Source organism: Neorhizobium petrolearium (genome assembly GCF_017873175.1).
In the GTDB taxonomy this organism is placed as follows: Bacteria; Pseudomonadota; Alphaproteobacteria; order Rhizobiales; family Rhizobiaceae; genus Neorhizobium; species Neorhizobium petrolearium.
On record NZ_JAGGJW010000024.1, the window covers coordinates 1 to 55,132 of the forward strand.

The 55,132-nt window shown below is 61.5% G+C and carries 58 protein-coding genes, 1 tRNA gene and 1 pseudogene (1 of these 60 cut by a window edge); 35 read left to right on the top strand and 25 right to left on the bottom strand.

Annotated elements, in window-relative coordinates:
- Window positions 1-103: 103 nt before the first annotated feature.
- Window positions 104-193 (bottom strand) — tRNA-Ser (locus J2046_RS30840).
- A gap of 222 nt (window positions 194-415) precedes the next feature.
- Between J2046_RS30840 and J2046_RS30845 the strand changes: the two genes are divergently transcribed.
- From J2046_RS30845 to deoA, 9 genes are all read left to right on the top strand, one after another.
- A complete protein-coding gene (locus J2046_RS30845) occupies window positions 416-742 on the top strand; it encodes a hypothetical protein (protein ID WP_210058374.1) in 327 nt (108 codons plus the stop codon).
- A 258-nt stretch (window positions 743-1,000) separates the two neighbouring features.
- Complete coding sequence (locus J2046_RS30850; protein WP_210058375.1) at window positions 1,001-1,993, top strand: BMP family lipoprotein; 993 nt, start codon at window positions 1,001-1,003, stop codon at window positions 1,991-1,993.
- Between the two features lie 74 nt (window positions 1,994-2,067).
- Window positions 2,068-3,591: an ABC transporter ATP-binding protein gene (locus tag J2046_RS30855; RefSeq protein ID WP_210058376.1), complete on the top strand. Its 1,524-nt coding sequence runs from the start codon at window positions 2,068-2,070 to the stop codon at window positions 3,589-3,591.
- Between the two features lie 76 nt (window positions 3,592-3,667).
- Window positions 3,668-4,774: an ABC transporter permease gene (locus tag J2046_RS30860; protein WP_210058377.1), complete on the top strand. Its 1,107-nt coding sequence runs from the start codon at window positions 3,668-3,670 to the stop codon at window positions 4,772-4,774.
- 15 nt (window positions 4,775-4,789) lie between these two features.
- Entirely contained in the window at window positions 4,790-5,761 is a 972-nt protein-coding gene (locus tag J2046_RS30865) for an ABC transporter permease (protein WP_210058378.1), read from the top strand.
- Between the two features lie 3 nt (window positions 5,762-5,764).
- A complete protein-coding gene (locus J2046_RS30870; protein ID WP_210058379.1) occupies window positions 5,765-6,157 on the top strand; it encodes a cytidine deaminase in 393 nt (130 codons plus the stop codon).
- Window positions 6,154-6,942, top strand: coding sequence for a purine-nucleoside phosphorylase (locus tag J2046_RS30875; RefSeq protein ID WP_210058380.1), 789 nt, complete (start codon window positions 6,154-6,156; stop codon window positions 6,940-6,942). Before J2046_RS30870 ends, J2046_RS30875 begins: the two co-directional genes overlap by 4 nt.
- Window positions 6,943-7,062: 120 nt before the next feature.
- On the top strand, window positions 7,063-7,833 hold the full coding sequence (deoC, locus tag J2046_RS30880) for a deoxyribose-phosphate aldolase (RefSeq protein WP_210058381.1): 771 nt from the start codon (window positions 7,063-7,065) through the stop codon (window positions 7,831-7,833).
- A 10-nt stretch (window positions 7,834-7,843) separates the two neighbouring features.
- Window positions 7,844-9,154 carry a thymidine phosphorylase gene (gene deoA / locus J2046_RS30885; protein ID WP_210058382.1) on the top strand — a complete coding sequence of 437 codons (1,311 nt, stop codon included), beginning with the start codon at window positions 7,844-7,846 and terminating at the stop codon, window positions 9,152-9,154.
- Between the two features lie 46 nt (window positions 9,155-9,200).
- Here deoA and upp read toward each other — a convergent pair whose 3' ends face one another.
- The 6 genes from upp to J2046_RS30915 form a co-directional block, all read right to left on the bottom strand.
- The gene (upp, locus tag J2046_RS30890) at window positions 9,201-9,830 is read right to left on the bottom strand and encodes a uracil phosphoribosyltransferase (protein WP_037159594.1); all 630 of its coding nucleotides are present in this window, start codon (window positions 9,828-9,830) and stop codon (window positions 9,201-9,203) included.
- A gap of 61 nt (window positions 9,831-9,891) precedes the next feature.
- The gene (locus tag J2046_RS30895) at window positions 9,892-10,896 is read right to left on the bottom strand and encodes an adenosine deaminase (protein ID WP_210058383.1); all 1,005 of its coding nucleotides are present in this window, start codon (window positions 10,894-10,896) and stop codon (window positions 9,892-9,894) included.
- On the bottom strand, window positions 10,893-12,113 hold the full coding sequence (locus tag J2046_RS30900; RefSeq protein ID WP_210058384.1) for a phosphopentomutase: 1,221 nt from the start codon (window positions 12,111-12,113) through the stop codon (window positions 10,893-10,895). Before J2046_RS30900 ends, J2046_RS30895 begins: the two co-directional genes overlap by 4 nt.
- A 108-nt stretch (window positions 12,114-12,221) precedes the next feature.
- Window positions 12,222-12,818 (bottom strand): TadE/TadG family type IV pilus assembly protein, encoded by a 597-nt coding sequence (locus J2046_RS30905; protein WP_210058385.1) that lies wholly within the window; start codon window positions 12,816-12,818, stop codon window positions 12,222-12,224.
- A complete protein-coding gene (locus J2046_RS30910; RefSeq protein ID WP_210058386.1) occupies window positions 12,818-13,429 on the bottom strand; it encodes a TadE/TadG family type IV pilus assembly protein in 612 nt (203 codons plus the stop codon). Before J2046_RS30910 ends, J2046_RS30905 begins: the two co-directional genes overlap by 1 nt.
- A gap of 99 nt (window positions 13,430-13,528) precedes the next feature.
- The gene (locus J2046_RS30915) at window positions 13,529-13,963 is read right to left on the bottom strand and encodes a pilus assembly protein N-terminal domain-containing protein (RefSeq protein WP_210058387.1); all 435 of its coding nucleotides are present in this window, start codon (window positions 13,961-13,963) and stop codon (window positions 13,529-13,531) included.
- Between the two features lie 401 nt (window positions 13,964-14,364).
- Here J2046_RS30915 and J2046_RS30920 point away from each other — a divergent pair, with 401 nt between their 5' ends.
- The 9 genes from J2046_RS30920 to J2046_RS30960 all read left to right on the top strand — a co-directional run bounded on the left by J2046_RS30920 (window position 14,365) and on the right by J2046_RS30960 (window position 23,265).
- Window positions 14,365-14,556, top strand: coding sequence for a Flp family type IVb pilin (locus tag J2046_RS30920; protein WP_210058389.1), 192 nt, complete (start codon window positions 14,365-14,367; stop codon window positions 14,554-14,556).
- Window positions 14,557-14,671: 115 nt separating this feature from the next.
- Window positions 14,672-15,196, top strand: coding sequence for an A24 family peptidase (locus J2046_RS30925; protein WP_210058391.1), 525 nt, complete (start codon window positions 14,672-14,674; stop codon window positions 15,194-15,196).
- A gap of 114 nt (window positions 15,197-15,310) precedes the next feature.
- Complete coding sequence (gene cpaB, locus J2046_RS30930; RefSeq protein ID WP_210058392.1) at window positions 15,311-16,126, top strand: Flp pilus assembly protein CpaB; 816 nt, start codon at window positions 15,311-15,313, stop codon at window positions 16,124-16,126.
- A gap of 13 nt (window positions 16,127-16,139) precedes the next feature.
- Window positions 16,140-17,693: a type II and III secretion system protein family protein gene (locus tag J2046_RS30935; RefSeq protein ID WP_325169809.1), complete on the top strand. Its 1,554-nt coding sequence runs from the start codon at window positions 16,140-16,142 to the stop codon at window positions 17,691-17,693.
- A gap of 6 nt (window positions 17,694-17,699) precedes the next feature.
- Window positions 17,700-18,425 (top strand): CpaD family pilus assembly protein, encoded by a 726-nt coding sequence (locus J2046_RS30940; protein WP_210058394.1) that lies wholly within the window; start codon window positions 17,700-17,702, stop codon window positions 18,423-18,425.
- A 21-nt stretch (window positions 18,426-18,446) separates the two neighbouring features.
- On the top strand, window positions 18,447-19,742 hold the full coding sequence (locus tag J2046_RS30945) for an AAA family ATPase (RefSeq protein WP_210058396.1): 1,296 nt from the start codon (window positions 18,447-18,449) through the stop codon (window positions 19,740-19,742).
- Window positions 19,743-19,745: 3 nt separating this feature from the next.
- Window positions 19,746-21,245 (top strand): CpaF family protein, encoded by a 1,500-nt coding sequence (locus tag J2046_RS30950; protein ID WP_210058398.1) that lies wholly within the window; start codon window positions 19,746-19,748, stop codon window positions 21,243-21,245.
- 19 nt (window positions 21,246-21,264) lie between these two features.
- Window positions 21,265-22,278, top strand: coding sequence for a type II secretion system F family protein (locus J2046_RS30955; protein ID WP_210058400.1), 1,014 nt, complete (start codon window positions 21,265-21,267; stop codon window positions 22,276-22,278).
- A gap of 9 nt (window positions 22,279-22,287) precedes the next feature.
- A complete protein-coding gene (locus tag J2046_RS30960) occupies window positions 22,288-23,265 on the top strand; it encodes a type II secretion system F family protein (protein WP_210058402.1) in 978 nt (325 codons plus the stop codon).
- 369 nt (window positions 23,266-23,634) lie between these two features.
- Here the strand turns inward: J2046_RS30960 and J2046_RS30965 are convergent, their stop codons facing one another.
- Together J2046_RS30965 and J2046_RS30970 are read right to left on the bottom strand one after the other, a co-directional pair.
- Window positions 23,635-24,237 carry a dual specificity protein phosphatase family protein gene (locus tag J2046_RS30965; protein ID WP_325169810.1) on the bottom strand — a complete coding sequence of 201 codons (603 nt, stop codon included), beginning with the start codon at window positions 24,235-24,237 and terminating at the stop codon, window positions 23,635-23,637.
- A gap of 21 nt (window positions 24,238-24,258) precedes the next feature.
- Window positions 24,259-25,089, bottom strand: coding sequence for a tetratricopeptide repeat protein (locus J2046_RS30970; RefSeq protein ID WP_210058472.1), 831 nt, complete (start codon window positions 25,087-25,089; stop codon window positions 24,259-24,261).
- A 150-nt stretch (window positions 25,090-25,239) separates the two neighbouring features.
- On the opposite strand from J2046_RS30970, the gene J2046_RS30975 reads away from it, so the two are divergent.
- From J2046_RS30975 to J2046_RS31020, 10 genes are all read left to right on the top strand, one after another.
- On the top strand, window positions 25,240-26,634 hold the full coding sequence (locus J2046_RS30975; RefSeq protein WP_210058404.1) for a leucyl aminopeptidase family protein: 1,395 nt from the start codon (window positions 25,240-25,242) through the stop codon (window positions 26,632-26,634).
- Window positions 26,635-26,694: 60 nt separating this feature from the next.
- Window positions 26,695-27,045, top strand: a complete 351-nt coding sequence (locus J2046_RS30980) for a MarR family transcriptional regulator (RefSeq protein ID WP_037159557.1) — start codon at window positions 26,695-26,697, stop codon at window positions 27,043-27,045.
- Window positions 27,046-27,048: 3 nt separating this feature from the next.
- Window positions 27,049-27,900 (top strand): C40 family peptidase, encoded by an 852-nt coding sequence (locus J2046_RS30985; protein ID WP_210058406.1) that lies wholly within the window; start codon window positions 27,049-27,051, stop codon window positions 27,898-27,900.
- Between the two features lie 102 nt (window positions 27,901-28,002).
- Window positions 28,003-28,368: a hypothetical protein gene (locus J2046_RS30990; RefSeq protein WP_210058408.1), complete on the top strand. Its 366-nt coding sequence runs from the start codon at window positions 28,003-28,005 to the stop codon at window positions 28,366-28,368.
- Between the two features lie 144 nt (window positions 28,369-28,512).
- Complete coding sequence (locus J2046_RS30995; RefSeq protein WP_210058474.1) at window positions 28,513-29,661, top strand: isovaleryl-CoA dehydrogenase; 1,149 nt, start codon at window positions 28,513-28,515, stop codon at window positions 29,659-29,661.
- Window positions 29,661-31,268, top strand: coding sequence for a carboxyl transferase domain-containing protein (locus J2046_RS31000; protein ID WP_210058410.1), 1,608 nt, complete (start codon window positions 29,661-29,663; stop codon window positions 31,266-31,268). Before J2046_RS30995 ends, J2046_RS31000 begins: the two co-directional genes overlap by 1 nt.
- Window positions 31,269-31,277: 9 nt before the next feature.
- Complete coding sequence (locus J2046_RS31005; protein WP_210058412.1) at window positions 31,278-33,272, top strand: acetyl/propionyl/methylcrotonyl-CoA carboxylase subunit alpha; 1,995 nt, start codon at window positions 31,278-31,280, stop codon at window positions 33,270-33,272.
- Window positions 33,265-34,122, top strand: a complete 858-nt coding sequence (locus J2046_RS31010; RefSeq protein WP_210058413.1) for a hydroxymethylglutaryl-CoA lyase — start codon at window positions 33,265-33,267, stop codon at window positions 34,120-34,122. Before J2046_RS31005 ends, J2046_RS31010 begins: the two co-directional genes overlap by 8 nt.
- On the top strand, window positions 34,122-34,913 hold the full coding sequence (locus J2046_RS31015) for a crotonase/enoyl-CoA hydratase family protein (RefSeq protein ID WP_210058415.1): 792 nt from the start codon (window positions 34,122-34,124) through the stop codon (window positions 34,911-34,913). The genes J2046_RS31010 and J2046_RS31015 overlap by 1 nt, the downstream gene beginning before the upstream one ends.
- Before the next feature lie 996 nt (window positions 34,914-35,909).
- Window positions 35,910-36,308 (top strand): RidA family protein, encoded by a 399-nt coding sequence (locus J2046_RS31020; protein ID WP_210058417.1) that lies wholly within the window; start codon window positions 35,910-35,912, stop codon window positions 36,306-36,308.
- A gap of 59 nt (window positions 36,309-36,367) precedes the next feature.
- Here the strand turns inward: J2046_RS31020 and J2046_RS31025 are convergent.
- From J2046_RS31025 to J2046_RS31040, 4 genes and pseudogenes are all read right to left on the bottom strand, one after another.
- Window positions 36,368-36,654 (bottom strand): annotated as a pseudogene (locus tag J2046_RS31025) (CcdB family protein).
- A complete protein-coding gene (locus tag J2046_RS31030) occupies window positions 36,651-36,878 on the bottom strand; it encodes a type II toxin-antitoxin system CcdA family antitoxin (protein ID WP_210058419.1) in 228 nt (75 codons plus the stop codon). The pseudogene J2046_RS31025 and the gene J2046_RS31030 overlap by 4 nt, the downstream one beginning before the upstream one ends.
- A gap of 234 nt (window positions 36,879-37,112) precedes the next feature.
- On the bottom strand, window positions 37,113-38,939 hold the full coding sequence (gene lepA, locus J2046_RS31035) for a translation elongation factor 4 (RefSeq protein ID WP_210058428.1): 1,827 nt from the start codon (window positions 38,937-38,939) through the stop codon (window positions 37,113-37,115).
- 83 nt (window positions 38,940-39,022) lie between these two features.
- Complete coding sequence (locus tag J2046_RS31040; RefSeq protein ID WP_210058430.1) at window positions 39,023-40,273, bottom strand: MFS transporter; 1,251 nt, start codon at window positions 40,271-40,273, stop codon at window positions 39,023-39,025.
- A gap of 188 nt (window positions 40,274-40,461) precedes the next feature.
- Between J2046_RS31040 and J2046_RS31045 the strand changes: the two genes are divergently transcribed.
- A complete protein-coding gene (locus J2046_RS31045; protein ID WP_210058476.1) occupies window positions 40,462-41,028 on the top strand; it encodes a helix-turn-helix domain-containing protein in 567 nt (188 codons plus the stop codon).
- Window positions 41,029-41,049: 21 nt separating this feature from the next.
- The gene (locus J2046_RS31050; RefSeq protein WP_210058432.1) at window positions 41,050-41,568 is read left to right on the top strand and encodes a GNAT family N-acetyltransferase; all 519 of its coding nucleotides are present in this window, start codon (window positions 41,050-41,052) and stop codon (window positions 41,566-41,568) included.
- Here J2046_RS31050 and J2046_RS31055 read toward each other — a convergent pair.
- The gene (locus J2046_RS31055; RefSeq protein WP_210058434.1) at window positions 41,550-42,164 is read right to left on the bottom strand and encodes an HAD family hydrolase; all 615 of its coding nucleotides are present in this window, start codon (window positions 42,162-42,164) and stop codon (window positions 41,550-41,552) included. The two genes, J2046_RS31050 and J2046_RS31055, sit on opposite strands and share 19 nt — an antisense overlap.
- An 86-nt stretch (window positions 42,165-42,250) precedes the next feature.
- On the opposite strand from J2046_RS31055, the gene J2046_RS31060 reads away from it, so the two are divergent.
- Window positions 42,251-42,754, top strand: a complete 504-nt coding sequence (locus tag J2046_RS31060; RefSeq protein ID WP_210058436.1) for a hypothetical protein — start codon at window positions 42,251-42,253, stop codon at window positions 42,752-42,754.
- 36 nt (window positions 42,755-42,790) lie between these two features.
- On the opposite strand, the gene J2046_RS31065 is transcribed toward J2046_RS31060, so the two are convergent.
- The 3 genes from J2046_RS31065 to J2046_RS31075 all read right to left on the bottom strand — a co-directional run bounded on the left by J2046_RS31065 (window position 42,791) and on the right by J2046_RS31075 (window position 45,864).
- Window positions 42,791-43,858 carry an alpha/beta hydrolase family protein gene (locus J2046_RS31065; protein WP_210058438.1) on the bottom strand — a complete coding sequence of 356 codons (1,068 nt, stop codon included), beginning with the start codon at window positions 43,856-43,858 and terminating at the stop codon, window positions 42,791-42,793.
- A 125-nt stretch (window positions 43,859-43,983) separates the two neighbouring features.
- Window positions 43,984-45,189 (bottom strand): MFS transporter, encoded by a 1,206-nt coding sequence (locus J2046_RS31070; protein ID WP_210058478.1) that lies wholly within the window; start codon window positions 45,187-45,189, stop codon window positions 43,984-43,986.
- A 57-nt stretch (window positions 45,190-45,246) separates the two neighbouring features.
- Window positions 45,247-45,864, bottom strand: coding sequence for a TetR/AcrR family transcriptional regulator (locus J2046_RS31075; protein WP_210058440.1), 618 nt, complete (start codon window positions 45,862-45,864; stop codon window positions 45,247-45,249).
- Window positions 45,865-46,012: 148 nt separating this feature from the next.
- Here J2046_RS31075 and J2046_RS31080 point away from each other — a divergent pair, with 148 nt between their 5' ends.
- Together J2046_RS31080 and J2046_RS31085 are read left to right on the top strand one after the other, a co-directional pair.
- Window positions 46,013-46,180 carry a hypothetical protein gene (locus tag J2046_RS31080; protein WP_200884026.1) on the top strand — a complete coding sequence of 56 codons (168 nt, stop codon included), beginning with the start codon at window positions 46,013-46,015 and terminating at the stop codon, window positions 46,178-46,180.
- A 197-nt stretch (window positions 46,181-46,377) separates the two neighbouring features.
- Complete coding sequence (locus tag J2046_RS31085) at window positions 46,378-47,595, top strand: MFS transporter (RefSeq protein ID WP_210058442.1); 1,218 nt, start codon at window positions 46,378-46,380, stop codon at window positions 47,593-47,595.
- Window positions 47,596-47,656: 61 nt separating this feature from the next.
- Here the strand turns inward: J2046_RS31085 and J2046_RS31090 are convergent, their stop codons facing one another.
- The 6 genes from J2046_RS31090 to J2046_RS31115 form a co-directional block, all read right to left on the bottom strand.
- On the bottom strand, window positions 47,657-47,872 hold the full coding sequence (locus tag J2046_RS31090; RefSeq protein WP_210058444.1) for a hypothetical protein: 216 nt from the start codon (window positions 47,870-47,872) through the stop codon (window positions 47,657-47,659).
- 64 nt (window positions 47,873-47,936) lie between these two features.
- Entirely contained in the window at window positions 47,937-48,173 is a 237-nt protein-coding gene (gene rpsU, locus J2046_RS31095; RefSeq protein ID WP_037159507.1) for a 30S ribosomal protein S21, read from the bottom strand.
- A gap of 52 nt (window positions 48,174-48,225) precedes the next feature.
- Complete coding sequence (locus J2046_RS31100; RefSeq protein ID WP_210058446.1) at window positions 48,226-48,513, bottom strand: cold-shock protein; 288 nt, start codon at window positions 48,511-48,513, stop codon at window positions 48,226-48,228.
- A gap of 128 nt (window positions 48,514-48,641) precedes the next feature.
- Window positions 48,642-48,851, bottom strand: coding sequence for a cold-shock protein (locus tag J2046_RS31105; protein ID WP_037159504.1), 210 nt, complete (start codon window positions 48,849-48,851; stop codon window positions 48,642-48,644).
- Between the two features lie 354 nt (window positions 48,852-49,205).
- Complete coding sequence (locus J2046_RS31110; protein WP_210058448.1) at window positions 49,206-50,318, bottom strand: TRAP transporter substrate-binding protein; 1,113 nt, start codon at window positions 50,316-50,318, stop codon at window positions 49,206-49,208.
- Window positions 50,319-50,453: 135 nt separating this feature from the next.
- Complete coding sequence (locus J2046_RS31115; RefSeq protein ID WP_210058450.1) at window positions 50,454-51,572, bottom strand: TRAP transporter substrate-binding protein; 1,119 nt, start codon at window positions 51,570-51,572, stop codon at window positions 50,454-50,456.
- A 241-nt stretch (window positions 51,573-51,813) separates the two neighbouring features.
- Here J2046_RS31115 and mbfA point away from each other — a divergent pair, with 241 nt between their 5' ends.
- Complete coding sequence (gene mbfA / locus J2046_RS31120) at window positions 51,814-52,797, top strand: iron exporter MbfA (RefSeq protein WP_210058452.1); 984 nt, start codon at window positions 51,814-51,816, stop codon at window positions 52,795-52,797.
- A 182-nt stretch (window positions 52,798-52,979) separates the two neighbouring features.
- On the opposite strand, the gene J2046_RS31125 is transcribed toward mbfA, so the two are convergent.
- Together J2046_RS31125 and J2046_RS31130 are read right to left on the bottom strand one after the other, a co-directional pair.
- Window positions 52,980-53,504, bottom strand: coding sequence for a transglutaminase-like cysteine peptidase (locus J2046_RS31125; RefSeq protein WP_411828574.1), 525 nt, complete (start codon window positions 53,502-53,504; stop codon window positions 52,980-52,982).
- Between the two features lie 218 nt (window positions 53,505-53,722).
- The gene (locus J2046_RS31130; protein ID WP_210058457.1) at window positions 53,723-54,526 is read right to left on the bottom strand and encodes an alpha/beta hydrolase; all 804 of its coding nucleotides are present in this window, start codon (window positions 54,524-54,526) and stop codon (window positions 53,723-53,725) included.
- A 182-nt stretch (window positions 54,527-54,708) separates the two neighbouring features.
- Between J2046_RS31130 and infC the strand changes: the two genes are divergently transcribed.
- Window positions 54,709-55,132: the 5' portion of a translation initiation factor IF-3 gene (infC, locus tag J2046_RS31135; protein WP_210058480.1), read on the top strand. It continues 113 nt past the right edge of the window; only the first 424 of its 537 coding nucleotides appear in the window; it begins with the start codon at window positions 54,709-54,711; its stop codon lies off the right edge, out of view.

The following is a 55,132-nucleotide window of genomic DNA, read 5'->3' on the forward strand; positions in this document are numbered from 1 at the left end:
CAGCGAACTTTGCAAACCATCGACAATCCGTTCGGCACGAGATTGTCACCCATGTCTTAGGGACGATCTGTTACCTATGTCTCCGGTATGGACAAAGGGAGAATGGCGGACAGAGAGGGATTCGAACCCTCGATACGCTTTCACGTATACACGCGTTCCAGGCGTGCGCCTTCAACCACTCGGCCACCTGTCCTTGGAGTAAGGGCTGCATTGAAATCGGGGCAACGCAGCGGTCGGGCGCGATATATACCGATGAATTCTCAGGGATCAACCGGAATCTGAACGATTTTTGACACCGGCCCACAAAAGCTTCGCTGCCTCGTTGCCAAGCCTGCCGAACCTGCCTTATTTCTGCGAGGCGGATTGCGGCCGGACAGTATCGGGCGGGCCGCAGATAACGAACGGCTTGTCTGGAATGAGAATCGTACGGGGCGTCTTCCGTCTTTTGAGTGCTTTTGCGCTTCTGGCTGCAATCGTTGCCGGCGTGCTGGATTCGATCCAGTCGGTTTCCGCCTCGTCGGTCGTGGTGACGAGCCTCGGCAACGCCTGGCTCAACCTTGATCCGGAAAGCCTGACGCTCGCCGAAATCTCCGCGGAGACCTATGTCAGCCCCGATATCTGGCGGCCCTTCGTGGCACCGGTGCTGGCCCAGCCGGCTTTTGCCGTGTTCCTGGTGCTGGCGCTTGTTTTCTGGATGGCCGGATATCGCAAGCCGCGCTTCGCTGGGCGGTTTTCCGCCTGACGGGGATAACGCCCTGCCTGTCGATGGTCCTCGGAAGTCGCTCGAAGCTGCGAATTTATGCAGTTTCGTCAACTCTTTGGATAAGTTTTCGGCAATTCGTTCGTTTTTTACCAGTTGAAAAAAATCTCGTGAATTTTTCCGAAACCCGTGCAAGAGTGGCCGGAGCCGGACCCTTGGAAAAGAGGGCAGGTGGCCGCAGATGTACCCGGGGAACGGGCTTGCGGGAGGATCCAAACAGCTAAAAAACAGGGCTGCACAATGAAGAAAACCCTTTTGAGCCTCATTGCCTTGGCTGCCATGTCGGCAACGGCGCTTGCCGCAGAGGTCAAGCCGGCACTGGTCTACGGTACCGGCGGCAAGTTCGACAAATCCTTCAACGAGGCCGCCTTTGCGGGCGCCGAACAGTTCAAGAAGGAAACGGGCATCGAGTACCGGGATTTCGAGCCCACCAACGACACTCAGGGCGAACAGGCCATTCGCAACTTTGCAAGCCGTGGTTTCAATCCGGTCGTGGCCGTCTCGTTTGCGTGGACCTCGGCCATGGAAAAAGTCGCAGCCGAATATCCGGACACCAAGTTCGCGATCGTCGATTCCGTCGTCGACCTGCCGAACGTCCGCTCCGTCCTTTATAAGGAAGAAGAGGGCTCGTATCTCGTCGGCCTTCTCGCCGGCATGGCCTCCAAGACCGGCAAGGTCGGCTTCGTCGGCGGCATGGACATCCCGCTGATCCGCAAGTTCGGCTGCGGCTATGTCCAGGGCGTCAAGGCTGCCAAATCCGACGCGCAGGTCTTCCAGAACATGACCGGCACGACGGGTGCGGCCTGGAACGACCCGGTCCGCGGCGGCGAGCTCACCAAGAACCAGATCGACCAGGGCGCCGACGTAATCTATGCGGCAGCCGGTGCGACAGGCCTCGGCGTGCTGCAGACGGCGGCCGACAACAAGAAGCTTTCGATTGGCGTCGACTCCAACCAGAACCACCTGCATCCGGGTTCCGTCCTGACTTCCATGGTCAAGCGTGTCGATCTCGCTGTCTACAATGCGTTTAAGGATACTAAGGACGACAAGTTCTCGGCTGGCATCCAGGCTCTGGGCGTCAAGGAAGACGGCGTTGCCTACGCACTCGACGACAACAACAAGTCGCTCATCACGCCGGAAATGAAAACCGCCGTTGAAAAGGCCAAGGCCGACATCATCTCGGGCTCCGTCAAGGTGCACGACTACATGTCGGACAATTCCTGCCCGAACTAAGGACGGCTGCAAGGGCGCATGGCGACGGGAATCGCCATGCGCCCTTTTTGCATATCAAGCGGAAAGGCGGACGATTGAGCCTCGACTCTTCCAATGAGCCCGCGATCGAACTTGTCGGCATCGACAAGCGGTTCGGTGCGGTGCATGCGAACAAGAACATCAATCTGACGGTTGCCAAGGGCTCGATCCACGGCATCATCGGGGAAAACGGTGCCGGAAAATCGACGCTCATGTCGATCCTCTACGGCTTCTATCATGCTGACCAGGGTGAAATCCGCATTTCAGGCAAGCCGATCACTATACGCGACAGCCAGGCGGCGATCGCTGCCGGCATCGGCATGGTGCACCAGCATTTTATGCTGGTCGAGAACTTCACCGTCTTGGAAAACGTGATGCTCGGCGCCGAAGGCGGCCAGTTGCTTCGCAAAGGCGTTGCGAGTGCCCGAAGGGAGCTGAAGCGCCTGGAGGACGATTACGGCCTGGAGGTCGATCCGGACGCAGTCATCGAGGAACTGCCCGTCGGCAGCCAGCAGCGCGTCGAAATCCTGAAGGCGCTTTATCGCGGCGCCGAGATCCTCATTCTCGACGAACCGACGGGCGTGCTCACCCCGGCTGAGGCGGACCACCTTTTCAAGGTGCTGCGGGTGCTGCGCGACCAGGGCAAGACGATCATTCTGATCACCCACAAGCTCCGCGAGATCATGGCGATCACCGACACGGTTTCCGTCATGCGCCGCGGTGAAATGGTTGCGACCCGCAAGACGGCCGAAACGACGGTGGAAGAACTCGCCGAGCTGATGGTCGGCCGCCGCGTGCTGTTGCGGGTCGAAAAGGGCGAGGCCAAGCCCGGCAAGGTCCTGCTCTCCGTCAGGAACCTGACGGTCAAGGACAGCCGCGGCGTCACCATGGTGGACGATGTCTCTCTGGAGGTTCGCGCCGGCGAGATCGTCGGCATTGCGGGCGTCGCCGGCAACGGCCAGTCGGAGCTTCTGGAGGCGATTGCCGGTATCCGCAAACCGGCCTCCGGCGAGATCTTCCTCGATGGCAAACCGGTTGCCGGCGTCGGTCCGGCCGAGTTGCGCAGTCTCGGCCTTGCCCATATCCCGGAAGACCGCCACCACATGGGCCTTGTGCTGAAATTCGAGGAATACGAGAACTCGATCCTCGGCTATCACCGCGACCAGCGTTACGGGCGTGGCGCGCTGCTGGACCTCGATGCGATCCGCAAGGATGCGGAGGAGAAGATCGCCAAATACGATATCCGTCCGCCGAACCCGCGATTGAGGACGGCGAATTTCTCCGGCGGCAACCAGCAGAAGATCGTTGTTGCGCGCGAGATCGAGCGCGATCCGAATGTCCTGATCATCGGTCAGCCGACCCGCGGCGTCGATATCGGCGCGATCGAATTCATCCACAAGCGCATCATTGAGATGCGCGATGCCGGCAAGGCGGTGCTCCTGGTTTCGGTCGAGCTCGATGAAATACGCTCTCTCTCCGACCGCATCCTGGTGATGTTTGCCGGCAAGGTGGTCGGCGAGAAGTCGGGCGAGGCCGGCGAGCAGACGCTGGGCCTGATGATGGCAGGGATTGCCGCATGACTTCTGAAGGATCGATCTGTTTGAGCCAAGAGATGCTCAGCACCATGACGGCAGCCGGAAAAGTGCGGGAGGAGGTATGAGCACCGCATCCGTTCCGCTTCCTGCCTGGATCAATTACGGCGTCATCCCGCTCCTCAATCTTGTCCTTGCCTTCTTCTTCTCCGGGCTGGTCGTCTGGGCGATTGGCGAAAATCCGTTCGAGGCGCTGCAACTTCTGTTGATCGGCGCGCTCGGCCGTGGCGAAGGCATCGGTTTCACCCTGTTCTACACGACGAGCTTCATCTTTACCGGTCTGTCCGTAGCGGTCGCCATCCATGCGGGCCTGTTCAACATCGGTTCCGAAGGGCAGGCCTATCTCGGCGGCCTGGGTGCTGCGCTCGTCGCGCTCTCGCTGGACCATTACGTCCCCTGGTACGTCACCATGCCGTTCGCGGTGTTTGGAGCGGCATTGTTCGGCGCGGCCTGCGCGGCGATTCCCGCATGGCTGCAGGCCAAGCGGGGCAGCCATATCGTCATCACCACGATCATGTTCAATTTCATCGTTTCGTCGCTGATGAATTACGTGCTGGTGCGCGTGCTGATCGTGCCTGGCAAGATGGCGCCTGAAACCCGCACCTTTCTGCCTGGTGGGCAACTCCCCAAGCTCGACTGGCTGATCTCCATGTTCGGCGGCAAGCTGGGGGCGGCACCACTCAACTTTTCCTTCCTGATCGCGCTCGTCATGTGTTTCCTGGTCTGGGTGCTGATCTGGCGCACCAGGCTGGGCTACGAGATGCGCACGCTCGGCATCAGCCCGAGTGCTGCGAGCTACGCCGGCATCCCCTATGCGAAGATCGTCATGATCACCATGCTGATTTCCGGCGGCCTGGCCGGCATGATGGCGCTCAATCCGGTCATGGGCGCGTCCGCCCGCCTGCAGATCGAATTCGTCGGTGGCGCCGGTTTCGTCGGCATTGCCGTGTCGCTCATGGGCCGAAACCATCCCGTCGGCATCATCTTGTCGGCGCTGCTTTTCGGCATTCTCTATCAGGGTGGCGCTGAACTCTCGTTCGACATGCCGAAAATCACCCGTGATATGATCGTCGTCATCCAGGGCATGGTGATCCTGTTCGCTGGTGCATTGGAATATATGCTCCGCCCGGCCATCGTCCGGTTCTACCAGCAGGCCGTAGGCGGCAAATAGGCGGGAACGAGGCTCATGGATTATTTCGATATTCTCATCAGTATTCTCGGCTCGGCGATCCGCCTGTCGGTCCCGCTGCTGTTCACCGCGCTTGCCGGACTGTTTTCCGAACGCGCCGGCATCTTCGATATAGGCCTCGAAGGCAAGATGCTGGCGTCCGCCTTCGCATCCGCCTGCGTGGCCTACTGGACCGGCAATGCCTGGCTCGGCCTTCTTGCGGGCATCGGCATATCGATTGTCTTTTCGCTCGTGCACGGTTTTGCCTCGATCACCAATCGCGGCAACCAGATCGTCTCCGGCGTGGCCCTGAACTTCGTGGCCGCAGGTCTGACGATCGTGCTGGGCCAGGCCTGGTTCAACCAGGGAGGACGAACGGGGCAGGTGCCGGCCGAAGGTCGCTTCTCCTCCATCGTCCTGCCCGGTGCGGATGCGGTGCGCGACGTGCCGATCATCGGGCCGCTTTATGCCAACGTCATTTCCGGCAACAATATACTGACCTATATCGCCTTCCTGATGGTGCCGGTTTCCTGGTGGGTGCTTTATCGCACGCGTTTCGGTCTTAGGCTGCGGGCCGTTGGCGAAAATCCGGGAGCGGTGGATACGGCCGGCATTTCCGTGAGTTGGCTCAGGTATCGCGCGCTGATCGTGGCGGGCTTCCTCTGCGGCTTCTCCGGGACCTATCTGGCGATTGCCCAGTCGGCCGCCTTTATCAACAACATGTCGGCCGGCAAGGGCTATATCGCGCTTGCCGCGCTGATCTTCGCCAAGTGGAAGCCGGTGCCGGTCATGCTGGCCTGCCTGCTTTTCGGTTTCCTAGATGCCTTCGCCAACTTCATGCAGGGAAAATCGGTGCCGCTGCTCGGAGAAGTGCCGGTTCAGATTTTCCAGGCGTTGCCCTATATTCTGACCTGCGTGCTGCTGGCGGGCTTCATCGGCATCGCCCGTCCGCCCAAGGCGGGCGGCGTGCCCTATACGAAGGAGCGTTGATCGATGTCTCATGAGCTTTTCGAAGCCGCTCGCGAGGCGATGACCAAGGCCTACGCGCCCTATTCGAAATTCCCGGTGGGCGTGGCGATCCGGGCTGACGATGGAAAGGTCTACCTCGGCGCCAATATCGAGAACCTTTCCTTTCCCCAGGGGTGGTGTGCCGAGCCGACCGCGATCGGTGCGATGATTATGGGTGGGGCAAAGAGGATCGAGGAACTCGCCGTGATCGCCGAAAAGCTGCCGCTCTGCACACCATGCGGCGGCTGCCGGCAGAAGATTTCGGAATTCGCCTCGGCCGGGACACGCATCTATCTTTGCGACGATGCCGGCGTACAGAAGACGGTCACCATGGCCGAGCTTCTGCCCTATGCCTTCGAAACGGATGTGATCGGATGAGAGAGGTTGTCGACCTGCTCGTGGATCGCCTTGGTGGCCTCATGCCGCGCCATGCGATCGTGCTTGGCTCCGGCCTGGGTTCGCTGGTTGACGATGTGAAGGGGCAGGTCCGCATTCCCTACGGGATGCTGGAAGGCTTCCCTGTCAGCGGAGTCACCGGTCACGCGGGCGAACTGGTCGCCGGGCGCCTTGGCGGCACGCCGGTCATTATGCTTTCGGGCCGGGCCCATTATTATGAACATGGCGACGCGAAGGCGATGCGCCTTCCGATCGAGGTCTTGAAAGGGCTTGGCGTCCGGTCGCTGATCCTCACGAACTCGGCCGGATCGCTCCGGGAAGACATGCCACCCGGTTCGGTCATGCAGATCACCGACCACATCAACTATTCCGGCATGAATCCGTTGATTGGAGAGAAGGGCGACCGCCGTTTCGTCGGGATGACCAGTGCGTATGACGCGGGCCTTGCCCTGGACATGCGCAATGCGGCCATCCGCTGCGGTATTCCGCTGTTTTCCGGCGTCTACATGTGGTTCTCCGGCCCGAGCTTCGAAACGCCGGCGGAGATCCGCATGGCGCGAATCCTGGGTGCCGACGCGGTCGGCATGTCGACGGTGCCGGAAGTCATCCTCGCGCGCTATTTCGGGCTCAAGGTTGCGGCGGCTTCGGTCGTCACCAATTTCGGTGCGGGCATGACCGGCGCGGAATTGAGCCACGAGGAGACCAAGGACATGGCGCCCGTCGGCGGGCAGCGATTGGCCGCGATCCTGAAAGAAATCTTGGCTTGATTACACGATGGATTTCAAACGGATACGTTCCGTGTGGCGATCTGCCCTCAGGCTGCGGGTTGCATCTAATCGTTTGAACGATAAATATACCGGCTGATTTAAGCCGGGGAGGCACACGAAATGGAACTCCTGAGCCCACGCGAGGTGGCAGCCTTCGCGCTCTCGCTTCTCGACCTGACGAACCTGCGCGACGATTGCGACAATGCAGCGATCGAGAAACTATGCCTGCGCGCCGAGACGCCCTACGGCCATACCGCGGCCATCTGCATCTGGCCGCGTTTCGTCGCGCATGCGCGCGCCATCCTGGGGCCTGGGCATGCGGTCCGCATCGCCACCGTGGTGAATTTCCCGTCGGGGGACCTGGCGGTTGCCGCTGTCGTCGAGGAAACGAAGAAGGCAATCGAGGACGGCGCCGACGAAATCGACATGGTCATCCCCTATCGCAAGCTTCTGGCCGGCGACGAGGCAGCCGTGACGGAGATGGTCGAGGCTGTGCGCGACGCGTGCCCGAATGCCTGCCTGAAGGTGATCCTCGAGACGGGGGAACTGAAGGACAGCGGCTTCATCCGCCGCGCTTCCGAGCTCGCAATCGCCGCTGGCGCGGATTTCATCAAGACCTCGACCGGCAAGGTCGCCGTCAATGCGACGCTTGAAGCGGCGGACATCATGCTGCGGGCTATCCGGGATTCCAAAAAGCGCGTCGGCTTCAAGCCCGCGGGTGGCATCGGCAGCGTTGCCGATGCCGATCTCTACCTGCGCCTTGCCGAAACCATCATGGGCGCGAACTGGATCATGCCGTCGACATTCCGTTTCGGGGCATCCGGCCTGCTCGACGATATCCTGGGCGTGCTCAGCGGCAGCAACGCCATTCGCGCGTCGGGCGGCTACTGAAGAGAAGATCATGATCCCGCAGGAAATCATCCGCCGCAAACGCGACGGAAAGAATCTTTCCGCTGAAGAGATCGGAGCCTTCGTCGCAGGCTTGACGAAGGAGGAAATCACCGAGGGTCAGGCTGCGGCCTTCGCCATGGCTGTCTTCTTTCGGGGCATGTCCCGTAATGAGACGGTGGCGTTGACGCTTGCCATGCGTGATTCCGGCACGGTTCTGGATTGGCGCGGCCTCGACCGCCCCGTGGCGGACAAGCATTCGACAGGCGGCGTCGGTGACAACGTTTCCTTGATGCTGGCGCCGATCGTCGCGGCCTGCGGCCTTGCGGTCCCGATGATTTCCGGCCGTGGGCTGGGGCACACGGGCGGCACGCTCGACAAGCTGCAGTCGATCCCCGGTTATGATGTCATGCCGGAAGAGGCTCTCTTCCGGAAGGTCGTCGATGAGATTGGTTGTGCCATAATAGGACAGACCGCCGAGCTTGCGCCCGCAGACCGGCGTCTCTATGCGATCCGCGACGTCACCGCGACGGTGGAGTCCGTGCCGCTGATCACCGCTTCCATCCTGTCGAAGAAGCTTGCGGCGGGCCTCGGCAGTCTGGTGCTCGACGTCAAGGTCGGCAACGGCGCCTTCATGGAAAGTCTGGAGGAAGCCGAGACACTCGCCCGCTCTCTGGTCGAGGTGGCGAATGGGGCAGGCGTCAGGACCGCCGCATTGCTGACCGACATGAACGAGCCGCTTGCCGATGCAGCCGGTAACACGCTCGAGGTCATCAACTGCCTCGATTTTCTGGCCGGGCTTAAGTCTGGCACGCGACTGGAAACGGTTGTCATCGCGGAAGCCGCCGAAATGCTGGTTCTGGCCGGCATTGCCGGCGATCGGCCGGAAGCGGAGGAGAATGCCCGGCAAGTTCTGGCATCCGGCGAGGCGATGGAGCGTTTCGCCCGCATGGTGCATGCGCTGGGCGGGCCGTCTGATTTTTGCGAGCGCCCTGATGCCTATCTTGAGCGTGCACCGGTGCGGCTGCGCGTCGAGGCGCCGCAGGACGGATATCTTACGGCTTGCGAGACCCGTGCTCTCGGTCTCGCCGTGGTAGAGCTCGGCGGCGGACGCAGGCGGGCGGCGGATGCGATCGACCATCGTGTCGGCATCAGCGAACTTCTGCCTTTAGGCACACCGGTTTCAAAGGGCGAGCCGATCGCCATGGTGCATGCGAAAAACCGGGAAGATGCGGAGCGGATCGCGAAGGACGTGGCTCGTTTCTACACGATCGCCGACACGTCGCCTGAACCATCGCCGGTCGTCATCAAGCATATCGCCTGATCCCGCCGGATAAGTTTCAGTTTTTTCCTCCCAGCCGTGTCAGGGATTATTTTGTGCCATACATGCGGTCACCGGCATCGCCGAGACCGGGCACGATATAACCCTTCTCGTTGAGATGGCTGTCGATCGCGGCTGTATAGATCTTGACGTCCGGATGGGCGCCCTGGAAATTCTTGATGCCTTCCGGAGCGGCCAGCAGGCAGAGGAAGCGGATGTTGTGAGCGCCGCGCTCCTTCAGCTTGTCCACCGCCGCGATCGAGGAATTGCCGGTCGCGAGCATAGGATCGACCACGATGATGAGCCGTTCGGCAATGTCTTCCGGCGCCTTGAAGTAATATTCGACCGGCTGCAGCGTTTCGTGGTCGCGATAGACGCCGATATGCGAGACGCGTGCCGAAGGCACAAGTTCGAGCATGCCCTCCAGAAGGCCGTTGCCGGCGCGCAGGATGGAGGCGAAGACGAGTTTCTTGCCTTCGACGACGGGCGCCTGCATTTCGGTAAGCGGCGTCTCGATCGTCTCCATGGTCAGTTCGAGGTCGCGGGTCACTTCATAGCAGAGCAGCATGGAAATCTCGCGCAGCAGCCGCCGGAAGCCGGCCGTCGAGGTTTCTTTCTTGCGCATGATCGTCAGCTTGTGCTGCACCAGCGGATGATCGATGACAGTGACGCCGTCCATGAGCTTCCCCTTATTCCTGCCTGTTCTTTCTTTTGAGGAAAAAGCCACGTTCCGCAAGCCGTCAGGCGCGTTTTGCGGCCTCGTCCCCAGCCTGTGCGTCGAAACGCGCCAGCAACCTGCAGCGCGTATCTTCGTCGACGAAGGCGGCTTCGAGCGCCGTGCGCGTCATGGCGTCGATATCCCCGTCCGAAAATCCCATGATCTTCGATGCAATCTCGTATTCACGTGTCAGAGACGTATGGAAGAAGGGAGGATCGTCGGAATTGAGGCAGACACGCACGCCGGCCGCCTTGAGCCGCCTCAGCGGGTGACTGTCGAAGTCCGGGAAGACGTTCAGAGCGATATTGGAGCCCGGACAGACCTCCAGCACGATGCCGAGATCGGCAAGACGCGCCACCAGCACCGGGTCTTCGATCGCACGCACGCCATGGCCGATCCGCGAAGGTTTCACGAGATCGAGCGCATCGGAGACGCTGAAGGCACCGCAGACTTCTCCGGCATGGATCGTCAGCCCGAGTCCCGCATCGCGGGCGATGTCGAAAGCGCGCGCATAGTCGGCGACTCGGCCCATGCGCTCTTCGCCGGCCATGTTGAAGCCCGTCACCAGCGGGTTCTTTGCCCGTGCGGCATATTCTGCGGCGGCGATTACCCGGTCCTGACCGAAGTGCCGCTCGCCGGTGACGATTATGCGCGCCTCGATACCGGTCTTTTCGCGCGCGGCATGGATACCGTCCGAGATGCCGGCAAGGTAGGCGTCGGCCCCAAGCCCGATCCGGTCGCCATGGTCCGGTGAGACGATGATCTCGCTGTAGATCGTATTGGCGGCGGCAAGCTCCGTCAGGTAGGTCTCGGTCAGCAGCGCATAGTCATCGGCCGTCTTGAAGAGGGCAGCGACTGCGTCATAACAGACGAGGAATTCGGCAAAGTCCGACCAGACATACGCGCCGTTGCGCAAAATGTGGCTCGTATCGACGCCGTATTTCCTGGCCTGCGCTGCGGCAAGTGCCGGCGGCGCCGCGCCTTCTATGTGGCAATGGATTTCGGCCTTGAGGAGCTGCGCAGTCAAAGGAAGCTCCGTCCATGCGGTCCCGGCGGGATGGAGAGATGGGTGGCGATCGTCTCCGCGATATCCGCATAGGTCGACCTCAGCCCGATGGAACGGGAACGGATTCCGGGGCCGAAAGCCATGATCGGCACCCGCTCGCGGGTATGGTCGGTCCCGCGCCAGGTCGGATCGCAGCCGTGGTCGGCGGTGAGGATTACCAGATCGCCGGGCTTCAGCCGCCGGTGAATGTCCGGCAATGCGCGATCGAAAGCTTCGAGCGCCGCCGCATAGCCTGGAACGTCACGGCGATGGCCGTAAAGCATGTCGAAATCGACGAAATTGGTGAAGACGAGATCGCCGACGGCTGCCTCGTCCATGGCGGAAAGCGTCGCGTCCATCAGGGCCGCATTGCCGTTTGCCTTGATGACGCGCGATACGCCCTGATGGGCAAAGATGTCGCCGATCTTGCCGATGGCATGCACCGATCGTCCCTCCTGAATCAATCGGTCGAGGAGTGTCGGTTCCGGCGGGGGAACGGAAAAGTCGCGGCGGTTGCCGGTGCGCTCGAAGGTTTCCGCCGTCTCGCCGACGAAGGGGCGCGCGATCACTCTGCCGATGTTGAGCGGGTCGAGCAGTTCGCGCACCACCTGGCAGAGCGTGATGAGCCGGTCGAGGCCGAAATGGGTCTCGTGAGCGGCGATCTGGAACACGGAATCGCTTGAGGTATAGCAGATCGGTTTTCCGGTACGGATATGTTCCTCTCCAAGCCGCGCGATGATCTCCGTGCCTGATGCATGGCAATTGCCGAGAATGCCCGGAATATTGCCTTCCCGGCAGATCGCCTCGATCAGTTCGGGCGGAAATGCATCTCCCTCGCCCGGGAAGTAACCCCAGTCGAACATCACTGGAGTTCCGGCGATCTCCCAATGCCCGGATGGCGTATCCTTGCCGCGGGAAACCTCGTTTGCCGCGCCATGGAGGCCGAAAACGCGTTCGGGCATCGGCATGCCGTCCGGATAGTTACCGCTGGCAAGCTTGGCGATTTCGAGAAGTCCGAGCGAAGACATGTTCGGCAGGTGCAGCGGACCTTCCCGAAGGCCGGTCCGATCGCCGGCGCCGGCGGCACAGAATTCCGCGATATGGCCGAGCGTGTTGGAACCCAGATCGCCATACTCTTCCGCATCGCGGGCACCGCCCACGCCGAAGGAGTCGAGAACGAACAGGAAGGCACGTGCCATTGGTCACCCGGGTACTGAGATGCAATTGGGCCGGCATTTCTCAACCGGCGTGAATTGGGACTCATATAACCGCAGACGTGGCTTGGCAAAGGGGCTGGTGTTTCCTGGTCACCCGCAATCGGTACAGGAAATGCTGTCTCCGAAACGCTGGCGATAGAAAAATTCCTGGCTGATCGGGATCTCCTGCAGACTTGTCGGCACCAGGCCGGACATGAACATCAGGAGGTCGTGTTTCACCAGAACCTCGGATCGTATCAGGAAGGAACTGGCAAGGCGCATCTTCTCGGGGACATAGACCGGCGAGCCGACCGCATAGGGTGCGCCCCCGCCGTTCTGCCAGGACCATGCGACTGTCGGGTTGCCGTCGGCATCGATTGCGACGCCGGTAACCTTGATGCTCGGGTCATGTGCTGTGTAGGGCACGAAAATGCTTGCGGCCAGATGCGGCATCGTCGCGAGAAAGGCCTTGTTCACGCTCGCCTCGCGGGCCACGAGGTCGGCAATGGTGTCGGCACTGTGCGTCACTCTCTTCGAGACGCTGAATCCGATCGTCAGCTCGAAGGAGGTGATGTAGAGGCTCAAGAGAAGCGGCGCGATGAGCGCGAATTCGACGGCGCCGACGCCGCGCCGGTCGGCAATGAACTGCCTGAGCGCGATGAGGAAGCCCTGTGGCCGCTTCTGCGATTGCGGTTTTTGCCCTTCCATCACGGATAGTCCTCGTTTCGGACGGTGGATGTCTGCACGATCAGGAAATAGTTGTCGCCGCTGGCGGGCTGGACATTGGTTATCAAGGGCCGGATCAGATCTGTGATGACGTCCCAGCGATAGTAGGCGCGCACCATGTTGATGGTCTTCTGCGCACCCGGCGAATAGGCGAACGCGGATGTATCCAGGTCACCGTCCGGCGTCAAAGGGACAGAGTCCGGCACATCCATGAAGTCCGTGAAACTGCGGACATCGAGCCATAGCTTGTTCGGCGTGCCGATCTCCGTCTCGCTGCACTTGATCATGATCGAAACTTCGTCGCAGAAAGCGCGCCGGAATTCGGTGCTGCTCGTGTTGCCGGCGGTGATGCTGCCGGTTCTGATCCTGCGCGCCATCGTGTCGACGGCGTTCCCGACGAGCTGCTCGCCGGTATAGGCGATGAAGGTCTCGATGATCGCGAAAATGATGATGAAGTAGGGGATGGCGAGCAGGGCGAATTCGATCGCCGCCGCACCGTCCCGCGAGCGGAGGATTCGCCGCCACGCTCCCTTGCGCCTGCTTCTCGCCGGCACAGGCGCGCCCCCTCTGGTCTCGTCATGATCCTGGCACATGCTTTCCGCCCGACAGCCCTTTTGAGCGTCTGGATCGTACGTGGGGATTGTTGAGATTCCGTTGCCGCGATGGCTGGGAGTTTAACGACCTGTCCCTGATCAGGGCGAGGCGTTACTGTTGCTGCTGGTGTCGTTCTTGAACTCCGCGTGCTGTTCGCAATTGGGTGTGCAGGACAGGACGGAGCGGGCTGTCTGCCGGTAGACGCGCACGGTATTTCCCTCGTCGATCGAAACGAGGATGCGCTCGTCGGCAATCGCATTGCCTTCCGTATCGAGCAGCACGAGGTTTGTCGTCCCGAAGCTGCGGCCCGTGAGCACGATCGTGGTGGGATCCGCAACCGTGGCGTCGGCGACGTTCGAATTGCCGACGATGACCTTGCTGACCGGCCGGTCGAGCTTCAGCACGCGCGCGTGATTCATGAAGACGCGCAGCAGACCGCTTTCCTGTTCTTCCTGCGCAGCGGCCTGTCCCGCAACGGCGAAGACCAGGCCGCCAAGGACGGCAAGTCGAAGCATGACGCTACGCAACAGCATGAAAGGCGGCCTTTGGGTGCAGTTTATGGTTCGCAAAGAATGGATGTGATTGGTGAATGAAGAGTTAAGCGGCACATGTAGGCGCCTTTGACATCTTCTTAACTTTCCGAATGGCCATCTGGCTGGGGCACGTTGTCCCGGCTCCTGCCCGGAAAAAGTTCGTTAAGTTGCTGTAAAACAACTGATATTAGAAGTGACGATAGTCAATTTTCACCGCTCGAATACCGCCTTTTTTCTTCTTCCTTCATTTACCACTCGAAGGGCAAATCCGCCGTTAACCGGATGGTAACACTGTTCCTTAAGCCGTTGGAAATCGTCGGTCCGTAGATTGTGCCCATCCGAACAGCGGAAACAGTTGTCGGGAAGTGCTGAACAACAATCGTCGAGTATAGGAGAATTCCATGTCCAAGATTTTCGCTCGTTTTCTGAAGGATGAATCTGGCGCGACTGCCATCGAATATGGTCTCATCGCTGCTCTCATCTCCGTCGCCCTGATCGCCGGTGCATCGACGCTCGGTGATAGCCTTGATGCGCAGTTCGCGCGTCTTGGAGGCATTGTGGCTGACCCTGAAGCTGCTGCTGGCGGCGAATAAGCCCGCCAGATCTATCGTAATTCGGAGCCGCCCTCATCGGGCGGCTTTATGCATTTGACGCCGGACCAATTCTCCGATCTTGCATGAAGACACACACTTGAAGAAAGATGTACCTATGGCAAGCATAGTTGTTGCAGCCTTGATCTTGTGCATCCTCCCTCTCGGGCTGGCACTCGCTGCCTTTACTGATCTCTTCACGATGACGATCCCGAACAGGATATCGGTCGCTCTCCTGGCAAGCTTCCTTATTCTGGCACCACTCTCGGGCCTTGCCTGGCCGGACATTGGCATGAGCCTTGTCGCCGGGCTTGCCGTCTTCGGCGGCTGTTTCGCGCTTTTCGCGCTGAATGTCATGGGCGGCGGAGATGCCAAGCTCCTGACCGCTTCCGCCGTCTGGTACGGCTTCACTCACTCGCTTCTGGCCTTCCTCGTCACCGTCGGCTATGTCGGCGGCGCCGTCACGTTGATCTTCCTTCTGCTGCGCGTGCGGGCGAATTCGGTCATGGCGATGGGAATTCCGCTGCCTGCCTCGCTGGTGACGGCCAAGAAAATCCCTTACGGCATTGCCATTGCGATTGCCGGTTTCCTGACTTTTGAACAGGCTCCCATTTATTCGTTGGCCATGAATGCTTTCCAGTAAAGGTTAGCGCGTCGGAAAGATCGCGTTAACCAGAATTGTAAGCTTCTCATTAACCATAATTACACCATTGGAGGCCATTCTCCGGAGGAATTAATGTTCCCCCAAGGAATGGCCATGAAGCCAACCCGTATCATCATTCTCGCGGTCGCCGTGGTGGCGGCGGGCCTTGCCGGCCTGCTGGCCGTGCGCCTTGCCGGCAAAAAAGGCCCCGAGCTGGTGGAAACCGTGATCCAGAAGGAGCCGACGGTCAGGGTTCTGGTCTCCGCCGAAAACCTGCCGGTCGGCAGCCGGCTGAACGAGAAGGCGATCCATTGGCTTTCCTGGCCGAAGAACGGCATTGTCGAAGGCTTCATCACCGACGACAAGCGGCCGGATGCCATCACGGAACTGCAGGGCGTGGTCGTGCGCATGCCGCTGTTCAAGGGCGAGCCGGTCCGCGCCGAAAAGATCGCGGATTCATCGAGCCGCATCATGTCTTCGCTTCTGCCCTCCGGGAAGCGTGCCGTCGCCACCGAAATTTCGGTCGCCACGGGCGCCGGCGGCTTCGTCCTGCCGAATGACCGCGTCGACATCATCATGGTGCGCGAGGGCAAGGAAGGCGGCGGCTACATCACCGAAAACATCCTGAATAATATCCGTGTGCTGGCGATCGACCAGCAGATCCAGGAGAGCGAGGACGGCAAGAAGGCGGTTGTCGGCACGACTGCGACGCTTGAGCTGACGCCGGATCAGGCCAAGGTCATCGCCGTTGCCCAGCAGATGGCGTCGCGGCTGACACTCGCGCTGCGTTCGGTGGCGGATTCGCAGGAGGCCGATACGGCGGCGGCGGACTACCTGCTGCATGGCGGCGATGGCAAGGCGGATATCCAGGTCATCAAATCGGGCGCGATCGTCGGGAGCACGGCGACGGCGGCGGCGCAAGCGAAATGAACGGAGCGGTCACGTGGGAAATCTGAAACGCAGGATTCGCAGCTCGGCAGCGGCGGGCATGGCTTTCTGCCTTGCCTTTTCCGGCGTTCCGGCCGATGTCGCGCCGATCAGCCTCGCACCGGCTCGGGCTCTTGCGGCAGATGCCAGCATTGTTCGCATAACCGATGGCGGCCCCGGAACTCGCAAGCGACTGCAACTCGGCCTCAACAAGGCGCTGGTGGTGGATTTGCCGTCGGACGCCCATGACATTCTCGTCGCCGACCCCTCCATGGCCGATGCGGTGACGCGCACCTCGCGGCGGATCTATCTTTTCGGCAAGGCGGTGGGGCAGACCAATATCTTCGTTTTCGGGTCGCATGGCGAAGAGATCGTCAGCCTGGACGTGGAAATCGAGCGCGATATCTCCGGCCTTCAGCAGAACCTTCGCCGCTTCCTGCCGGATTCCGATATCAAGGTCGAAATCATCTCCGACAACATCGTGCTCTCCGGCACGGTCCGGACGCCGCAGGATTCGGCCCAGGCGGAAAAGCTTGCCTCCGCCTTCCTGAGGGGTGGCGAGGCGACCACCCGAAACATCACCGCCCAGGGTAACTATGGTGATGCTGACATTTTCGCCGAAGACCGGCAGGTCTCGCAGATCGTCAATCTCCTGACGATCGAAGGCGAGGATCAGGTCACGCTGAAGGTCACCGTTGCCGAAGTCAGCCGCCAAGTGCTGAAGCAGCTCGGTTTCAACGGGTCGGTATCGGGGCCTGACGGCTCGATTGCCTTCTCCAATCCTTCCAACCTCGGCAACGCGATCAATACGTTCGGACTGGGTTCTCTTGCCGGAACGATCGGCAATACCAGTCTTGCCACCTATATGAACGCCATGGAGCAGGCGGGCGTCATGCGAACGCTTGCCGAGCCGAGCCTGACGGCGATCTCTGGCCAGCAGGCGAAATTTTATGTCGGCGGGGAATTCCGCCTGCCTGCCGAACAGGAGATCGAGGTCGACAAGGACACCGGCGTGCCGACCGTCACCCGCACGACCAACTCGGTCGACTACGGCATCGAACTCAACTTCAAGCCGGTCGTATTGTCGCCGGGCCGCATCAGCCTGGTGATCGAGACCAATGTTTCCGAGCCGACCTATGAGGGGTCGGCGGTCACCGGCAACGGCAGCTCGCTTCGCATCCCGGGCAACACCTATATGTCGATCCGCAAGCGCGAGGCTTCCACCACCGTCGAGCTGCCGTCCGGCGGATCGATCGTGATTGCCGGTCTGGTGCAGGACAATATCCGCCAGGCCATGTCCGGCCTTCCGGGCATTTCCAAGGTTCCGGTTTTCGGCACCCTGTTCCGCAGCAAGGATTTCGTCCGCAACGAGACGGAACTCGTCATCATCGCGACCCCTTATCTCGTCCGTCCTGTCGCCCGCAGCGAGATCGCCCGGCCGGATGACAATTTCAACCCGGAAAACGATGCGGCAATGTATTTCCTCAATCGCGTGAACAAGATCTACGGCCGCAAGGAACCCGTCGCGGCGGGCCAGTACCATGGGGCGGTCGGCTTCATCTACAAGTGAGCGGTCATGGCCATTGAAACGAAGAAAATCTCCGCTGAAGGACAGGATGTCATGACCCAGGGCACGGTGAGATCCCATCATAGCAGGATTGCCGCTGTTGCCATGCTTGCAGCATCTGCAATACTCCTCTCGGCTTGCGGCAACAGCCAGCTCACCACGGGCTCGATCCCCGATGATTATCGTACCCGTCATCCGATCGTGCTGGCGGAGGGCGAATATACCCTCGATATTCCGGTGGCTTCAGGCGATGCCCGCCTTTCGACGGGCATGAAGGACACGGTGCGTGGGTTTGCGCAGAGTTTTGCGTCCTCGCCGGCCGGCATAATGCAGATCCAGGTGCCACACGGTTCCTACAATGCAGGAGCGGCCCAGCATCTGGCGGCTGAAATCCGTCGCACGCTGACAGCGGCAGGCGTCCAGCCTCACAAGATCCTGATGAGCAGCTATGCGGCCTCTCCGAATGGCGACGCCGCGCCCATCCGGCTCGCCTATGTGACGACCAAACCGATGACGAACCAGTGCGGCGAGTGGCCGGCGGATCTGTCTGACAGCACGTTCGGCAACAAGAACTGGTACAATTTCGGTTGCGCCAGCCAGAATAACCTCGCCGCCCAGGTCGCCAATCCCACAGACCTCATCGCGCCGCGCGGCATGACACCGATCGATGCGACGCAGCGGGCAAAGGTCATCAGCGATTATCGCGGCGAATCGACCAGCAGCACGACACCGTAGGCCAGGAGACCGGAGAAGAAGATGAGTCCGATCAACTACGAGATCCGAACTCCCGGCGAAGACGAACGGTTTGCCGAGGAGGCCGAGCGTCCGGGAGATCTGGACACGCTGCGTCCGCTTCCGCGCATCTCGATCCACGCGTTCTGCGAAAGCGAGGCCATGCAGCGGACGATGGACCGCATGGCGCGCGATCGCCGCATGGGCAAGGTCAACCTGCGCGTGACGATCGGCGGCACCGACGCCGCGGCCAACATGTTCGCGTCCACCCCGACGCCGAACCTGATCATCCTCGAAACCGAGACCGATCCGAAAAACCTGCTCGATGAACTGACGCCGCTTGCCGAGGTCTGCGATCCCTCGACACGGGTCATCATCGTCGGCCGCTTTAACGATATCGCTCTGTACCGCGAGCTTATCCGCAACGGCATTTCCGAATACCTAGTCGGGCCGGTGCAGATGCAGGACATGCTGGCGTCGATCTCTGCGATCTTCGTCGATCCGGAAGCGGAGCCGCTCGGCAGGTCAATCGCCTTCATCGGCGCAAAGGGCGGCGTGGGGTCCTCGACCATTGCCCATAACTGCGCCTTCGGTATTTCGAACCTCTTCTCGACCGAGACCATTCTCGCCGACCTCGACCTGCCCTTCGGCACGGCCAATATCGATTTCGACCAGGACCCGGCCCAGGGTATCGCGGAAGCTGTTTTTGCGCCCGAACGCCTCGACGAGGTCTTCCTCGACCGCCTGCTCACCAAATGCTCCGAGCACCTGTCTCTGTTGGCCGCGCCTTCGCTGCTTGATCGCGCCTACGATTTCGAGCGAGGTGCCTTCACGCCGATCGTCGAGTTGCTTCAGCGCAGCGCACCCGTGGCGGTGCTCGATCTTCCGCATGGCTGGACGGAATGGACGCGCGCCGTCCTGTCTGAAGTGGACGAAGTGGTGATCTGCGCCGTTCCCGATCTCGCCAACCTGCGCAATACCAAGAACATGATCGACGCGCTGAAGAAGCTCCGGCCGAATGATCGCCCGCCGCACCTCATCCTCAACCAGGTTGGAATGCCGAAGCGCCCGGAAATTGCGCCGGTCGATTTCGTCGAGCCGTTGGAGATCGAGCCGATCGCCATCCTGCCTTTCGATGTGCAGCTTTTCGGCAACGCCGCCAATAGCGGCCGGATGATTTCCGAGATCGATGCGAAATCGCCAGCCGCCGAAACCTTCTCGCAGATCGCTCATATCGTCACGGGGCGTGTAGCGATGAAGAAGGCGAAGAAGGGCGGCCTCGGCAATATTCTCGGGATGCTGTCCCGCAAGAAGGCATAAGCCATGTTCGGAAAACGCGGAAACGAGGGGGTTGGGAAAAGCGCGGCCGGGCTTGCGCCGCCGCCGGCCGCCACGTCCACTCCGGCAACGCCCGCTATGGCAAGGCCTCTGGCTCCGGAAGTCCTCGCCGAACCCACGCGGGACCCGGTCGGCCAGCGCCAGCCGGTTTCATCGCCGACGCTTGCTCCTCAGGCTCCGGCCCGCAGAAAGCCGGCTCGCACCGAGCTTTATTACGATACGAAGAGCCAGGTCTTTTCGGCGCTGATCGATACGATCGACCTATCACAGCTTGCCAAGCTGGATGCCGAGAGTGCGCGCGAGGAAATCCGCGACATCGTCAACGACATCATCACGATCAAGAATTTCGCGATGTCGATTTCCGAGCAGGAGGAACTGCTCGAGGACATCTGCAACGACGTTCTGGGCTACGGTCCGCTGGAGCCGCTGCTCGCCCGCGACGACATCGCCGACATCATGGTGAACGGCGCCGGCCAGACCTTCATCGAAGTGGGCGGCAAGACGATCGAATCCGATATCCGCTTCCGCGACAACGCCCAGCTTCTGTCGATCTGCCAGCGCATCGTCAGCCAAGTGGGCCGCCGCGTCGATGAATCCTCGCCGATCTGCGACGCACGCCTGCCGGACGGCTCGCGCGTCAACGTGATCGCGCCGCCGCTCGCGATCGACGGACCGGCGCTCACCATCCGCAAGTTCAAGAAGGACAAGCTGAACCTCGACCAGCTCGTGAAATTCGGGGCGATCAGCCCGGAAGGCGCGGTCCTCCTGCAGATCATCGGCCGCGTCCGTTGCAACGTCGTCATTTCCGGCGGTACCGGTTCGGGCAAGACGACGCTTCTGAACTGCCTGACGCGCTATATCGACCTCGACGAACGTGTCATCACCTGCGAGGACACGGCGGAATTGCAGCTCCAGCAGCCGCATGTGGTGCGGCTGGAAACCCGGCCGCCAAACATCGAAGGCGAGGGCGAGATCACCATGCGCGATCTCGTCAAGAACTGCCTGCGCATGCGTCCCGAACGCATCATCGTCGGCGAAGTGCGTGGACCGGAAGTCTTTGATTTGCTGCAGGCGATGAACACCGGCCACGACGGATCGATGGGCACGATCCACGCCAACACGCCGCGCGAATGTCTAAGCCGCATGGAATCGATGATCGCCATGGGCGGCTATTCGCTGCCCGCCAAGACCGTGCGCGAGATCATCACCGGCTCGATCGACGTTATCATCCAGGCCGCCCGCCTGCGCGACGGTTCGCGCCGCATTACCCAGATCACCGAGGTGGTCGGCATGGAAGGCGACGTGATCGTGACCCAGGACCTGATGCGCTACGAGATCGAGGGGGAGGATGCGAATGGCCGGCTGATCGGCCAGCATGTGTCGACGGGCATCGCCAAGCCGCATTTCTGGGACCGCGCCCGCTATTTCAATGAGGAAAAGCGCTTGGCCGCGGCGCTCGACGCGATGGAACGGTCCAAGGACTGAAGGCAGAGGGGAACGCACCATGTTCGGGCTGGATATCACTGTCGTAGCGATCATCGCCCTCGTGGCGATCGCTGCGGCTGCGGTCTGTTACGGCCTCCTGTTCTCCCGCATGGAAGTGGAAAAGAAGGCCGATACGCGGCTGAGCCGGGTCAAGGCCGCCGAGACAGATTTTGCCAAGGCCAATGCCGCCCGCGATCGCGTTCAGGAACTCTCCAAGCGCCGCAAATCCGTGCAGGATTCGCTGAAGGATCTCGAGAAGAAGCAGGAAGAGAAAAACAAGAAGCTGGGTGATGGCAGCTTGAAATCCAGGCTTGCCCAGACAGGTCTGCCCCTGACGGTGGCGCGCTTCTATGTGTTCAGTGCCCTTTTCGGCGTTTTCGTCTTTCTGGTGACCCTGATAGCGGGCCTGTCCATGCTGGCGGCGATCGGTGCGGCTTTCGTCTCGACCGTCGGTCTGCCGCGCTGGGTGATCGCCTACCTGGTCAAGCGCCGCCAGCGGAAGTTCCTCGATGAATTCCCGAATGCGCTGGATGTCATGGTGCGCTCGATCAAGTCCGGCCTGCCGCTCAACGACGCGCTGCGCCTGATTGCATCCGACGGCCAGGAGCCGGTGAAGACGGAATTCCGCCGGGTGGTGGAATCCCAGCAGGTGAGTCTGAGCGTTCCCGAAGCCTGCACGCGCATGATGTTGACCATGCCGCTGCCGGAGGTGAATTTCTTTTCCATCGTCATCACCATCCAGAGCCAGGCGGGCGGCAACTTGTCCGAAGCGCTTGGCAATCTTTCGAGGGTGCTGCGCGACCGCAAGAAGATGAAGGCCAAGGTCAGCGCCCTTTCCATGGAAGCGAAAGCCTCGGCGGTCATCATTGGTGCGCTGCCCTTCATCGTGGCGCTGCTCGTCTATCTCACGTCGCCCGACTATATCGCGATCCTCTTCACGGATCCGCGCGGCCACCTGATCCTCTTGTTTTCCGGTGTCTGGATGTCGATCGGCATTTTCGTGATGCGCAACATGATCAATTTCGACATCTGAGGAGGGGCCATGAAGGGACTTGCGACCACGCTGACCGATCCGACCCTGCTTCTGGCCGTCCTCGTGGCGGTAGCGGTTTTCGCGACGTTCTACACGCTGGCGAGCCCGTTCCTTGAAAAAGGAAATCTCGAAAAGCGCATGAAGGCCGTTTCCACCGAGCGCGAGCAGATCCGTGCGCGCGAGCGGGCCCGGATGAATGCCGAGCAATCGAAGACGTCGCTGCGTGCACAGAACAACCAATCTGTCCGCCAGATCGTCGAGCGTTTCAACCTGCGCAAGGCGCTGGTCGATGACAACACGGTCAACAAGCTGCGCGCCGCGGGTCTCCGGTCGCAGAATGCCCTCAACATCTTCCTGGTGGCGCGTTTCCTGCTGCCCTTCGTCTTTCTGACGGCAGCGGTGATCTGGATCTTCGTGCTTGGCAATCTTGCCTCGCGTCCGTTCCCGGTTCGCATGCTGGCGGCGATCGGCTTTGCCTATGTCGGCTTCTACGCACCGAACATCTACGTCACCAACCTCATGAACAAACGCCAGCACTCCATCAAGCGCGCCTGGCCGGATGCGCTCGACCTGATGCTGATCTGCGTCGAATCGGGGATTTCCATGGAAGCGGCCATGCGCCGCGTCGCAGAGGAAATGGCGCAGCAGTCGCCGCCGCTTGCCGAGGAGATGGTGCTGACGATGGCCGAGCTCTCCTTCCTGCAGGACCGTCGTACCGCTTTGGAAAATCTTGGGCTGCGTACCCAGCTCGATATCGTCAAGTCTGTCACCCAGGCACTCATTCAGGCGGAACGCTACGGTACGCCGATTGCCCAGGCGCTCCGTGTGCTCGCCCAGGAGGGTCGCGACGAGCGCATGAACGAGGCGGAGAAGAAGGCAGCCGCCCTGCCGCCGAAGCTCACGGTGCCGATGATCCTGTTCTTCCTGCCGGTGCTGATCGCTGTCATTCTCGGTCCTGCCGGCATCCAGGTTGCCGACAAATTCTGACCCTTTCAGATGGCCGTTATGCCCCTGCATCCCGGTTGCCGGGTCGCGTGAACATGAGCTGAATTCCGGTTTCAGAACGCATTCAGGAGCGTCTTGCTAGTGTCCTCACAGGTCGCGGCAATCCCGGTCCCATCGGCCGGAGCCGTTGAACGCGACATTGAATTCGGAGGAATCACTCATGCTGACAAGGCTTTGCATAAACCTCGTCCTGATCGGCGGCATTGTCACCGTAGTCTCGCGTCTTCTCTGACGACGGCGCCACGTAAGAGTTGGCAGAAGAGATCGGTAGGACCTGCCAATATGATAGCCTGCGGGATTCGGCCTGAGCATCGCCAGGGTCTCGCTGCCTGTCCGTATGGTATGTTGATCCTAGCTCGGCAGGCCGAAGATCTTTTCAAGCCCTTCCCAGGTCTCGTCCATCGCGTAGGCTCCGAGAAAGGGCAGGCCCACATGGCCATAGAGAAGCGAGAGCTGCCATTCCGCCGTCTCTTCATCGATATTGGCGACTTGCTGCAGGTAGATCACGGAAGCGAGGCCGGTGCGATCGGCGCCGCCCTGGCAATGGATCAGGATCGGCTTCGGTGCATCGTGCAGCAGGGCGATGAGCTTTTCGCTCTCCTCGGGAGATAGCTGCCGCATGGCCGACATCCGGAAATCAATATGCTGGACGCCGAGACGGTCGGTAGCGGCAACCTCGTCCTTGTACCATTCCCTTTGGCTGGCGCCCCGCAGATTGAGGACGGTCTTGATGCCGTACCGCTTGATGTAGTCGGTGAGGGCGCTCGCCGTGGGCTGTGCCGAGCGATAGAGTTGCCCGGGCAGGACTTCATGGAAGTTGCCGGTCAGTTGAAGAATGCCGAGATAAGCGCCGGTCGACAGCAGGATTGCTGCAGACAGCATTGCAGATCGCTTGAAGAATTTCCACATGGCCACCGTCCCTTTGGTGACGACCATCGTAATGGATTGCGGCAATTTTAGAATGGTTCTTGAATATTAATTTGTGGCGGTTTTTGCCTTGCCGTCCTTGTCGGCGAGCTTGGCCCAGGAACTCCGCTGCGAAAGCATTGCGCGCAGGTAGGTGACGTTGGCATCCGCCTGCTGCTGGGAAAGCTCCCTGCGGGCGATCTCTTCGGCTTCCGCAAAACGGCCCTGCAGGCCGACGACGAGCGCGAGGTTCTGGCGCACCCGGCTGTCGGCGGCTGGTTGGCCGGCGGCGTTGCGCATATAGGTTTCGGCCGTCCTGAGGTCGCCGGAGAGCACGTAGGACATGCCGAGATTGGAGATCACGCTCGGCTCGTTCGGCTGCGCATCGAGCGCGAGACGATATTTCTGGCGCGCCTCTTCCGAGCGGCCGAGCTGGTCGAGCACGGCGCCCTCCGCCGAATAGAGCCTCCAGTCGGGATGATCCGGCGTCTGGGCCCGGTTGATCGTCGCGAGTGCCTGTTCGAGCTGGCCGGCAGCGGCCTGCGCCTTGCCGTAGGCGGCAAGCACATCGCGGTCGGCCGGATGGGCGATTGCCACCTGCTGCATGACGGCAAGCGCCTGCGAGGTTTTGCCGGTCATGCCGAGCACGGTTGCGTATCTGAGGCCGATCTCCTTGTTTTTCGGATCACGGACATAGGCGGCACCGATCGATTTCTCGGTGTTCGAAAGCTCCGTTGCATTCATCCCGTCCAGCGATGCGGCGGAAATCCGCGGGATCGAGCCGGTCGTCCGCGCGTCCGGCTTTGTGGCGCAACCTGCAACCGAAATCGCCAGAAGTGCGATTGCGGCGGTCCGGGCGAAGCAGGTCTTGCGGAATGTCGGGGCGGCAGGAGCGGTCATCGTGCGGGTCTCGTCGTGGTCCGGTGCCGGCGCTTTTCTCGTTTTCGATCCGACGGCGGGCATATGGCGCATTTCCACTCCAGCAATAAACTGTTAACCCTAACAGACCGTTAAAACCAACGATTCCAGACGCTTCCGAAGGCTCGCCCCATGACACCCTATCAGTATATCCAACGTCCTTCTCCCTTCAGCGCGAAAGGCGCGGTGACAAAGCCGGTTCATGCCGTCATGCCCGCCGATCTGGAAGCGGGGAAATTTGATGCCGCAGCGCTCGCCTGGGCGAAAGCGGCAGGTTTCAAGGCGGAGGCCGGCGCGCTTCTTCTCGTGCCGGGTGGTGACGGGAAGGTCGCCAGTGCCTTCTTTGGCCTCGGCAGTGATCCGTCGGAAGCGCCCTTCATGACCGGGAAGCTCTCAAAACTCCTTCCGCCCGGCGACTGGCATGTCGAGACGACGGCGCTGGCCGCGGATCATCTCGCTCTCGGCTATGGTCTAGGCACCTATGGCTTCAACCGCTACAAGTCTGACAAGCAGAAGGATGTCCGGTTTTCCTTATCGGAAGCGGCCGATTTCGCCGATATCGAGCGTCAGCTCGCGGGCGTCTTCCTGGCCCGCGACCTCGTCAACATCCCGACGAACGAAATGGGACCGGTTGAGCTGGAAGCGGCTTTCCGGGCGCTCGGCGAACATTACGGCGCAACCGTCACCTCGATCGTCGGCGAAGACCTCTTGAAGCAGAATTTTCCGCTGGTCCACACGGTCGGTCGCGCCAGCGTCTCGCCGCCGCGTCTGCTCGAACTGCGCTGGGGCGAAAAAGGCCATCCGCGTGTGACGCTGGTCGGCAAGGGGGTCTGCTTCGATACCGGTGGCCTCGACATCAAGGGAGCAGCGAACATGGCCCTGATGAAGAAGGACATGGGCGGCGCGGCGAATGTCATGGGCCTTGCCCTGATGATCATGGATGCCGGCCTGAAGGTCGATCTGCAGGTGCTGGTGCCGGCGGTCGAGAACTCCATTTCTGGCAATGCCTTCCGTCCCGGCGATATCTACAGGAGTCGCAAGGGCGTCACCGTGCAGATCGACAATACCGATGCCGAAGGCCGGCTCATCCTTGCCGACGCGCTCGCCTATGCCGACGAGAACCCGCCGGACCTGATGATCGACATGTCGACCTTGACGGGGGCTGCCCGCGTCGCGCTAGGCACGGAGCTTGCGCCCTATTTCACGGATGACGAAGCGCTCTCGGCGAAGCTTATGGAGGCTTCAAAGACGGAGGCCGATCCCATGTGGCGCCTGCCCCTCTGGATGGGCTACGACAAGGATATCCGCTCCCGCGCCGCCGATATCACCAACTCGCCCTCCGGCGGCATGGCTGGCGCCATTACCGCGGCACTTTTCCTGAAGCGGTTCGTCACGGCGACGAAGAGCTGGGCGCATTTCGATATCTATGCCTGGGTTCTGGCCGATAAGCCACACGCGCCGGTCGGCGGTGAAGCTTTCGCGATCCGCGCACTCTACAAGGTGATCCGCGGCATGGCCGCTAGGTGATTGAAACGAACCGGTAAGACCTTCGCTCTACGATCGACAGGATTTGAGCCGAGGATCACGATGCCGGTTGAATTGACGGCGACAGAAGCTTTGGGCCTCTGGCGCCGGGTCTCGCTGGAGCAGGTGCGGCATGACGGACGCGATCTGACATTGCGCCAGATGTCGATCCTGCTGCATATTTACCTCGTGCCGCCGCCGCATACGGTGCGCGGGCTCGCCGCCACGCTGGGCGTCACCAAGCCAGTCGTCACCCGCGCGCTGGATACGATGGGCGAGATGGGGCTGGTGGACCGCGAACGCGACGAGCGCGACCGCCGCAACGTCGTCATCAAGCGCACGGTGGCTGGTGCACTGTTTCTTGAAAAACTGGGTGACCTGATCATCCGGGAAGGCCGCAAGCCTGGAGCTTGAAGAATGATGGAAATACTCGACAGACGCCTGCATGCCTTCCGCCCCGATCTCGCCGACGAGACCTTGAAAGGAAGTGTCGAGGCCGCGAATTTCGTTCGTGGCGAGCCGGCTCGTATTGCAGTGCCGGTGGCGCAACTGCGTTCGGGACCTGATCTTGCTCGCGGCATCGATACCGAACTTCTGTTCGGTGAAACGGTGCGGGTTTTCGATCGCGCCGGCGGTTTTGCCTGGGTTCAAGCGGATCAGGACCGTTACGTCGGTTACCTGCCGGAAACGATGCTCGGCACCCCCGAGGAGCCGACCCATCGCATTGCAGTCCAGCGAACGTTCCTTTATCCCGAGCCGGAATTGCGAAAGCCACCGACTGCAACTCTCTCCATGGGCAGTCGCATCACGGTGGTCGGCGATGTGGAGACCCGTGGCACCCGCTACTTCGTGCTTTCGACCGGCGAGGCGGTGATTGCGCGTCATTGCCTGCCTGTCGCCGGGACCATGGGGGACGACTATGTCGCGGTGGCGGAGAAATTCATGGAGACCCCTTATCTGTGGGGTGGCCGTTCCGGCTTCGGCCTCGACTGCTCGGCCCTGGTACAACTATCCCTGATGATGGTCGGAAAATCCGCACCGCGCGATTCCGACATGCAAGCTTCGATCGGTTCGGCCATCACCCGCGAGGAACTTCGCCGCGGCGATCTCGTTTTCTGGAAGGGCCATGTGGGCATCATGGAGAACGAGCAAACGCTTCTCCACGCCAATGGCCACACGATGAGCGTCGCCCGCGAAGGCTTCGAAGAGGCGGTGAAGCGTATCGGGTGGCTGTACGAACAGCCGACAGGCTATCGCCGTTTGGGATAACCGGCGATGATCACGCAAACGTGGGAACAGTCCCATGGAATGAAAACCTTGCCGTCCATATCTTGGATTCATCCGTGGGTTTCGCGGATGAGGAGTGAGATGATGATGCTCAAGGGTGCGTGGGTATTGCCGGCCGTGATGTTCGTGGCACTGCTTGTTGCCGTGCTTTTCCCCATGGATGTCTTTGCCGCGGATCGCGACGAGTTCCGCAGGAGCCAGCCGACCTATTTCAGGAACCTTCCGGGCGTGGTGCCGGAAGAAGAGCGCGTAAGGCGTGATTCCTACACCTGCTCCAGCGATATCGAATATGTCTATCGGCCGCGCGGCAGATACGACATCCTCTATGGCGACGTTGCACCGACCCGCATCTATCGTTGCAGGACGGAAGGCGGCGCGACTTTTTCCGGAACCGATCTGCCGAATACTCAATGGGTTCCGGGCCTGAACCCGCGTCATCTGCCCGAATAAGGCAATCTTTTTTCAAAGCCCGCTTCGGAAAAGACCGGATATTGCGATCTCTCGCGAGGTCATTGACGATGTCTCGCGGCTGCCCCACAACCTTCTCATAGTAAACTTGGTGCACCGGGAGGAGACGAGGTGTTCCACGCAAGTATGAAATTCGCTCTCGGCGAGGAGGTCGAGGCCGTGCGCGAGACGGTTCATCGTTTCGCACAGGAGAAACTGGCGCCGCGCGCTGAAGAGATCGACCGCAGCAACGAATTCGCCCGCGATCTCTGGCCGCAACTGGGGAGCCTCGGCCTGCTCGGCATCACTGCCGATCCGGATTTCGGCGGCTCGGGCCTTGGCTATCTTGCCCATGTCGTGGCCGTCGAGGAGCTCGCCCGTGCTTCCGCCTCGACTTCGCTCAGCTATGGCGCTCATTCCAACCTTTGCGTCAATCAGGTCAACCGCAACGGCAACGCCGAGCAGAAGGCGCGCTACCTGCCGAAACTTTGCTCGGGCGAACATGTCGGCGCGCTTGCCATGTCGGAGCCTGGCGCCGGTTCAGACGTCGTATCCATGAAGCTCAGGGCGGAAAAGCGCGGCGACCGTTACGTGCTGAACGGCAGCAAGATGTGGATCACCAACGGCCCGGACGCGGATGTGCTTGTGGTTTACGCCAAGACCGACCCGGCTGCGGGACCGAAGGGGATTACCGCTTTCCTCATCGAGAAAGGCTTCAAGGGGTTCTCGACCGCCCAGAAGCTCGACAAGCTCGGCATGCGCGGTTCCAATACCTGCGAACTGGTGTTCCAGGATTACGAAGTGCCGGCCGAAAACGTCATGGGCATGGAAGGCGGCGGCGTGCGGGTCCTGATGTCCGGCCTCGATTACGAGCGGGTCGTGCTGGCCGGCATCGGTGTCGGCATCATGCATGCCTGCCTCGATGTGGTCATGCCCTATGTCCATGAGCGAAAGCAGTTCGGCCAGCCGATCGGCGAGTTCCAGCTCATCCAGGCCAAGGTCGCCGACATGTATACGGCGATGAACTCCGCCCGCGCCTATGTCTATGCGGTCGCCGGCGCCTGCGATCGCGGTGAGGTGACGAGGCAGGATGCCGCCGCCTGCTGCCTTTATGCCTCCGAACAGGCGACGCAACAGGCGCTGCAGGCGATCCAGGTGCTCGGCGGCAACGGTTATATCAACGACAACCCGACAGGCCGGCTGCTGCGTGACGCCAAGCTGATGGAGATCGGCGCTGGCACGTCCGAAATCCGCCGCATGCTGATCGGCCGCGAACTCTTCCGGGAAACCGCCTGATGGCCGTCATCCGCTCGCAGGTCAATTTGAGGAACGAGCTGGCCGAAGCCAATCGCGCCGCCATGCATGCGAAACTCGTGGAGATCGAGGCGGCCGTGGCGTTCGCCGAGGCGGGCGGCGGCGAGGAAGCGCGGGCGCGGCATGTCAAACGCGGCAAGCTTTTGCCGCGCGAGCGCATCGCAAGGCTTCTGGATCACGGCTCGCCATTCCTTGAAGTGAGCGCCACCGCGGCGCACGGGCTTTATGGCGGTGCGAGCCCTTCGGCCGGCATCGTCACCGGTATCGGCCGGGTCGAGGGCCGCGAGGTGATGATCGTCGCCAACGATGCGACGGTGAAGGGCGGCACCTACTATCCGATGACGGTGAAGAAGCATCTGCGCGCCCAGGAGATCGCCGAGGAAAACCGTCTGCCTTGCGTCTATCTGGTCGATTCCGGAGGCGCCAACCTGCCGAACCAGGACGAGGTCTTTCCGGACCGGGATCATTTCGGCCGCATCTTCTACAATCAGGCGCGCATGTCGGCCAGGGGCATTGCCCAGATCGCCGCGGTCATGGGCTCCTGCACGGCGGGCGGTGCCTATGTGCCGGCCATGTCTGACGAGGCGATCATCGTCAGGGACCAAGGCACGATTTTCCTGGCCGGTCCGCCGCTGGTGAAGGCCGCAACGGGCGAGGAGGTGAGCGCCGAAGATCTCGGCGGCGGTGATGTCCACACAAGGCTTTCTGGTGTTGCGGACCATCTCGCCCGGGACGATGCCCATGCGCTGGCGCTGGTCCGCCGCGCGGTCGCCGGTCTCAATATCCGCAAGCCGGAAACCGTCGTGCTGGAAAAGCCGGAGGAGCCTCTCTACGATCCGGAAGAGATCGCCGCGATCGTCCCCGCTTCTCTTTCGACGCCTTATGACATCCGCGAGATAATCGCCCGGATCGTCGATGGCTCCCGTTTCGATGAGTTCAAGGCGCGGTACGGCACGACGCTGGTCTGCGGTTTCGCCCACGTCTTCGGAATTCCCGTCGGCATCGTGGCCAACAACGGCGTGCTCTTCTCCGAAAGCGCGCAGAAGGGCGCGCATTTCATCGAACTTTGCTCGCAGCGGAAAATCCCGCTCGTCTTCCTGCAGAACATCACCGGCTTCATGGTTGGGAGGCGCTACGAAGCGGAAGGCATTGCCAAGCACGGCGCCAAGCTGGTGACGGCGGTCGCCACCACGTCGGTGCCGAAGGTGACGATCCTGGTCGGCGGCTCTTTCGGCGCGGGCAATTACGGCATGGCGGGACGTGCCTATTCGCCGCGTTTCCTCTGGACCTGGCCGAACAGCCGCATCTCGGTCATGGGCGGCCCGCAGGCCGCCGGCGTGCTGGCGACGGTCAGGCGCGAGGCGATCGAACGCGGCGGCAAGTCGTGGAGTGCCGAAGAGGAGGCGGCGTTCAAACAGCCGGTGCTCGACCGGTTCGAGGAGCAGAGCCACCCGCTCTATGCCTCCGCAAGGCTTTGGGACGACGGCATCATCCATCCGGCGAAGACGCGGCAAGTCCTGGCTCTCAGCCTCTCCGCCGCGCTCAACGCGCCGATCGAGGAAACACGCTTCGGCGTGTTCCGGATGTGAGGGCGGATGATGATCAAGAAAGTCCTCATAGCCAATCGCGGTGAGATCGCCTGCCGGATCATCCGCACCTGCCATCGTTTGGATGTTGCAACGGTTGCCGTCTATTCGGATGCCGATCGCGATGCGCTGCATGTCGAGCTTGCCGGCGAGGCGGTGCATATCGGCCCGTCGCCTGCGTCGGAAAGTTACCTGAGCGGCGACAGGATCATCGACGCGGCCTTTCGCGCTGGCGCCGATGCCATCCATCCCGGTTACGGTTTTCTCTCGGAGAATCCGGACTTTGCCGAAGCGGTCACGGCCGCCGGCCTTCGCTTCATCGGTCCTTCCGGCGCGGCCATCCGCGCCATGGGTCTGAAGGATGCCGCCAAGGCGCTGATGGAACAGGCGGGCGTGCCGGTGGTGCCGGGTTATCACGGGACCGATCAGAACCCGGACTTCCTGTTGAGCGAGGCCGAGCGCATCGGTTTCCCCGTCCTCGTCAAGGCGCGCGCCGGCGGCGGCGGCAAGGGCATGCGACGGATCGAAACCGCCGCGGCCTTCAGGGATGCCCTGGCGTCTGCCCAGCGCGAGGCGCTGGCCGCCTTTGGGGATGCCGCCTGCCTTATCGAGAAATACATCGCCCATCCGCGCCATATCGAGATCCAGGTGTTCGGCGACGACCACGGTAACGTCGTGCATCTCTTCGAGCGCGACTGCTCGCTCCAGCGTCGCCACCAGAAGGTCATCGAGGAAGCGCCGGCCCCCGGCATGCCGGAGGATATGCGCCGCGCGATGGGCGAGGCGGCGGTCAAGGCGGCTGAGGCGATCGGCTATTCCGGCGCCGGCACGGTCGAGTTTATTGCGGACAGTTCCGAGGGCCTGAAACCCGACCGCTTCTGGTTCATGGAGATGAACACGCGGCTTCAGGTGGAGCATCCGGTGACGGAGGCGATCACCGGGATCGATCTGGTCGAGTGGCAGTTGCGCGTGGCATCCGGCGAGCCGTTGCCGAAGCGTCAGGACGAGCTTTCGATCGATGGCTGGGCCTTCGAGGCGCGGCTCTATGCCGAGGATGCCGAACGCGGCTTTTTGCCTGCCATTGGCATGCTGACCCATCTCGACCTGCCGGAAAATATTGCCCGCGTCGATAGTGGCGTGCGCGCCGGCGACCGTATCTCGCCTTTCTACGATCCGATGATCGCCAAGGTGATCACGCATGGACCGGATCGCGCCACAGCCTTGTCCCGGCTTTCGACGGCCCTGGCCGAAGTCCGCGCCACCGGCGTCGCGACGAATGCATCCTTTCTCCGCCGGCTGGCGAACGAGCCGGATTTCGTGGAAGGCAATCCCGATACCGGCCTGATCGAGCGTCATCTGGCCGAACTGACGATGGCGCACCCTGCTCCTTTCGAGGTCGTCGCATTGGCCGCGCTCAGCCTTTCGGCTGCCCTGGAGCCGGCCTCTTCCCGCGCCCCCTGGGCAAGCCTGTCCGGGTTCCGCCTGTGGTCCGAAGCTAGCGATTTCGTGGCGCTCGACCATCGCGGGCACCACGTTCAAATCTCGTTCAGGAGGAGAGGCGAGGGCGCCTATGCCGCGACCGTCGATGGCAAGGATATCGACCTGCATCTCGGCCGTTCGGGCGACGCGTATCTGATCGAGACCGATGGTCGAAAACATCGGCTGCATGCGATCCGGGGCGACCGTGACGTCACCGTTTTCAAGGATGGCGAAAGCTGGCATTTCAGTTTCGTCGATCCGCTTGCCGGCGATCAGGAGGAGGCGGGGGCGGGGGATCGGATCGTCGCGCCCATGCCGGGACTTGTGAAGCTCCTGCGGGCGGCGGTGGGAGCCGATGTCTCCAGGGGAGAGACGCTGGCGGTGATGGAGGCGATGAAAATGGAACTGGCGCTTTCCGCCCCGCGCGACGGCAGGATTGCCGAAGTGCTGGTCGCGGAAGGCGAGCAGGTGCTGGAAGCGGCTGTCCTGCTGGTGCTGGAGCCGCCCCCGGAGACAGGCCATGACTGAGTTCGTTCGCATCCACGAAGTCGGCCCGCGCGACGGGTTGCAGAACGAAGAGCGGATCATTCCGGCCGCCGACAAGATCCGGCTGGTCGACATGCTCTCCGCTTGCGGTTTCGAGAGGATCGAGGTGACGAGCTTCGTGCGCGCCGACCGGGTGCCGCAGATGGCCGACGGCGCGGAGGTCATGGCCAGTATTACACGCCGGCCCGGCACGCGCTACACCGTGCTGACGCCCAACCTGCGCGGCTACGAGGCAGCACTTGCCGCGAAGGCGGACGAAGTCGCGGTCTTCGCCTCCGCTTCGGAAGGCTTCAGCCGGAAGAACATCAATTGCAGCATCGCCGAGAGCTTCGAGCGTTTCGCGCCGCTGATCTTGCGGGCGGGGGCGGATGGTGTTCCGGTGCGCGGCTATGTCTCTTGCGTCGTCGACTGCCCCTATGACGGCCCGACGCCGCCGGTGCAGGTCGCGGAGGTGGCCGAGTGGCTGCGGCGTCTCGGCTGTTGCGAAATCTCGCTCGGCGACACGATCGGCACGGGCACGCCGGAACGCGTCGCCGCCATGCTCGACGCCGTGCTGGAGCGGCTGCCGGCTGCCGATCTGGCCGGGCATTTCCACGACACCAACGGCCGTGCCATCGACAACATCACGGTCGCGCTCGAAAAGGGGCTGAGGGTCTTCGATGCGGCGGCGGGCGGGCTCGGCGGCTGCCCCTATGCACCGGGCGCCGAAGGCAATGTCGCGACGGGCAGGACGGTAGATCATCTGGCGGCGCTCGGCTTCGAGACGGGGATCGATCGCCACCGGCTGGCGGAAGCGGAAGCCTTTGCCCGCAGTCTGAGGGGAGCGCGCTGATGAGCGGCTACGACACGCTGATGCTGGAGACGGATGCGCGCGGCGTAGCAATGCTGACGCTGAACCGCCCGGACAGGCACAATGCGATGAACGCCGCGATGATCACGGAACTCGCCGATGCGGCGACAAGGCTTGCGGCGGACGAGGCGGTGCGGGTCGTGGTGCTGGCGTCTTCCGGCCCGACCTTCTGCGCCGGCGGAGATCTGCAATGGATGCGCGATCAGGCGCAAAAGGACCGGCAGGGCAAGATCGAGGGCGCGACGGCGCTGGCGCTGATGCTGAAGGCGCTGGACGAGCTGCCCAAGCCGCTGATCGGCCGGGTGCAGGGCAACGCTTTCGGCGGCGGCATCGGCCTGATGGCGGTTTGCGACATCGTCATCGCGGCGGAAGATGCCGAGTTCGCGCTCACCGAAACGCGGCTCGGACTGATCCCGGCGACGATCGGCCCCTATGTCGTGCGCCGCAGTGGCGAAGGTCATGCGCGCCGGCTCTTCCTCAACGCCCGCCGTTTCGACGCGGTCATGGCCCGCGAGATCGGCCTCGTCTCCGCCGCCTGCCCGGCCGGCCGGCTGGATGCGGCGGTCGAGGAGGAGGTCGCGGCCTTTCTGGACTGCGCGTCCGGCGCGGTCTCCGGCGCCAAAAGCCTCGTGCGGAGCCTTGCCAGGGGAACTGCCGGCGATCCGCTTGCCTACAGCATCGGCCTGCTCGCCGACCGCTGGGAAAGCGATGAAGGCCGCGCCGGCATCGATGCTTTCCTGAACCGGCGTCCGATGCCCTGGGCACCGAAGTAAGGACCGATTGTTGCCAGGCGATATCATCGGGCAGACTCGTCCCTTGGTGATGGTCGGAATTTGGTTGAACCCGAGGATCGGACGGGGCGCTGAAAGCTGCCTCTTATATTTTAGTTTTGGGTGACACCTCTCAGCGCCCCGTTCGGCGGTTTTTATCCGCGACTCCGGTCCCTCTGCGATGACGGGGTTTGTGGGAACTGTGGCGTGTCCCTCCTGAGCGGGAGAGTGTCATGCACGCTCTTTAGACTTACGGTGCCGCGGCCATGACCACCGGTCCCGATTGCTCATTCGCGAGCCGTCGGGGGCACCGTCTTCCACCTGCGCCGCGCGGCCGGGCTTTCAAGCAAAACCCCCGGACGCCGCATGGCGCTGTCCCGTCACCCTTCCAATGCCTCACAGGCACGCCCGGCGCACAATGCAAGGAAGCGAAACGAGACGTCGGTCCGACAGCGTCTCATCCGCCCCCACGTCGCCAGAGGGAGACCATTTTCCGCGGACCCCGAATGCAAGGACTTACGTCGTTTCCTCACATCCGGCGCCGGCCCCGCCTCGCCGGAACGCCTTCCGGTGTATCCGATGCGGGACGGCACGATTGTAGGCACAAGGTGAGAAGGCGGGGATGAATGGAGGCACAAGGTGAGAAGGCGGGGATGAATGGAGGCGATTTTTTCTGCAGATTTCTCGCAAGGTCTTGATTTGCCTCACCATACCCCCCTCTGCCCTGCCGGGCATCTCCCCCACAAGGGGGGAGATCGGATGGGCCGGCGGCTTCCGCTATAGGCGGCTGGGTTGGCCGGGGCGCCGGCTCTGCTCCCGCCATTTACGGCATCGGGTCCTGTTCCATGTGACGGCAGAAAGAAACATACATCGCGTATGTGAATTGACATACGCGATGTATGACTTATATCAATTGACATACGGGACGTATGCGACCGGATGCCCGACAAAGCGGACCGGGATTGCGATCCGGCCCGCACGGTTCAACAGGAGAATGAAATGACCAAACGCGATGCAGTCTTCCCCGCCGGACGGCAGGCGCTCTACGAGATCCACAAATATTCGGCGGCGATCCGCTCGGGCGATCTGCTCTTCGTCTCGGGCCAGGTCGGCAGCCGCGGAGACGGCTCGCCCGAACCGGATTTTAAAAAGCAGGTCGAGCTTGCCTTCGAAAACCTCCGCGCTGTGCTGAAGGCGGCGGGCTGCACGTTCGACGACATTGTCGATGTGACCACTTTCCACACCGATCCGGAAAAGCAGTTCGAAACGGTTCTTGCCGTGAAGGACGCCACGTTTACGGAAAAACCCTACCCCAACTGGACGGCCGTCGGCGTCAACTGGCTGGCGGGCTTCGATTTTGAGATCAAGGTGATTGCACGTATTCCGCAGGGCGAGTGACGGAGGCAGGACGGTGGCCGGTAGAGATCAGGCTGGCCGCCGCCTTGCTGTTTCTTGCATCAAAAGCCCTGAAAGAGGAAGTCGGTCGCGGCGACAATCTCGTCGGCTCGGGCGGAGAGATCGGCGATCCTGACGCCGAGTTCGGTGGCAGGAACCGCGGCAAGGAATTCCGTCATCATGACATAGTCTACGCCGTTGATCTCGAAGCGAGGGTTGAGGCGAACGGCAATTCGCTTTCGGGGACCAACGGCACCACCACGCGGGTGTGAAGCGCATCCAGAAGGTTGGCCTGTATATCCAGCGCTATCTCATTTCCGAATTGATAGACGTGGAAGCGGACGATCAAAATTGCCGGTATTTTGCCAGAGGCAGATCGTGCTTTTCGACATAATCATTGGCGGCTTTTATCGCTTCCGCATTCTCGATCCTCCAAAGCCGTTCCTTTTTGGCCTTGACGGCGCGGGCAAGGCCTTCCTCGGCCGCCCGGCTGACGTCGAGCTTCAACTCCCGCGCTTCCGACAGAAGCGATGCATCAAGCGAAAGACTGGCAGCTTTGCGGGCGGTGGACATGCGTGCCCCCAATGGCTCAGGCGAGCTATGCCTTGGTCGCGAAAAATCACAAGCGGTGTCTTCCGCGCCGCCGACGCGGCGCTGCAGGATTCGTGTGACAATACAGGAACGACGGAGAATATACGGTGCCGCCGGTGCCCAAGAGAGGTCGAGGATGCGGCAACTATTGTTGGTGACTACGTAGCCCCAGTGAACAAGATGCCAGCTACTGACGCTGCGCATCCATATTGATGACTACTCATCCCCCATCTTCAGCGCGGCGATGAACGCTTCCTGCGGGATCTCCACCTTGCCGAACTGGCGCATGCGCTTTTTGCCTTCCTTCTGCTTTTCCAGAAGCTTGCGCTTGCGGGTGGCGTCGCCGCCGTAGCACTTGGCGGTCACGTCCTTGCGCAGCGCCCTGACAGTTTCGCGGGCGATCACCTTGCCGCCGATCGCCGCCTGGATCGGGATCTGGAACATATGCGGCGGGATGAGCTCCTTCAGCTTCTCCACCATGCCGCGGCCGCGCCGGTCGGCGGCGGAGCGGTGGACGAGCATCGACAGCGCGTCGACCGGATCGCCGTTGACCAGGATCGACATCTTCACGAGGTCGCCGGCCCGGTAGTCCATGATCGTGTAGTCGAAGGAGGCGTAGCCCTTCGAGATCGACTTCAGCCGGTCGTAGAAATCGAACACCACTTCGTTGAGCGGCAGTTCGTAGGTGATCATCGCGCGGCTGCCCACATAGGTGAGTTCGGTCTGGATGCCGCGGCGGTCCTGGCAGAGCTTCAGGATGGAGCCCAGATATTCGTCCGGCGTCATGATCGTCGCCTTGATCCACGGCTCGCGGATCTCGTCGATCTTGACCACGTCCGGCATGTCGGCCGGGTTGTGCAGTTCCTTCTCGGTGCCGTCGGTCAGCGTCATCTGGTAGACGACGGAAGGGGCGGTCGCGACGAGATCGAGGTTGAACTCGCGCTCCAGCCGCTCCTGGATGATTTCGAGGTGGAGCAGGCCCAAGAAGCCGCAGCGGAAGCCGAAGCCGAGGGCGGCCGAGCTTTCCATCTCGAAGGAGAAGGAGGCGTCGTTGAGGCGGAGCTTGCCCATGGCGGCGCGCAGATCCTCGAAGTCGGCTGCATCCACGGGGAAGAGGCCGCAAAAGACCACCGGCTGGGCCGGTTTGAAGCCGGGAAGCGCATGCGCGGTCGGACGCTTGTCTTCGGTGATCGTGTCGCCGACGCGGGTATCGGCCACTTCCTTGATCGAGGCGGTGATGAAGCCGATCTCGCCGGGGCCGAGGCTATCGACATTGACCATTTTCGGGGTGAGCACACCGACGCGTTCCACGGTGTACTTGGCGTCGGTGCCCATCATGCGGATCTGCTGACCCTTGGTCAGCACGCCGTCGATGATGCGCACCAGAACCATGACGCCGAGATAGGTATCGTACCAGCTATCGACCAGCAGCGCCTTCAGCGGACCCTTTTCGCCTTCCGGGCTCTTGGGCGGCGGCAGCTTGTGGACGATCGCTTCGAGCACGTCCGGAATGCCGAGGCCCGTTTTCGCGGAGATCAGCACGGCGTCGGAAGCATCGATGCCGATGACTTCCTCGATCTGCTCCTTGATGCGCTCCGGCTCGGCGGCCGGCAGGTCGATCTTGTTGAGGACGGTGACGAGCTCGTGGTTGTTGTCGATCGCCTGGTAGACGTTGGCGAGCGTCTGGGCTTCTACGCCCTGAGAGGCATCGACGACGAGCAGCGAACCTTCGCAGGCCGACAGCGAGCGCGAGACTTCGTAGGCGAAGTCCACGTGGCCGGGCGTGTCGATGAGGTTCAGGATATAGGTCTCGCCGTTCTGTGCCTTGTAGTGCAGGCGCACGGTCTGGGCCTTGATGGTGATGCCGCGCTCGCGCTCGATATCCATCGAGTCCAGCACCTGTTCCGACATCTCGCGCTCCGCCAGACCGCCGGTCGACTGGATCAGCCGGTCGGCGAGCGTCGACTTGCCATGGTCGATATGCGCCACGATCGAGAAGTTGCGGATGTGGTCTAGGGGCGTGCGGGACGAATTGGTGCTCATGGCTCGCGCATATAGCAGTGCGAATCCCTGCCGCAAAGCGGAAAGATAACCATTCGTTGAGGATAAGGCCCGGTTTTGCGGGGCTATTGGGGCTTGCCGGTGTCCGGATCGGTGAGAACGGTTGCATTCGGCACCTGGGCGCTGCGGATGCCGATGTTCTCGCGCTCATCGGTCGGCACCGCCTTGCGCTCCGTGAGCCGCCACAGGATGTAGATCGCATAGGCGACCGCCACCAGCATGACCGCATAGATGAAGGTATGCTGGCCGAAGACCGGCGTCAGAAGCGTGACGCCGAGCGGGACGATCGTGGCGGCCGTCGACCAGGCGACGAGCAGCGTCGAGGAGAGAGGCACGAAATCGCCGGGATCGGCGCGGTCGTTGGCATGCGCATTGGCGACCGAATAGACCGTTTCGACCGCGCCGCCGAAGACGAGGAAAACGATCATCAGGATGACGATCGTCGCGAACGAGACGAAGAGCGCCGCAACGCCGGCCGCAACGATGAGCCCGCAGGTGATGAGCAGCACAAAGCGGCGGTCGATGCGATCGGAAAGCACGCCGAGCGGATATTGCACGAAGAGCAGCCCCGTCTGCATGACGAACATCAAGAGCGCGACATTTGCCTGGGAAACCTGGCTGGTGGCGGCATAGATCGGCGTGAAACCCTGCACCACCATGGAAAGCCCGCCCGACGCCAGCACGCCGACGAGACCGACCGGCGAGATGCGCCAGGCCATCGGAATGTTGACGCTGACGCTTGCCGGCGGCGGCGGGTTCGGCAGGCGGGTGAGTCCGATCGGCAGGATGGCGAGCGCGGTGAAGAAAATGACGGCAAGCGGCGCGAGGTTGCCGTCGGTCGGAATGCGGCCGAAAAGCCATGCGCCGCAGCCGAGGCCCAAGACATAGGCCATGTAGAAAAAGGACATGGCCTTGCCACGCCATGCATTGGAGGCGGCATGGTTCAGCCAGCTCTGGGCGATGATGAAGTTGACGTTGGCGGCCGCGCCGTAGAGGCCGCGGGCAAGGATCCAGACATAGGCGGGGAGATCCGCGGCAATCAGCACGGCCGCGATGACGACCATGGCCATCGAGCAGGCGAAGAGGCGCGCATGACCGACACGCTTGATGAGCGGCCCGCCGACCACGCAGCCGACAAGGCCGCCGAAGGCGACCGCGGTGACCGCTGCACCCGCCGCCCATGGCGTGGCCGAATGCGTCAGCATGAAGGGGACGTAGGCGAACATGACGCCGCTGCCGACCGCCGCGATCGTCATCGAAACGACGATGCTGGCGATCGAAAAGGGCGAAGCGACCTCCAATGTCTGGCCGTGCATCTCGATTCTCCGGCGGAGCAGGGCGCCGGTTGCGGTGCAGCCGACTCAGTGACCCTGTGCTGCTCCATAGCCGATTGACGATGACGGGAGCTATCGTGGAAACGCCATCGCTTCACAAATTTCGACTGTCCACCCTGATGCCGCTTGATTCCATCATAAGAGAATGCGATTCTCAGATCATGGAGCAGATGGTTGACAGGATAGACAGCGCAATCAGTGAGCGCCTCAAAAACCTGAGGGCGAGCGCCGGGCTGACGCTGGATGAACTTGCACAACGCTCAGGAGTGAGCCGGGCGATGATCTCCCGCATCGAGCGGGCCGAGGCAAGCCCCACGGCGGCGTTGCTCGCCAGGCTCTCGGAGGCGCTCGGCCTGTCGCTTTCCGCCTTCTTCGCCGACGACCAGCCGGCCACCTCGCCGCTCAGCCGCTACGGCGATCAGAAGCTCTGGCGCGATCCGCATACGGGCTATCTGCGCCGTTCCGTCTCGCCGCAGGGAATGCCGAGCCGGGTGGACATCGTCGAGGTGGACTTTCCAGCCCATGCACGCGTCAGTTTTCCGCCGCGCGAGGAAAGCCGGGTGATGACCCAGCACGTCTGGCTGTTCGAGGGCGTGCTGGAAATGATCATCGGCGAGACCGTTCATACGCTTTATCCGGGCGACTGCCTCTACATGGACCTCGGCGACGCCTTCGACTTTCATAACCCGTCCGACAAGCTCGCCCGCTACGCGGTGATCCTCGACCGCGGCCGGTAGTTCTCAACCGAAAGAACCGAAATGACAACGATCCGTATCATAGACACCGAAGAAGCCCGCGCCGCCATTCCTGACCTCTGCGAAGTCCTGGCCGACTGCATCCATGGCGGCGCATCTGTAGGTTTCATGCTGCCCTTCGCGCCGAAGGACGGAGAGACCTATTGGCAGGAAATCGCCGGTGCGGTGGAAAAGGGCGGTATCATTCTTGCGGTCGCTGAGGTGGAAGGCAAAGTGGTCGGAACGGTGCAGGTGGGGCTGGCGTCGAAACCCAACCAGCCGCATCGCGGCGATCTGATGAAGCTTCTGGTGCATCGCTCGGCGCGCGGGCTTGGCCTGTCGCGCAGGCTGATGGACGTCGTGGAAGCGGAAGCCGCCCGCCGGGGCCGTACGCTCCTGGTGCTCGATACGGCAACCGGCAGCGATGCGGAAAAGATCTATCCGCGTTTCGGCTGGGAACGCGTCGGCGTCATCCCCGATTACGCGATGTGGCCCGAGGGCGGCTTCTGCGGCACGACGCTGTTTTATAAGCGGGTGGGGTGAAGCACGCTGAGTGCGTTTTCAAGCATCATGCCGGGCGTCCAGTGCGCGGCATTCCAGCCGAACTGGCGGGCGCCTTCGATATTCTCCGCCGCATCGTCGATGAACATGATCTCGTGAGGCTCAACGCCTGCCTTAGCGGTTGCCAGCCGGAAGAAATCCTGGTCCGGCTTCCTGTGGCCGAACTTGGCAGAGTAGAAGATGTCGTCGAAATGCGTGGCAAGGCCGAGTTCGCTCATCAGCCATGCCGCGCGGCGGTGTTCCTGGTTGGTGGCGAGGTAGAGCGCCACGCCGCCCTTTCGAAGTTCGGCGAGATCTTCCAGCAGGCGTCTGTCCAGCCTGGAATCGTTCGCGAACCAGTAGCCAAGCAAGGTTTCCGTTTCGATATGCGGCGCGATATTCGCCAGCACGGCCGTCAGGCGCGGTTCGATCGGCTCGCGGCCGGTGACGATGTCCGGCCAGTAGGGTTTGAAGAATTCCCGCTGGAGGGGGGCGAGCGGAAGTCCAAGGTCGCGCTCGAGATCGGTCGCAAACGGAAGGCCGTCGGCCGGTCTGCCGTTCACAAGCACGCCGTCGACATCGACCATCAAGACTTTCATTGCGCAAATGATCCGGTTCTGGGACTGATAGGGAATTGCTGTAGCACTAAACGTGCGGCTATCTATGGCCAAGAGGTATCGGCAACATGACGCGCAGTTTTCATTGGCTTGGAGGAATTGCCTTCGCCTGCTTCGGACTTGTCGCCACCTCGGCGGCCGACGAGGTGCCGAAGTTCACGCAGTTTGCCGAAAAAGTCTATGAGGGGCCGAGCGCGCCGCTGAGGCTTGCGACGCAGGATGACCGAGAGTTTGCGACCCGGCTCCTGGAAGGAATGAAGCAGCCGGTCAATTTCGCCGGTCACTATATCCTTGCCACGTGGGGCTGCGGGGCGGAGTGTCTGGGCGGAGCCGTCATCGATGCGCGCACGGGCGCTGTCGCCTGGCTTCCCTATTCCGTCTGCTGCTGGGGCGAGGGCGAGCCCTTCTATTTCAGGAAGGACAGCCGGTTGATTGTTTTCTCCGGAGTGCTCAACGAGGAAAGCCCCAAGGGCGCGCATTTCTTCGAGTTCAGGAACGGAGAATTCAGACATCTGACGAGCCGTGCGAGCGACGGCTCGGTGCTTTCAGGCATTCCCGAACCGGCGAAATAGGGGCCGATGGCCGGCCCCTATGAGGCATTCGGCAAATTAGTGGCTGGCTTTGAGGGTGCGTTCGAAGGCGCTCGTGACGAGGCCGACGAGTTCCTCATGAATGTCGATGCGCGGTCGTCCGGCATCATCGCAGATCGGGTCCAGCTCTCCGACCGATTTCAGGAACTCCGCGGCACCCTGTTTGCAGACGGGCAGGAAGCTGAAATGGTCGGAATTGTCGACCTGTGCATAGGAAGCATTGGGGACCTGTTTCTCCAGCTTGTCCGCAAGCACCGCGACGGGAATTTTGCCGATGCTGCCGAGGTTGATGACGGTGAGCGGTATGTCGATGTTCCTCAGGCTCTCCGGCGTGAAGACCGTCGCGAGACCCGGATCGACCGCGACCACGGAAGTGATGCGAGCGTCGCGGTTTGACTGTTCGAAGCGGGTCTTGTCGATAGTCCTGAGATCCAAAGGCTCGACGGCGACCTGCTCTCCGCCGGCATAGCCGCGGCCGCCGGCAAACCATCGGCAGTCCATCATGTCCGGATGCTCCGCGCAGTAGCGGATATAGCCGGAAAGATCGGCGCGTGCCCCGGCAAGTTCCAGCACCGTGGTGCCGCCGAGCGAGAAGCCGAGCACGCCGATGCGAGCCGGGTCGATCGACGCTATCCACCGGGGATCGCCAGAGAGCGCGGTGATGACGGCGGAGATATCCCCTGTGCGCTCCCAGATCTTGGGCGTCGCCGCCGGGGTGGAATCGCCGCTTGTGGTGCCGGGATGGTTGGGGCCGGCGACGATGAAACCCGCCTCGGCGAGCTTGGCTGCTATCCAGCCCATGCCTTCGGCCCTTGAGCCGGAACCATGGGAAAGGAGGACGAGCGGGAAGCGACCCTTGCGGATTTCCGCATCTTTGGAAGCGGATGGAATCTCGAAAATGCGGTCTTGAGCGGTTGCACTCTGCGCTCCTGCGGCCGCGGCCGGATACCAGACCGTCACGGCCAGCGGACGGAGATTGTCCTGCGAGACGACGCTGATCTTGCGGACGCCGACAGGATCGGCGGCAAGAAGCGGCGTAGCGCTGGTGCAAAGGCAAAAGGCAAGAAGAAGTCTGGTCAGTCGCATGGGAACCTCTTGTGGTTGGAAAAGCGATGACTGACCTTCGATGGGACGCGAGGTTTTCTCGACCTCGATCACGTTCGAGGACGCCCTCGAACGTGATCAGGCTCGTTATTCCTGCGTGTCGCCCCCTATTCCGCCGGCACCGGCTGAGGCCGCCTTTCCGTCATGAAATAGAGCGAGGCGATGACGGGAAGCGCAAGGCCGATCATGGAGGCGAGCATCCAGCCGCCCTCGGCGAAGGCCCAGGCGCCAACCGCTGAACCGATCGCGCCGCCGCAGAAGAAGGTTGCCATGAAGAGGCCGTTCAGGCGGCTGCGGAGTTCGGCCCCAAGCCCGTAGATCGCCCGCTGGCCGATGACCAGCGTCATGGTGACGCCGAAATCGAGCAGGATCGCCGCGAGTGTCAGGAGCGTCAGTGCGACGACGGAGCCTTCCGGTGCAATATGGGTCATCGCGAAGGCAGCCGCCACGGCGAGAATGCCGAAGAGCGTGGCGGGCTTTCCGAGGTCACGGTCTGCCAGGCGTCCCGCGATTGGTGAGGCGATGGCGCCGGCGACACCGGCAAGCGCGAAGAGGGCGATGCCGGCCTGGGTGAGCTGGAAGGCGGGACCGGCCAGAACCAGCGGCGTCACCGTCCAGAACAGGCTGAAGGCGGCGAACTGACAGGCCTGATAGAAGGCGCGGCGGCGCAGCACCGGCTGGGTCGCGTAGAGCCGGCCCATCGATGCCAACAGGCTGAAATACGACAGCTTCGTCTGGGGCACGCGCTTGGGCAGGCGCGTTGCGAGCACGAAGCCGAGCACGATCATGACCGCGGCCGACAGAAAGAAGACGAGGTGCCAGGAGGAAAACCGGGCAATGAAGCTCGAAACCGGCCGGGCCATCATGATACCGACCATCAGCCCGCTCATGACGTTTCCGACCACCCGGCCGCGATGGGCGTCCGGCGCCAGATTGGCCGCGAAGGGCACGATCATCTGCACTGCGGTGGAGGCAAGCCCGATCGCCAGCGAAGCGGCGAGGAAGGGGAGGACAGCGGTGGAGAACCCTGCCGCGAGAAGCGCGATCGCCGCGGCGCCGACCATCGTCACGATCAGCCGGCGGTTTTCGAGAAGGTCGCCGAGCGGCACGATCAGCAGCAGGCCAAGGCCATAGCCGATCTGGGTGAGCGTCACGATAAGGCCTGTCGCATGCGCAGGAAGCCCGATCGAGGCGGCGATCGGACCGGCGAGCGGCTGGGCGTAATAAAGATTGGCGGCGATCAGGCCGCAGGCCGCGGCCATGACGAAGGTCATGCCGGCGGACATCGCGCGTGAAATGGCCGGTGCGGCCATGGTGGCGGAATTGCTTGTCACGAAAAGCTCCTTGGGAGAAAGGATCGGGTTAGAAAATCAATCGAGAAGTTTCATGGCCGCCTCGATCACGGAAAAAGCGCGATCACGGTCTGGTCCGGTTTTGCCGAGTACCCGCAGGCCCTGGGTAACGGAAAGCATGAGGCGTGCCGTCGTATCCGGATCGACCGTCTGCGGGATCGAGCCATCCGCATGCCCTTCGCGGATCAGGGCATTGAGAAGAGCTTCGCTGCGTTGCATCGACCGGTCGACCCGCTCGGCGGCTTCCTTGTCGTAGACGGCAAGCTCAATGGCCGTGCCGACGACAAGACAACCACGCCGGCCGCTTTCGCCATGCGAGGCTTCGGCATAAAAGCGCAGCAGGCGGAAAACCCTGTCACGGCCGCTTTCACCGTCGGCAAGTTCCTCATCCAGAAGCGCATTGCGCACCTGTTTGTAGCGGTCGAAAGCAGCCAGGAAGATCGCCTTCTTGTCCTTGAACGCCTTGTAGAGACTGCCGGCGGCAAGACCCATGGCATCCTTCAGTTCGGAAATCGAAGCCGCATGATAGCCGCGCTCCGAAAAGACGATGATCGCCTTGTCCAGGGCCTCGTCGATCTCGAATTCGCGCGGGCGGCCGGGTAAGCGTACGGCGATGTCCGAAATGGTGCTATCCATGATTTGTCGTCTTAATTTGGAAATGATTGTTCCCAAATAGATGTCGAATTGAGTTTCGTCAAGAGGACTGGGCCGGGTGAAAAGCGGAACATATCCGTCGCGGAGGGGTTCAGCCTCTGTCACCAACGTAAAAAGCTGGAGGACAGACATGAGCAAGAGTGACGTGAAGGAAGCCGTGAAACGCGCTGAGCAGCAGGTGGAGAACACCAGCGGCGGCGGTCATCTCGGCGGCACCTATTATGGCCAGCAGCCGGACGGCAAGACCGCTTCGACCAATCACAATGTCGGCAAGGCCCGCCCGAATACGGGCGCCTGACGTCACGGCAAAGAAGAAGTTTCAGAAGCCCCGCCGCGTGCGGGGCTTTTGTTGTATCGTCGGCAAATCCGGTTTTGAAAAAAAATCGGGAAGCCTGTCGGGAAAGGGCGAGGCCGTGCGTCCTTGGTTCGGGATGACGCTGCGGAGAGCGCGCCGCGCATCCGGATCTCGGGACCTATGGCAAATGGGAGTAGGGCATGATGACCAACTATCGCTGGGTGATTGTCGCTGCGGGGGCGCTTATGGGGTGCGTCGCCGTCGGCACGATGTTTTCGCTCGCCATCTTTCTGCAGCCGATCGCGACCGACACCGGTTGGTCGCATGCCGGCATTTCCAGCGCGATGACGCTGAATTTCATCGTGATGGGGCTTGGCGGCTTTCTTTGGGGTACGGCGAGCGATCGCTACGGGGCTCGTATCGTCGTGTTGATCGGCGCGGCCTTGCTCGGGCTGGCGCTTGTGCTGACAAGCCAGGTGCAGAATCTTTTCCTTTTCCAGGTCATCTACGGCTGCCTCGTGGGCCTGTCCGCGAGCGCCTTCTTTGCGCCGATGATCGCGCTCACGATGTCTTGGTTCGACAAGCATCGCAGCCTTGCCGTCTCGCTTGTCTCCGCCGGGATGGGTGTCGCGCCGATGACGATTTCGCCCTTCGCCCGTTGGCTGATCACCTATTATGACGACTGGCGGATGGCCATGTTCCTGATCGGCGTCGGTGCATGGGTGCTGCTTCTGCCGGCGGCACTGCTGGTGCGCAATCCGCCGGCGGCCGCGGCCGCGGCCGGCGCACATGCGGAAACCGGAGCGGAAGGGTCGGGCATCCCGCTTTCAAAAATTCTGCGTTCGCCGCAGTTCCTGGTGCTGGCCTTCACCTTCTTCGCTTGCTGTGCGGCCCATTCCGGCCCGATCTTCCACATGGTGAGCTATGCCATGTTCTGCGGCGTTGCGCCGATGGCGGCGGTGACGATCTACAGCGTCGAAGGGGCGGCAGGTCTTGGCGGCCGCGTGCTGTTCGGGGTGATGGCGGATAAATTCGGCGTCAAGCCGGTGCTGATCGGGGGGCTGATGATCCAGGCTGCGGTGATCGCCGCCTATACGATGGCCGCTGACCTCACCCAATTCTACATGCTCGCGGTGATCTTCGGCGGCACCTATGGCGGCGTCATGCCGCTCTATGCGGTTCTGGCGGGCGAATATTTCGCGCCTCGGATCCTGGGTACCGTTCTTGGCGGCGCAACCATGCTGTCAAGTATCGGCATGGCTTTCGGTCCGCTGGCCGGCGGCTGGGCCTTCGACCAGTTCAACAATTACAACTGGCTGTTCTTCGGTTCGGCGCTGGTGGGTCTCGGCGCGGTCCTGATCGCACTCGCCTTCCCGCCACTGCCGGGCCGGCAAGAGGAGAAGCTCCAGCCGGCATGAGCCGCTGCGGCGCCCTATCGCGAAATAGGAAAAGCCCGGGAGTCCCGGGCTTTTGCGGATCTCAATGATCAGCCGGTCTCTTGCGGCTCTTCGGGGGCGCTTGCGGCGGTTGGTCGGCTTCGCGCTGAAGTCGAAGCTGCTTGAGCTTTTCGGTTTTCTTTTCCCGTTGCGATGTTTCCGCGGCAATGATGGCGCGGGCCGTATGGTCGGTGGCTGCGGCCTTGTCACGCGCGGAAAGCTTGGTGGGATTGAAGAATTCGTCTTTGGTTGCGGTCATGAGATCCTCCTTCCTGTTGAGAAAGTCTGGGCCTGTGGAGAAAGTCCGGGCGGTCCGACAGATATCAACGCGTACGCACGACCTTCTTTGGCGCCGGCAGCAGACCTTCGCGCTGAGCCTTCTTGCGGGCGAGCTTGCGGTAACGCCGGATAGCCTCGGCCTTTTCACGGGCGCGCTTTTCGGAAGGTTTCTCGTAAGCGCTACGCGCCTTCATTTCACGGAAGACGCCTTCGCGCTGCATCTTCTTCTTGAGCACCCGAAGTGCCTGATCGACATTGTTGTCTCTAACAAGAACCTGCAAACTATATCCTTTCCATTGCGGGTAAACCCGTCTTCAATCAAGGGGTTGAAACTTACTTTCCGATGCGGATGCGCGATGGCTTGAGCCACGGCTCGCCGGATCCTGTCGGTGCGGTCTCGCCTTTTGCAGCTGACGTTGCGGTCGCTGATAGGTCGATATCACTCGCAACGATACGCCGTTCGAAGTTCTCGTTGTCGAAGCGCACGCGATATTGATGCTCTCCGCGATCAGCCGCCGGTAAAAGTCCAACGATCCGGCATGTGCGGTCGCCCGTGGCCGTCCGCGTTAACCCCGCCTTCAAGACGACGAGATCGTTGACGGCATAGATGTTCGGGCTCATCTTTTTCTCCTTGAGCCCGGCCGGGAAGCCGGACAAAAACAAAAAGGCCGGGCGTAACCCCGACCTCTTCCCGTCATTCAAGCGCTAGCTGCCAGTACATCCGTGGTCAGCCGAGGCGAATGACATCCTTATGCAGCCCGCAGATTGTCGGCCGAGCTCTTGCCGGACTTGCGGTCGCGAACGATCTCGTAGGAGATCTTCTGACCTTCTGCCAGCGAGGACATGCCAGCGCGTTCGACAGCGGAAACATGGACAAAAACGTCTGTCGCGCCGTCATCAGGCTGAATGAAGCCAAAACCCTTGGTGCTGTTGAACCACTTTACGGTGCCAGTATTCATAACGATTTCCTTTCAATCGCTAGAGTTATCGGACAGTATTTCGCCCGCTTTGATCGATATTTGAGAGGAAATCTGACAGAGCGTAAAGCTCGTTGACAAAGGTCGCAAGCAATTTTCGATGTCAGCAATATATGCCTTATCCCCGGATAATCAATGCTCAATGATCGATTTAATTCTCTCAGTGCCGGGACGAGAGCAGGAATTTCTCGCCCAAGGGTTTGATTTTGAACCGTATTATTGAAAGCCAAATTCTCTCGTCCGTAGAGACGAAGAGGCTTTCACACACGGCCGGACGGATCGGCGTCGGGTCAGAAAGCCCGGAATTCTCCGGGCTTCCCGCGCGAGGGATGGCGGTCAGAGCGTGCCGTTGCGCTGCTGCGTCATCATGAAGGTGTCGTAGGAATATTCCGCGACCTGGGCCCAGAGATAGGCGTCCTTCTTGAAAGCCTGCTGGCTGTCGTAGAGCTTCTTGAACGCCGGGCTCCTGGCCGAGAGCTCGGCATAGGTTTCCATTGCTGCCTTGAAGCAGACATCCATGATCTCGCGGCTGAAGGGCTTCAGGATCGCACCTTCGGCGACGAGCTGCTTGAGCGCCCTGGCGTTATGCGCGTCGTAATTGGCGAGCATGCTCATGTTGGCCGATGCGCAGGCATTCGCCAAGATCTGCTGGTAGCTCTTCGGCAGGGCGTTGAACTTTTCCAGATTGAAGAAGGCATGCATGGCAGGGCCGCCTTCCCACCAGGCCGGATAGTAATAATATTTCGCAACCTTCGCGAAGCCGAGCTTCTGATCATCATAGGGGCCGACGAATTCGGTAGCGTCGATCGTGCCCTTTTCAAGCGCCGTATAGACGTCGCCCGCAGCGATCTGCTGTGGCGTGACGCCGACCTTCTGCATGACCTGGCCGGCCAGCCCGGCGATGCGCATCTTCAGGCCCTTCAGATCATCGATCGTGTTGATCTCCTTGCGGAACCAGCCGCCCATCTGCGTGCCGCTGTTGCCGGCCGGCAGCGCATAGAGATTGCGCGGTGCCAGGAATTCGTTGATCAGGTCGTTACCGCCGCCCGCCGTGAACCAGGCATTCGTCATGCGGGCGTTGAGGCCGAAAGGAATGGCGGTGCCGAGCGCGAAGGCCGGGTCCTGTCCGATATAGTAGTAGGAACAGGTATGCGCCATTTCGACCGTGCCATTGGCGACGGCGTCCGCTGCCTGAAGGCCGGGCACGATCTCGCCGGCGGCGAAGATCTGGATCGTGAATTTGCCGTCCGTGGCGTTCTTGACACTTTCGGCGATCTCGTTGGCGGCGCCGAAGATGATGTCGAGGCTCTTCGGGAAGGAGGAGGTCAGCCGCCAGGTGATGCTCGGGTTTTCTTGGGCGATGGCCGGTGCGGCCAGGGGGGCGGCAAGCGCTGTCGCGGCCCCGGCGCCTGTTGTCGCGGCCTGTCGCAAGAAATGTCTGCGGTTCATGGAAGTTCTCCTCGACTTCGGAAAGATACGCGCTGAAAGGGTATGATATCGCTCATAATCCTTTCTTTTCGGGAACGGCAAGCAAAATCCCGGAGGATCGCCCCGGGATTTTGCTCTTTCAAATGAACGCGATGATTAGAGCGTGCCCTTGCGCTGCTGGACCATCATGTAGGTGTCGTAGGTATATTCGGCGATCTGGTTCCACAGGTAGCCGTCCTTCTTGAATTCCTGCTGGCTGTCGTAGATCTTCTTGAAAGTCGGGTTCTTGGCGGTGATTTCCGCATAGACGTCCTGCGCCGCCTTATAGCTCGCTTCGAGGATTTCCTGGCTGAAGGGCTTCAGGACCGCGCCTTCTGCAACGAGCTGCTTGAGCGCCTTGGCGTTATGAGCGTCGTAGCGGGCGAGCATGTTGGTATTGGCATTGGCGCAGGCATCCTTCAGCATGCGCTGGTAGCTTTTCGGCAGTGCCTTGAACTTTTCCAGGTTGAAGAAGGCATGCACGGCCGGGCCGCCTTCCCACCAGGCCGGATAATAGTAATATTTCGCGACCTTCACGAAGCCGAGTTTCCGGTCGTCATAGGGGCCGACGAATTCGGTAGCGTCGATCGTGCCCTTTTCGAGAGCGGCGTAGACGTCGCCGCCGGCGATCTGCTGCGGCGTGACTCCGACCTTCTGCATGACCTGGCCGGCAAGCCCGGCGATACGCATCTTCAGGCCCTTCAGGTCATCGATCGTATTGATCTCCTTGCGGAACCAGCCGCCCATTTGCGCGCCGGTATTGCCGGCCGGCAATGCATAGAGATTGTAGCCGGCGAGGAATTCGTTGATCAGCTCGTTGCCGCCGCCGACGGAGAACCAGGCATTGGTCTGCCGCGCGTTGAGGCCGAAGGGCACGGCCGTGCCGAGCGCGAAAGTCGGGTCCTTGCCGATGTAATAGTAGCAGCAGCTATGCGCCATCTCGACGGTTCCGGCCGCAACCGCGTCGGCCGCCTGCAAGCCGGGGACGATCTCACCCGCAGCATAGGTTTCGATGGTGAAGTTGCCGTCGGAGGCTTCCTTCACGCTTTCCGCAATCTCCGTCGAGGCGGTGAAAAGGATATCGGTATTCTTGGTGAAGGAGGAGGTCATCCTCCAGGAGAGCTTCGGATTTTCCTGGGCGATGGCCGGTGCGGCCAGGGGAGCGGTAAGCGCGGTCGCGGCAGCGGCGCCCACGCCGGCGGTCGCTGCCTGCCGGAAGAAATGTCTGCGGTTCATGGGAATAAGGCCTTCTTGACTTTTGGGAGGTGCCCGGATTTTCGCCCGCGCGGGCAGCTCTTAATCCTTTCGTTTCGGGAACAGCAAGCAAAAAATCCGGAAGATTACGCCGAGGCGCAGCGATCCTTTTCAAAAATTGCTTTTACAAATTAAGACTGGCGCCAAATTCCCGCGCGGCAAAAAGTCCCTTGAAGTTTTCCGTCCAAGGCTTAGTTTAGAACAATTCTAATAAGAGGTTTTCATGTTAGGCCGCCTTTTGCCCGCATCCAAGCGATCGTTTGATTCTCTGAGCGAGGAGGAAATTCTCGCTCTCGCCATCGCCTCGGAAGAGGAAGACTCCCGCATCTACCTGGCTTATGCCGACAGTTTGCGGGAGCAGTATCCATCCTCCGCGAAAGTCTTCGAGGATATGGCGGATGTCGAGCAGACCCATAGGAACATGCTGATCGAGATGTTCCGCTCCCGCTTCGGCGAACGCATCCCGCTGATCCGTCGGGAGCATGTGCGCGGCTTTTACGAGCGCAAGCCCGACTGGCTCAGGAAGAACCTGCCGCTTGAGACGGTGCGGGCCGAGACCGAGGCCATGGAGCAGCAGGCAGCGCGATTCTACAGGGAGGCGACCAAGCGCGTTTCCGACGCCTCGACCCGCAAGCTGCTGGGCGATCTCGCGCTTGCAGAGGAGGGACATGAGGATATTGCCCGCATGCTGAGCGAGAAGCATGTGCCGGAAGACGTGAAGTCGGAAGAGGATCAAACCGCGCGGCGCCAGTTCATCCTTACCTATGTCCAGCCGGGTCTGGCGGGCCTGATGGACGGCTCGGTCTCGACGCTCGCTCCGATCTTCGCGGCCGCCTTCGCCACGGGAGATACGTGGTCGACCTTCCTGATCGGTCTCTCGGCTTCAGTCGGTGCAGGCATCTCGATGGGCTTTACGGAAGCGGCCCATGACGACGGGAAGATTTCCGGGCGCGGCTCGCCGGTCAAGCGCGGTCTTGCTTCCGGCATCATGACGGCGATCGGCGGCCTCGGCCATGCCTTGCCCTATCTCATTCCGCATTTCTGGACAGCCACCACCGTGGCCGCGATTGTCGTCTTCTTCGAGCTCTGGGCGATCGCCTTCATCCAGAACCGATACATGGAAACGCCATTTCTGCGCGCCGTCTTCCAGGTGGTCTTTGGCGGTTCGCTGGTGCTGGCGGCCGGTATATTGATCGGGAATGGGTGAGGAACGGTCGGGCGAAGCCCGAGCAATCGATCCAGTGAATCGATTGCAGTGACGAGCGCCCTGAACCTGGAGCGAAGGGCCGGTCGCCGATGCGGCAGACTTTTCTCTTTCAGGTCATTAAACAAAACCGCCTGCGATCAGATGATCGCAGGCGGCCCTGGGTCCCCGTGCTGACCCGTTGATCAGCGCAATGCGCCGACAAGAACGTCGCGGCCGTTTTCGATCGTCACCCAGCGGCCTGTGTTGAAGGATGCCTGGCGCTTCAGGAACGTGTAAGGCGTCTGATGCCAGGGCTTCACCTCATTATCGAGGTTGTCGAGAATGAAGTCGCCGTCGGAGGTGCGAAGCGTCAGGACTGCATGCCCTTCGCCGTCGGGTTTGCGGACGACAGTCATAAGAAGATCGGAAAGGGCAAAGCCCCGAGCTGCCAATTCCTTACGCTTCTCGAGCGCGTAATCCTCGCAGTCGGCGAAATTGGTGGGGTAGGCCCACACTTCTTCCCGACCATAGATTTCCTTGTCGGTCTTGGCGAAGAAGCGGCCGTTGACGGACCGGTTGATCTGGCGAACGAGAGCCCAGCCCTTGGCGCTGATCTTGGGAGCCGGAGTCGAACGGCCCCTGATCGAACATTCAGACTGATATTTCTGGCAGAATTCGTAATGACCGATCGGCTGGGACGTCACTGCGCCTGTAACCATGGAATTCATCGACCTTGGAGCCGGCACTGCTGCGCTCACTGGTACAAGTACGCTGACTAGGATCACGGCAAGCCGTGCCTGCAAGGCTCTCATCATGGACCCGTCCCTAAAATTCCTAACGAAAAGTTAAGATTGGACGGGCGCAAGAGTCAATCGGTGAAGATTTGTTAATGTTTGGCTCGTGATATTATGGTTAAGGCTGCTGCTTTTTTGTCTCAGGCCAAAATTTAATCATGCACAATTAGGGCTGAGGCCGCAGTCCTCAATTTTTCGATGTCCTGCGGCCTTGAAAGCCGGTGGTCGCCATCGCGGACCAGGGTCAGCACGACGTCGTCGGCCGGCAGGAATTCAACGAGCTTCAGGGCGTGCTGGTAAGGCACGTCGCAATCCTTCATGCCCTGCAGGATGGTGACCGGACAGCCGGTTTCGATAATCCCGGTCAGCACGCGGTTGCTGCGGCCGTCCTCGATCAGGTCGCGGGTATAGATGTTGGGCTCGGGGCTGTATTCCGAAGGTTCTTCGAAATAGCCGCGTTCGGCAAGCGACCGACGCTCCTCATCCGTCAGGTTCGGCTCGATAAGCTCCGCGGTGAAGTCCGGCGCCGGCGCGATCAGCAGGATGCCGTCGATCCTCGGCGCTTTTTTCCGTCTCTTCAGTTCCTGCGCTAGCCGCAGCGCGATCCAGCCGCCCATGGAGGAGCCGACAAGGATGACACGCTTCGGCTTGATGTCATCGAGGACGGCCAGCGCCTCTTCGAGCCAGCGGGAAATGGTGCCGTCCCGGAAAGCCCCACCGGAAATGCCGTGGCCGGAATAGTCGAACCGGATGGCCGCGATCCCGAGTTCGCCTGCCAGCGCGTCGAGCTCCACTGCCTTGGTGCCGGACATGTCGGACCGGTAGCCGCCAAGCCAGACGAAAGCGAGGCCGGTCTTCTTCTGCGCAGCCCGGTGGAGGATCGCAATCTCGCGGCCGGCCGGCCCTTCGCCTACGGTGATCCTCTTTTCGGTGATGTGGGCTGCGGCCTCTGTCATGGCGGGTTCCTTGCACATTTTGCCGCGCGTATAAAACAAATTCGCAGCATGCGACAGCAGGTGATTTTTTCATGACAACGTGCTATTGACTTCGCGCGAGCGATCACGACATTGCCCCGGCCGCAGGCGGGGTCAGGTGAAAGTCGTTGCTTGCGTTTCGAAACAATCAGGAGAATACGACCATTCGCAGACCATTCAAAGCCGATGCCCCCGTCAAGGAGGGGCCGCGCGCCAACAGGGAAATTCGCATTCCCAAGGTCCAGCTTATCGATGCCGAAGGCCAGAACCTCGGTGTGGTTCCCACCGACCAAGCCCTCAGGATGGCAGAGGAAGCCGGTCTTGATCTTGTCGAGATCTCGCCGAACAACGATCCGCCGGTGTGCAAGATCCTCGACCTCGGCAAGCTGAAATATGCGAACCAGAAGAAGGCGGCCGAAGCCCGCAAGAAGCAGAAGATCGTCGAAATCAAAGAAATCAAGATGCGCCCGAACATCGACACCCATGATTATGAGGTGAAGATGAAGGCGATGAACCGGTTCTTCGAGGACGGTGACAAGGTGAAGGTGACGCTGAAGTTCCGCGGCCGCGAAATGGCCCACCAGGAAC

Coding starts and splice junctions, on each gene's coding strand:
- J2046_RS30875 (WP_210058380.1), top strand. CDS start 6,154: ATGAGAGAGGTTGTCGACCTGCTCGTGGATCGCCTTGGTGGCCTCATG.
- J2046_RS31010 (WP_210058413.1), top strand. CDS start 33,265: ATGACTGAGTTCGTTCGCATCCACGAAGTCGGCCCGCGCGACGGGTTG.
- J2046_RS30960 (WP_210058402.1), top strand. CDS start 22,288: ATGAAGGGACTTGCGACCACGCTGACCGATCCGACCCTGCTTCTGGCC.
- J2046_RS31020 (WP_210058417.1), top strand. CDS start 35,910: ATGACCAAACGCGATGCAGTCTTCCCCGCCGGACGGCAGGCGCTCTAC.
- J2046_RS31080 (WP_200884026.1), top strand. CDS start 46,013: ATGAGCAAGAGTGACGTGAAGGAAGCCGTGAAACGCGCTGAGCAGCAG.
- J2046_RS31090 (WP_210058444.1), bottom strand. CDS start 47,872: ATGACCGCAACCAAAGACGAATTCTTCAATCCCACCAAGCTTTCCGCG.
- J2046_RS30865 (WP_210058378.1), top strand. CDS start 4,790: ATGGATTATTTCGATATTCTCATCAGTATTCTCGGCTCGGCGATCCGC.
- cpaB (WP_210058392.1), top strand. CDS start 15,311: ATGAAGCCAACCCGTATCATCATTCTCGCGGTCGCCGTGGTGGCGGCG.
- J2046_RS30915 (WP_210058387.1), bottom strand. CDS start 13,963: ATGCTGTTGCGTAGCGTCATGCTTCGACTTGCCGTCCTTGGCGGCCTG.
- J2046_RS31070 (WP_210058478.1), bottom strand. CDS start 45,189: ATGGCCGCACCGGCCATTTCACGCGCGATGTCCGCCGGCATGACCTTC.
- J2046_RS30950 (WP_210058398.1), top strand. CDS start 19,746: ATGTTCGGAAAACGCGGAAACGAGGGGGTTGGGAAAAGCGCGGCCGGG.
- J2046_RS31100 (WP_210058446.1), bottom strand. CDS start 48,513: ATGAGCCCGAACATCTATGCCGTCAACGATCTCGTCGTCTTGAAGGCG.
- J2046_RS31110 (WP_210058448.1), bottom strand. CDS start 50,318: ATGAACCGCAGACATTTCTTGCGACAGGCCGCGACAACAGGCGCCGGG.
- J2046_RS30860 (WP_210058377.1), top strand. CDS start 3,668: ATGAGCACCGCATCCGTTCCGCTTCCTGCCTGGATCAATTACGGCGTC.
- J2046_RS30990 (WP_210058408.1), top strand. CDS start 28,003: ATGATGCTCAAGGGTGCGTGGGTATTGCCGGCCGTGATGTTCGTGGCA.
- J2046_RS30970 (WP_210058472.1), bottom strand. CDS start 25,089: ATGACCGCTCCTGCCGCCCCGACATTCCGCAAGACCTGCTTCGCCCGG.
- J2046_RS31115 (WP_210058450.1), bottom strand. CDS start 51,572: ATGAACCGCAGACATTTCTTCCGGCAGGCAGCGACCGCCGGCGTGGGC.
- deoA (WP_210058382.1), top strand. CDS start 7,844: ATGATCCCGCAGGAAATCATCCGCCGCAAACGCGACGGAAAGAATCTT.
- J2046_RS30900 (WP_210058384.1), bottom strand. CDS start 12,113: ATGGCACGTGCCTTCCTGTTCGTTCTCGACTCCTTCGGCGTGGGCGGT.
- J2046_RS30995 (WP_210058474.1), top strand. CDS start 28,513: ATGAAATTCGCTCTCGGCGAGGAGGTCGAGGCCGTGCGCGAGACGGTT.
- J2046_RS31065 (WP_210058438.1), bottom strand. CDS start 43,858: ATGCGACTGACCAGACTTCTTCTTGCCTTTTGCCTTTGCACCAGCGCT.
- J2046_RS31040 (WP_210058430.1), bottom strand. CDS start 40,273: ATGCACGGCCAGACATTGGAGGTCGCTTCGCCCTTTTCGATCGCCAGC.
- J2046_RS30910 (WP_210058386.1), bottom strand. CDS start 13,429: ATGTGCCAGGATCATGACGAGACCAGAGGGGGCGCGCCTGTGCCGGCG.
- J2046_RS30845 (WP_210058374.1), top strand. CDS start 416: ATGAGAATCGTACGGGGCGTCTTCCGTCTTTTGAGTGCTTTTGCGCTT.
- J2046_RS31105 (WP_037159504.1), bottom strand. CDS start 48,851: ATGAATACTGGCACCGTAAAGTGGTTCAACAGCACCAAGGGTTTTGGC.
- J2046_RS30905 (WP_210058385.1), bottom strand. CDS start 12,818: ATGGAAGGGCAAAAACCGCAATCGCAGAAGCGGCCACAGGGCTTCCTC.
- upp (WP_037159594.1), bottom strand. CDS start 9,830: ATGGACGGCGTCACTGTCATCGATCATCCGCTGGTGCAGCACAAGCTG.
- J2046_RS31005 (WP_210058412.1), top strand. CDS start 31,278: ATGATCAAGAAAGTCCTCATAGCCAATCGCGGTGAGATCGCCTGCCGG.
- J2046_RS30975 (WP_210058404.1), top strand. CDS start 25,240: ATGACACCCTATCAGTATATCCAACGTCCTTCTCCCTTCAGCGCGAAA.
- J2046_RS31030 (WP_210058419.1), bottom strand. CDS start 36,878: ATGTCCACCGCCCGCAAAGCTGCCAGTCTTTCGCTTGATGCATCGCTT.
- J2046_RS31000 (WP_210058410.1), top strand. CDS start 29,661: ATGGCCGTCATCCGCTCGCAGGTCAATTTGAGGAACGAGCTGGCCGAA.
- J2046_RS30955 (WP_210058400.1), top strand. CDS start 21,265: ATGTTCGGGCTGGATATCACTGTCGTAGCGATCATCGCCCTCGTGGCG.
- J2046_RS31075 (WP_210058440.1), bottom strand. CDS start 45,864: ATGGATAGCACCATTTCGGACATCGCCGTACGCTTACCCGGCCGCCCG.
- deoC (WP_210058381.1), top strand. CDS start 7,063: ATGGAACTCCTGAGCCCACGCGAGGTGGCAGCCTTCGCGCTCTCGCTT.
- J2046_RS30870 (WP_210058379.1), top strand. CDS start 5,765: ATGTCTCATGAGCTTTTCGAAGCCGCTCGCGAGGCGATGACCAAGGCC.
- J2046_RS30940 (WP_210058394.1), top strand. CDS start 17,700: ATGGCCATTGAAACGAAGAAAATCTCCGCTGAAGGACAGGATGTCATG.
- J2046_RS30850 (WP_210058375.1), top strand. CDS start 1,001: ATGAAGAAAACCCTTTTGAGCCTCATTGCCTTGGCTGCCATGTCGGCA.
- J2046_RS31045 (WP_210058476.1), top strand. CDS start 40,462: ATGGTTGACAGGATAGACAGCGCAATCAGTGAGCGCCTCAAAAACCTG.
- J2046_RS30985 (WP_210058406.1), top strand. CDS start 27,049: ATGATGGAAATACTCGACAGACGCCTGCATGCCTTCCGCCCCGATCTC.
- lepA (WP_210058428.1), bottom strand. CDS start 38,939: ATGAGCACCAATTCGTCCCGCACGCCCCTAGACCACATCCGCAACTTC.
- J2046_RS31015 (WP_210058415.1), top strand. CDS start 34,122: ATGAGCGGCTACGACACGCTGATGCTGGAGACGGATGCGCGCGGCGTA.
- mbfA (WP_210058452.1), top strand. CDS start 51,814: ATGTTAGGCCGCCTTTTGCCCGCATCCAAGCGATCGTTTGATTCTCTG.
- J2046_RS31055 (WP_210058434.1), bottom strand. CDS start 42,164: ATGAAAGTCTTGATGGTCGATGTCGACGGCGTGCTTGTGAACGGCAGA.
- J2046_RS31050 (WP_210058432.1), top strand. CDS start 41,050: ATGACAACGATCCGTATCATAGACACCGAAGAAGCCCGCGCCGCCATT.
- J2046_RS30920 (WP_210058389.1), top strand. CDS start 14,365: ATGTCCAAGATTTTCGCTCGTTTTCTGAAGGATGAATCTGGCGCGACT.
- J2046_RS31125 (WP_411828574.1), bottom strand. CDS start 53,504: ATGAATTCCATGGTTACAGGCGCAGTGACGTCCCAGCCGATCGGTCAT.
- J2046_RS31085 (WP_210058442.1), top strand. CDS start 46,378: ATGATGACCAACTATCGCTGGGTGATTGTCGCTGCGGGGGCGCTTATG.
- J2046_RS31060 (WP_210058436.1), top strand. CDS start 42,251: ATGACGCGCAGTTTTCATTGGCTTGGAGGAATTGCCTTCGCCTGCTTC.
- J2046_RS31130 (WP_210058457.1), bottom strand. CDS start 54,526: ATGACAGAGGCCGCAGCCCACATCACCGAAAAGAGGATCACCGTAGGC.
- J2046_RS30945 (WP_210058396.1), top strand. CDS start 18,447: ATGAGTCCGATCAACTACGAGATCCGAACTCCCGGCGAAGACGAACGG.
- J2046_RS30980 (WP_037159557.1), top strand. CDS start 26,695: ATGCCGGTTGAATTGACGGCGACAGAAGCTTTGGGCCTCTGGCGCCGG.
- J2046_RS30925 (WP_210058391.1), top strand. CDS start 14,672: ATGGCAAGCATAGTTGTTGCAGCCTTGATCTTGTGCATCCTCCCTCTC.